Annotated in this window: 50 protein-coding genes (1 of these 50 running past the window's edge); 18 read left to right on the top strand and 32 right to left on the bottom strand. The window is 40.0% G+C overall.

The annotated features are described in order from the left end of the window. A protein-coding gene (locus BMX11_RS14990; protein ID WP_090885669.1) for a glycoside hydrolase family 2 TIM barrel-domain containing protein crosses the window boundary here: on the top strand, positions 1-2,704 show its 3' portion. It extends 173 nt beyond the left edge of the window; the window shows 2,704 of its 2,877 coding nt (coding positions 174-2,877); its start codon lies beyond the left edge, outside the window; the stop codon is at positions 2,702-2,704. A 206-nt stretch (positions 2,705-2,910) separates the two neighbouring features. Here BMX11_RS14990 and rocF read toward each other — a convergent pair whose 3' ends face one another. Both rocF and rocD read right to left on the bottom strand, forming a co-directional pair. Continuing rightward, complete coding sequence (gene rocF, locus BMX11_RS14985; RefSeq protein ID WP_090885667.1) at positions 2,911-3,870, bottom strand: arginase; 960 nt, start codon at positions 3,868-3,870, stop codon at positions 2,911-2,913. A 3-nt stretch (positions 3,871-3,873) separates the two neighbouring features. Continuing rightward, the gene (rocD, locus tag BMX11_RS14980) at positions 3,874-5,112 is read right to left on the bottom strand and encodes an ornithine--oxo-acid transaminase (protein WP_090885665.1); all 1,239 of its coding nucleotides are present in this window, start codon (positions 5,110-5,112) and stop codon (positions 3,874-3,876) included. Between the two features lie 121 nt (positions 5,113-5,233). On the opposite strand from rocD, the gene BMX11_RS14975 reads away from it, so the two are divergent. Continuing rightward, complete coding sequence (locus tag BMX11_RS14975) at positions 5,234-5,686, top strand: Lrp/AsnC family transcriptional regulator (RefSeq protein ID WP_090885664.1); 453 nt, start codon at positions 5,234-5,236, stop codon at positions 5,684-5,686. Positions 5,687-5,953: 267 nt separating this feature from the next. After that, the gene (locus BMX11_RS14970; protein ID WP_090885662.1) at positions 5,954-6,361 is read left to right on the top strand and encodes a putative quinol monooxygenase; all 408 of its coding nucleotides are present in this window, start codon (positions 5,954-5,956) and stop codon (positions 6,359-6,361) included. A 75-nt stretch (positions 6,362-6,436) separates the two neighbouring features. On the opposite strand, the gene BMX11_RS14965 is transcribed toward BMX11_RS14970, so the two are convergent. The 6 genes from BMX11_RS14965 to BMX11_RS14940 form a co-directional block, all read right to left on the bottom strand. Next, positions 6,437-7,513, bottom strand: a complete 1,077-nt coding sequence (locus BMX11_RS14965) for an alkene reductase (protein WP_090885660.1) — start codon at positions 7,511-7,513, stop codon at positions 6,437-6,439. Positions 7,514-7,618: 105 nt separating this feature from the next. After that, positions 7,619-8,542 carry an NADP-dependent oxidoreductase gene (locus BMX11_RS14960; RefSeq protein ID WP_090885658.1) on the bottom strand — a complete coding sequence of 308 codons (924 nt, stop codon included), beginning with the start codon at positions 8,540-8,542 and terminating at the stop codon, positions 7,619-7,621. A gap of 114 nt (positions 8,543-8,656) precedes the next feature. Continuing rightward, entirely contained in the window at positions 8,657-9,640 is a 984-nt protein-coding gene (locus tag BMX11_RS14955; RefSeq protein ID WP_090885656.1) for a helix-turn-helix domain-containing protein, read from the bottom strand. Positions 9,641-9,897: 257 nt separating this feature from the next. Then, a complete protein-coding gene (locus BMX11_RS14950; protein ID WP_217643846.1) occupies positions 9,898-10,614 on the bottom strand; it encodes a DUF4262 domain-containing protein in 717 nt (238 codons plus the stop codon). A 129-nt stretch (positions 10,615-10,743) separates the two neighbouring features. Then, entirely contained in the window at positions 10,744-11,292 is a 549-nt protein-coding gene (locus BMX11_RS14945; protein WP_090885652.1) for a hypothetical protein, read from the bottom strand. A gap of 1,266 nt (positions 11,293-12,558) precedes the next feature. Then, on the bottom strand, positions 12,559-13,149 hold the full coding sequence (locus tag BMX11_RS14940) for a Crp/Fnr family transcriptional regulator (RefSeq protein WP_090885650.1): 591 nt from the start codon (positions 13,147-13,149) through the stop codon (positions 12,559-12,561). Positions 13,150-13,287: 138 nt separating this feature from the next. Between BMX11_RS14940 and BMX11_RS14935 the strand changes: the two genes are divergently transcribed. Next, positions 13,288-14,115: an ion transporter gene (locus BMX11_RS14935; RefSeq protein ID WP_090885648.1), complete on the top strand. Its 828-nt coding sequence runs from the start codon at positions 13,288-13,290 to the stop codon at positions 14,113-14,115. Between the two features lie 151 nt (positions 14,116-14,266). Here the strand turns inward: BMX11_RS14935 and BMX11_RS14930 are convergent, their stop codons facing one another. Next, positions 14,267-14,935, bottom strand: coding sequence for an acetyltransferase (locus BMX11_RS14930; protein ID WP_090885647.1), 669 nt, complete (start codon positions 14,933-14,935; stop codon positions 14,267-14,269). 638 nt (positions 14,936-15,573) lie between these two features. Then, positions 15,574-16,218, bottom strand: coding sequence for a DUF4142 domain-containing protein (locus BMX11_RS14925; RefSeq protein ID WP_090885645.1), 645 nt, complete (start codon positions 16,216-16,218; stop codon positions 15,574-15,576). Positions 16,219-16,398: 180 nt separating this feature from the next. Here BMX11_RS14925 and BMX11_RS14920 point away from each other — a divergent pair, with 180 nt between their 5' ends. Then, on the top strand, positions 16,399-16,590 hold the full coding sequence (locus BMX11_RS14920; RefSeq protein WP_090885643.1) for a cold-shock protein: 192 nt from the start codon (positions 16,399-16,401) through the stop codon (positions 16,588-16,590). Between the two features lie 104 nt (positions 16,591-16,694). Here BMX11_RS14920 and BMX11_RS14915 read toward each other — a convergent pair whose 3' ends face one another. Next, positions 16,695-16,895 (bottom strand): hypothetical protein, encoded by a 201-nt coding sequence (locus tag BMX11_RS14915; protein ID WP_090885742.1) that lies wholly within the window; start codon positions 16,893-16,895, stop codon positions 16,695-16,697. Positions 16,896-17,450: 555 nt separating this feature from the next. Next, positions 17,451-18,149 (bottom strand): DUF1826 domain-containing protein, encoded by a 699-nt coding sequence (locus tag BMX11_RS14910; protein WP_090885641.1) that lies wholly within the window; start codon positions 18,147-18,149, stop codon positions 17,451-17,453. Between the two features lie 1,110 nt (positions 18,150-19,259). Here BMX11_RS14910 and BMX11_RS14900 point away from each other — a divergent pair. The 3 genes from BMX11_RS14900 to BMX11_RS14890 all read left to right on the top strand — a co-directional run bounded on the left by BMX11_RS14900 (position 19,260) and on the right by BMX11_RS14890 (position 22,330). Further along, a complete protein-coding gene (locus BMX11_RS14900) occupies positions 19,260-19,835 on the top strand; it encodes an RNA polymerase sigma factor (RefSeq protein WP_090885637.1) in 576 nt (191 codons plus the stop codon). A 328-nt stretch (positions 19,836-20,163) separates the two neighbouring features. Next, a complete protein-coding gene (locus tag BMX11_RS14895) occupies positions 20,164-20,916 on the top strand; it encodes a WecB/TagA/CpsF family glycosyltransferase (RefSeq protein ID WP_090885635.1) in 753 nt (250 codons plus the stop codon). Between the two features lie 22 nt (positions 20,917-20,938). Then, positions 20,939-22,330 carry an exopolysaccharide biosynthesis polyprenyl glycosylphosphotransferase gene (locus BMX11_RS14890; RefSeq protein ID WP_090885634.1) on the top strand — a complete coding sequence of 464 codons (1,392 nt, stop codon included), beginning with the start codon at positions 20,939-20,941 and terminating at the stop codon, positions 22,328-22,330. Here the strand turns inward: BMX11_RS14890 and BMX11_RS14885 are convergent. From BMX11_RS14885 to BMX11_RS14845, 9 genes are read right to left on the bottom strand one after another with little or no spacing between them, the layout of a single operon-like run. Continuing rightward, the gene (locus BMX11_RS14885) at positions 22,305-23,474 is read right to left on the bottom strand and encodes a glycosyltransferase family 4 protein (protein WP_090885632.1); all 1,170 of its coding nucleotides are present in this window, start codon (positions 23,472-23,474) and stop codon (positions 22,305-22,307) included. The two genes, BMX11_RS14890 and BMX11_RS14885, sit on opposite strands and share 26 nt — an antisense overlap. After that, a complete protein-coding gene (locus BMX11_RS14880) occupies positions 23,471-24,400 on the bottom strand; it encodes a glycosyltransferase (RefSeq protein WP_245738679.1) in 930 nt (309 codons plus the stop codon). The genes BMX11_RS14885 and BMX11_RS14880 overlap by 4 nt, the downstream gene beginning before the upstream one ends. A gap of 5 nt (positions 24,401-24,405) precedes the next feature. After that, entirely contained in the window at positions 24,406-25,248 is an 843-nt protein-coding gene (locus BMX11_RS14875) for a glycosyltransferase family 2 protein (RefSeq protein WP_090885628.1), read from the bottom strand. Between the two features lie 7 nt (positions 25,249-25,255). Continuing rightward, positions 25,256-26,299, bottom strand: coding sequence for a hypothetical protein (locus BMX11_RS14870; RefSeq protein ID WP_090885626.1), 1,044 nt, complete (start codon positions 26,297-26,299; stop codon positions 25,256-25,258). A 5-nt stretch (positions 26,300-26,304) separates the two neighbouring features. Then, positions 26,305-27,609: an O-antigen ligase family protein gene (locus BMX11_RS14865; RefSeq protein WP_245738678.1), complete on the bottom strand. Its 1,305-nt coding sequence runs from the start codon at positions 27,607-27,609 to the stop codon at positions 26,305-26,307. Continuing rightward, positions 27,609-28,370, bottom strand: coding sequence for a glycosyltransferase family 2 protein (locus BMX11_RS14860; protein WP_090885623.1), 762 nt, complete (start codon positions 28,368-28,370; stop codon positions 27,609-27,611). The genes BMX11_RS14865 and BMX11_RS14860 overlap by 1 nt, the downstream gene beginning before the upstream one ends. A 4-nt stretch (positions 28,371-28,374) precedes the next feature. Next, a complete protein-coding gene (locus BMX11_RS14855; RefSeq protein ID WP_090885621.1) occupies positions 28,375-29,925 on the bottom strand; it encodes a lipopolysaccharide biosynthesis protein in 1,551 nt (516 codons plus the stop codon). 10 nt (positions 29,926-29,935) lie between these two features. Beyond that, a complete protein-coding gene (locus tag BMX11_RS14850; RefSeq protein WP_090885620.1) occupies positions 29,936-32,248 on the bottom strand; it encodes a GumC family protein in 2,313 nt (770 codons plus the stop codon). A gap of 3 nt (positions 32,249-32,251) precedes the next feature. Beyond that, positions 32,252-33,061, bottom strand: a complete 810-nt coding sequence (locus BMX11_RS14845) for a polysaccharide biosynthesis/export family protein (protein WP_090885618.1) — start codon at positions 33,059-33,061, stop codon at positions 32,252-32,254. 208 nt (positions 33,062-33,269) lie between these two features. Between BMX11_RS14845 and BMX11_RS14840 the strand changes: the two genes are divergently transcribed. Then, on the top strand, positions 33,270-34,832 hold the full coding sequence (locus BMX11_RS14840) for a right-handed parallel beta-helix repeat-containing protein (RefSeq protein WP_090885616.1): 1,563 nt from the start codon (positions 33,270-33,272) through the stop codon (positions 34,830-34,832). 835 nt (positions 34,833-35,667) lie between these two features. On the opposite strand, the gene BMX11_RS14835 is transcribed toward BMX11_RS14840, so the two are convergent. After that, positions 35,668-36,993 (bottom strand): paraquat-inducible protein A, encoded by a 1,326-nt coding sequence (locus BMX11_RS14835; RefSeq protein WP_090885614.1) that lies wholly within the window; start codon positions 36,991-36,993, stop codon positions 35,668-35,670. Between the two features lie 34 nt (positions 36,994-37,027). Beyond that, complete coding sequence (locus BMX11_RS14830; protein ID WP_245738677.1) at positions 37,028-38,488, bottom strand: paraquat-inducible protein A; 1,461 nt, start codon at positions 38,486-38,488, stop codon at positions 37,028-37,030. Positions 38,489-38,870: 382 nt separating this feature from the next. Between BMX11_RS14830 and BMX11_RS14825 the strand changes: the two genes are divergently transcribed. From BMX11_RS14825 to BMX11_RS14815, 3 genes are all read left to right on the top strand, one after another. Next, complete coding sequence (locus BMX11_RS14825) at positions 38,871-39,704, top strand: FimB/Mfa2 family fimbrial subunit (RefSeq protein ID WP_139180194.1); 834 nt, start codon at positions 38,871-38,873, stop codon at positions 39,702-39,704. A gap of 228 nt (positions 39,705-39,932) precedes the next feature. Then, on the top strand, positions 39,933-40,394 hold the full coding sequence (locus BMX11_RS14820) for a hypothetical protein (protein WP_090885608.1): 462 nt from the start codon (positions 39,933-39,935) through the stop codon (positions 40,392-40,394). An 18-nt stretch (positions 40,395-40,412) separates the two neighbouring features. Continuing rightward, positions 40,413-40,904: a hypothetical protein gene (locus tag BMX11_RS14815; RefSeq protein ID WP_090885604.1), complete on the top strand. Its 492-nt coding sequence runs from the start codon at positions 40,413-40,415 to the stop codon at positions 40,902-40,904. A gap of 34 nt (positions 40,905-40,938) precedes the next feature. Here BMX11_RS14815 and BMX11_RS14810 read toward each other — a convergent pair whose 3' ends face one another. The 6 genes from BMX11_RS14810 to BMX11_RS14785 form a co-directional block, all read right to left on the bottom strand. After that, positions 40,939-42,132: a winged helix-turn-helix domain-containing protein gene (locus tag BMX11_RS14810; protein ID WP_090885602.1), complete on the bottom strand. Its 1,194-nt coding sequence runs from the start codon at positions 42,130-42,132 to the stop codon at positions 40,939-40,941. A 50-nt stretch (positions 42,133-42,182) separates the two neighbouring features. Then, the gene (locus BMX11_RS14805) at positions 42,183-42,629 is read right to left on the bottom strand and encodes a MarR family winged helix-turn-helix transcriptional regulator (RefSeq protein WP_245738676.1); all 447 of its coding nucleotides are present in this window, start codon (positions 42,627-42,629) and stop codon (positions 42,183-42,185) included. A gap of 40 nt (positions 42,630-42,669) precedes the next feature. Then, positions 42,670-43,080, bottom strand: a complete 411-nt coding sequence (locus BMX11_RS14800; RefSeq protein ID WP_090885600.1) for a DoxX family protein — start codon at positions 43,078-43,080, stop codon at positions 42,670-42,672. A 66-nt stretch (positions 43,081-43,146) separates the two neighbouring features. After that, positions 43,147-43,566, bottom strand: coding sequence for an organic hydroperoxide resistance protein (locus tag BMX11_RS14795; protein WP_090885598.1), 420 nt, complete (start codon positions 43,564-43,566; stop codon positions 43,147-43,149). Positions 43,567-43,768: 202 nt separating this feature from the next. Beyond that, positions 43,769-44,353, bottom strand: a complete 585-nt coding sequence (nudK, locus tag BMX11_RS14790; protein ID WP_090885596.1) for a GDP-mannose pyrophosphatase NudK — start codon at positions 44,351-44,353, stop codon at positions 43,769-43,771. A gap of 249 nt (positions 44,354-44,602) precedes the next feature. After that, a complete protein-coding gene (locus tag BMX11_RS14785; RefSeq protein WP_090885594.1) occupies positions 44,603-44,920 on the bottom strand; it encodes a winged helix-turn-helix transcriptional regulator in 318 nt (105 codons plus the stop codon). Positions 44,921-44,997: 77 nt separating this feature from the next. Between BMX11_RS14785 and BMX11_RS14780 the strand changes: the two genes are divergently transcribed. Further along, positions 44,998-45,906: a DsbA family protein gene (locus BMX11_RS14780; protein WP_090885592.1), complete on the top strand. Its 909-nt coding sequence runs from the start codon at positions 44,998-45,000 to the stop codon at positions 45,904-45,906. Positions 45,907-45,942: 36 nt separating this feature from the next. On the opposite strand, the gene BMX11_RS14775 is transcribed toward BMX11_RS14780, so the two are convergent. After that, complete coding sequence (locus tag BMX11_RS14775) at positions 45,943-46,416, bottom strand: Lrp/AsnC family transcriptional regulator (protein WP_090885590.1); 474 nt, start codon at positions 46,414-46,416, stop codon at positions 45,943-45,945. A 304-nt stretch (positions 46,417-46,720) separates the two neighbouring features. Between BMX11_RS14775 and BMX11_RS14770 the strand changes: the two genes are divergently transcribed. Beyond that, entirely contained in the window at positions 46,721-47,677 is a 957-nt protein-coding gene (locus BMX11_RS14770) for an NAD-dependent epimerase/dehydratase family protein (RefSeq protein WP_090885588.1), read from the top strand. 84 nt (positions 47,678-47,761) lie between these two features. Here the strand turns inward: BMX11_RS14770 and BMX11_RS14765 are convergent, their stop codons facing one another. After that, the gene (locus BMX11_RS14765; RefSeq protein ID WP_175474570.1) at positions 47,762-50,167 is read right to left on the bottom strand and encodes a UvrD-helicase domain-containing protein; all 2,406 of its coding nucleotides are present in this window, start codon (positions 50,165-50,167) and stop codon (positions 47,762-47,764) included. A 280-nt stretch (positions 50,168-50,447) separates the two neighbouring features. Here BMX11_RS14765 and BMX11_RS14760 point away from each other — a divergent pair, with 280 nt between their 5' ends. From BMX11_RS14760 to BMX11_RS14745, 4 genes are all read left to right on the top strand, one after another. Then, the gene (locus BMX11_RS14760) at positions 50,448-51,431 is read left to right on the top strand and encodes an aldo/keto reductase (protein WP_090885584.1); all 984 of its coding nucleotides are present in this window, start codon (positions 50,448-50,450) and stop codon (positions 51,429-51,431) included. Between the two features lie 719 nt (positions 51,432-52,150). Then, positions 52,151-53,056 (top strand): formate dehydrogenase accessory sulfurtransferase FdhD, encoded by a 906-nt coding sequence (fdhD, locus tag BMX11_RS14755; protein ID WP_245738675.1) that lies wholly within the window; start codon positions 52,151-52,153, stop codon positions 53,054-53,056. Then, a complete protein-coding gene (locus BMX11_RS14750) occupies positions 53,019-53,369 on the top strand; it encodes a DUF7009 family protein (RefSeq protein WP_090885583.1) in 351 nt (116 codons plus the stop codon). Before fdhD ends, BMX11_RS14750 begins: the two co-directional genes overlap by 38 nt. Positions 53,370-53,373: 4 nt before the next feature. Next, positions 53,374-55,686, top strand: coding sequence for an FdhF/YdeP family oxidoreductase (locus BMX11_RS14745; RefSeq protein ID WP_090885581.1), 2,313 nt, complete (start codon positions 53,374-53,376; stop codon positions 55,684-55,686). A gap of 730 nt (positions 55,687-56,416) precedes the next feature. On the opposite strand, the gene BMX11_RS14735 is transcribed toward BMX11_RS14745, so the two are convergent. Next, positions 56,417-56,824: an AAA-type ATPase lid domain-containing protein gene (locus BMX11_RS14735; protein WP_090885577.1), complete on the bottom strand. Its 408-nt coding sequence runs from the start codon at positions 56,822-56,824 to the stop codon at positions 56,417-56,419. Positions 56,825-57,671 lie beyond the last annotated feature (847 nt).

Below are 57,671 nucleotides of genomic sequence, written 5' to 3'. Positions count from 1 at the left end.
TAAGGTAATCCTCCCCGGTTCAATGAGCACCAACGGAAAAGGAGATGAGGTGAGTTTGAAAACCAGATGGATAGGAAGTATTTTTGACTCAGCTTACTTTTTTAAGCCAGAATACGCACGCTACAGGCAAAAAGACAATATTAAAATACCTTTCGGATTGCAACCAAACAAGCATTACACAGGCGTGTCATGGTATCAGCGTGAAATAGATATTCTAGACCTTTGGAAAGGTAAGAGATTACAGCTGATTTTAGAACGCCCCCACTGGCAAACTAAGGTATGGCTGGATGATCAACTTATGGGTAGCGAAAACAGTCTTTCAACTCCCCATGTTTTTACTTTTGGAAAGGATATAAAACCGGGTAAGCACAGGCTTTCTGTTCGTATTGATAATGGGTTACATACCGTAGATCCTGGTCAAAATGCCCACAGTGTTACCGATCATACCCAAACAAATTGGAACGGTATTGTTGGGCAGATACTGATCAGGCCAATCGCTGAAGTTGCAATAGAAAATATACAAATATACCCCAATACCCAAACAAAGAAGGTTAAAGTCAAAATCTGCTTAAACAACCTCCTTGAAAACCAGAAACTTTGTAAGGTTAAAATTCAGGCAAGTCAGGTTGCAGGAGGGAAATATGTATTTACACCAGTAGAATGGAATCAGGTAATTAAAGGGAATCGGGTTGTGCTGGAAAGAGAATATGATATGAGTAGTGAGGTCAAGCTTTGGGATGAATTTGCGCCTAACGTGTACGCATTAAATATTTCTATTTCATCTGGTGGAACTGAACTAGCTAACTCCGTTGAAAATTTTGGCTTTCGGTCAATAAAAACCAACCAAAGAGCACTACTGCTTAACAATCGCCGGTTATCGCTCCGGGGAACAGTTGATTGTGCCATTTTCCCTCTTACCGGCTATCCCCCAACAGATAGAACGTCCTGGGATAAAATTTTTAAAAAAATCAAATCTTACGGAATGAACCACGTTCGTTTCCATTCCTGGTGCCCTCCAGAAGCAGCCTTTGATGCAGCAGATGCAGCAGGTTTCTATCTTCAAATAGAATGTGCTTCATGGGCAAACTGGGGAAGCAGTTTAGGCGATGGGCAACCAATAGATAAATATATTTATGAAGAAGGAAGGAAGATAATCAATGCTTATGGCAATCACCCTTCATTCGTAATGCTTACTTATGGTAATGAGCCTAAGCGTACTGAATTCATGATACCTTATTTAAAGCAATTGGTAAAGTATTGGAAAAGCCAGGACGACCGAAGGATATATACCTCGGGAGCGGGCAGGCCAGTTATTGAAGAAAATGATTATCACAATATCCCTGATCCCCGGATCCAGCATGCACCTATAGGCTTAAAAAGTATAATAAATGGTAATAGTCCTTCCACCGATTACGACTGGCACGAGATTATTAACGCACAAAATAAGCCCGTTATCGCTCATGAAATGGGACAATGGTGTGTTTATCCTGATTTTAGTGAGGTGAAGAAATACACAGGCATTTTAAAAGCCAGGAATTTCGAAATTTTTGCCGATCGGTTAAAAGAGCACGGGCTAAGCCATTTGGCAGATAGTTTCTTGCTGGCATCAGGAAAACTTCAGGTTTTATGCTACAAGGCTGATGTAGAAGCTGCATTACGAACACCTGAAATGGGTGGTTTTCAATTGTTGGGCTTGCAAGACTTTCCTGGACAGGGAACCGCCATAATCGGCGTTTTAAATTCATTTTATGAAGATAAGCCTTATATAACGGCCAAGAACTTTTCTAAATTCTGCAATCCTGTAGTGCCGCTCGCACGGTTTCCTAAACTTAACATTTTGAACAATCAAGTACTGGATGTTCCTGTTGAAGTATCTAATTTTGGGGAGAACATCATTGCCGATGCAATTCCAAAGTGGAAAATTACCAATGTTAGGGGGGAAGTTTTGTTTAAAGGGAATTTACGAAAGCAAACGATAGGAGTAGGGAAATTAGTATCTCTGGGGGCTATCAGGCAATCGCTGCATACGATTAAAAACGCACAGAAATTGATCCTGAGCATTCAGGTGGGTAATCAGGAAAATAACTATGATTTTTTTGTATACCCAGCAAAATTACCTGAGCCGAAAGATCATATCCTGGTTACGCAAATGTTGGATGCTAAAGCGAGAAAAGTTTTAAATGCCGGTGGAAATGTATTGTTAACTTTTGCTAAAGGAACCATTGCTCCAGCTAAGGGAGGCGATATAAGTGTAGGATTTTCTTCTATTTTTTGGAATACTGCCTGGACAAAGGGCGCTCCACCACATACTCTAGGTATTTTATGTGATCCCAAGCATCCGGCATTAGCAAATTTTCCAGCCGATTTTCATAGCAACTGGCAATGGTGGGATGCGATGTCGCATAGTGATGCAATTATCCTGGATGCTGTGGCTAAAAACATTAAACCTATTGCCCGGATTATTGATGATTGGGTTACCGCTCGTTCTTTGGGGCTCATTTTTGAAGCCAGAGTAGGTAAAGGACGCATCATGGTAACCGGACTGGATTTGTTGAGTAATGCCAATAACAGACCAGAAGCCAGACAATTGATGTTTAGTTTAAGAAGATATATGGAGTCGAAGGATTTTAACCCTAAACAGGTAATTGCACTTGAAAAAATAGAAGGCTTACTGAACGAAGAAAAGCAATTATCCAGGAATTAATCGCATTTCTAATAATCGATGAATAACCTTATATATTTCCTGGTTGACAAGACTTGGTGGCATTATGAATAAAAACTTCAGTGGTTAGTATCATTTTATACAACAGAGTATAGAAATGACACATTTTAAAAAAAAAAAACAATTCAGGGTTTCAAAAGCTTTACGGCAGCTAACTGTCAACCTGAATTGTCTTTGTTTTCATTTTTTTAAAAATGGTTTAAAATATGAAGAGTTGATTTTTCAAGAATCTCAAAAGCAGCCTCTGCCATGCTATTTCCTTTCTGATCAAGCAGGGGGTTGATTTCTACAATTTCCATACATACCACTTTTCCTGAGGCTATAATCAATGCTATGATTTGAAGGATTTCCGGCACATCAAAGCCTTTTGAAACAGGCGTTCCTGTTCCTTTTGATACGAGGTCACAATCCATACTGTCCACATCAAAGGAAATGTAAATGGCATCGCAGTGCTGAAGTTGATTAAGGGCTTTTTTCACTCCTTGCTCCAAACCCAGGAATCGAATCTCTTCGACACTGAAGTTTTTTATGTGATGTCTTTCCATTAAAGACTCCTCGGCTGCTTCTGTATCCCTTACCCCAAAGTAGATCAGGTTTTCAGGCAAGATTTTTGGACCTTGATTTCCGATTTGCTTCATGTTCTCCCAGTACCTGAGGGTTTCTCCTCCAATATCATTTATGCGATCGGGAAGGTTATCCATAGATAGCGCTGCAGCAAGGGGCATTCCATGGATGTTTCCCGAAGGGGAGGTATAGGGTGAGTGGATATCCGCATGGGCATCAATCCAAATTACGCCCAGTTGGATGTCGGGTAAGGCTGTTTTTATTCCGCTGATGGTTCCCAATGCAGAGGAGTGGTCTCCAGAAAGCACCATAGGAAAGAGGCCATTACTGATGGTTTGCTTTACAGCCTCAGCAACGTTTTTGCATTGCTGCAATACCTGGCCAATCCTTTTGGCGAATGCGTTGCGATCCTTATTATATATAGATTCATTGTGTGTTTCTACATCAAGGTGCGGGAAACTGTTGAAGTACTCACTTCCCTTATTGATGGCGGCAATTTCTATGGCATCGATGCCCATGTCCGATCCGCGAGTACCTGCACCGATGTCTGATCGGTTTTTAATTATTTTAATATTGGTGTACATGTACTAGTATTTGAAATCGTCTAAAGTTTTCGCTATTATGCTCAGGCTTTCTGCAATCTGTTCAGCATTGATGACGAGTGGAGGAGCCAAACGGATTTTATTTCCATGCGTTGGTTTAGCCAATAGTCCGTTTTCCTTTAATTTGATGCAAAGATTCCAGGCTGTTTGGGAGGTCTCTGCCGAATCAATTTCGATAGCGTTTAGTAAGCCCTTACCCCGTATACCACAAATTAATGGGTGTTGGCGAGCAAGTGCTCTTAAACCTTCCCTGAAAATGTTACCCATATCAAGGGCATTTTCCGCAAGCTTTTCATCCATGACCACCTTAAGGGCTTCAACGGCAACGGCCGAGGCCAGTGGGTTTCCACCGTATGTAGAACCGTGCTCACCTGGTTTGATGGTAAGCATTACTTCGTTGTCGGCAAGCACAGCAGAAACAGGTAATACGCCAGCAGATAACGCTTTTCCAAGGATCAATACATCAGGCCTGTTTGCGGGATTATTGACTTCGTAAGAGGCCATGAATGATCCTGTACGTCCGATTCCCGTTTGTATCTCGTCAGCAATGTATAGCACATTATATTTACTGCATAAAGCCCTTACCTGTTTAAGGTAATCAGCATCAGGTACAATTACACCCGCTTCGCCTTGTATCGGTTCTACCAGAAAACCTGCAATGTTGGGGTTAGATTGGAAAGCCTGCTCCAGGGCATCGGTATCATTATAGGGTATTTGCATCACACCTTCAATAAAAGGACCAAAACCCTCTTTTGCACTATTGTCGTTCGATGCGGAGATAATGGAAATGGTTCTGCCATGAAAATTGTCTTTTGCAAATACAATGGTAGCCTGATCTGCGGGAATTCCCTTTTTCGTATATCCCCATTTTCTGCAGAGTTTCATAGCAGTTTCTACGGCTTCGGCACCCGAATTCATAACCAGCGCCTTCTCAAAACCGAAAGTATGGCATAAAAATTCTTCAAAGGGACCAAGCTTGTCATTATAAAATGCCCTTGAAGTTAGGGTTAGCTTTTGCGCTTGTTCAATGAGAATATTGATGATTCGAGGGTGGCAATGTCCCTGGTTTACCGCAGAATAAGCAGAAAGAAAATCAAGATACTTTTTCCCTTCTACGTCCCAAACGTAAACACCTGCTCCGGATGCTAAAACCACTGGTAACGGGTGGTAGTTATGGGCTCCGTAATTTTCTTCTTTATCAATGAGTTGCTGGCTTAAATTCATGATGTGTTATGTTAATTATGCAGGCTAAAATATTAATATTTCCTATTTGTTGTTTCAATAGTTTAGTATTGTTTATTTTGTGGTGTAATAAAATGAAATTTAACTTTTTTATGCAGGTTATATGGGGCAATTAGATCAATTTGACAGGGAGATCTTGATAAGATTGGAAAAAGATGGGCGAATAGCCTTTTCAACTATTGCTGCTTCACTGGGTATTTCGAATACCATGGTTCATCAGCGTGTGGCCAAAATGACTGAGCAGGGGATACTCTCGGGTATAAAACCGATTCTCAATGAAAAAAAGATTGGATATGACTGGGGATCCTTTACCGGAATCACGCTAGAAAAGGATCATAATTCTGCCCGCATCATTGAAGCGCTGAAACTTGTTCCTGAAGTAACCGAATGTTACTTTATTACTGGTAGGTATACTTTATTTCTAAAAATTGTGGCGAGAGATCACGAGCATATGAGAGAAATCCTTTATTCGAAGATTGATTTGATTCCAGGTATTGCCAAGACTGATTCTATTATTGAACTCGGATGTGCATTCAGGAGAAATATTGCACTCTAGCCTTACTTTCTTAGAATCTTTATCCATTGTGGTCTCGAATGATCTACTATATCATATCTGGGATAATTTAATATAAAAAAATGAGTTCTTAAGAAGAGTTAAAATATTTCATCATTGCTTAAAAGAGCTGGTTGGGTGCTCCGCTGAAACTCATATGAAGCAATTATGCGACAGGTTCAGGGTAGCTGAATTAAAATATCTCAACATATTGTTGTATATTAATTAAGTACTAACCTCTTACCTGTAAAATTAATAGCCTGGAGTTTTATGAAAAGAAAATATTCAATACTTAATTTGTTCGCTTTGATTGTTATTTTATTGACCATGCCAGGAACGGCCAAGGCACAGCAGGACGATAGAAAATTTCGCATTGCCAAAATACAAGTTTATCCTCAGTATCTTGATGAGTATAAGACAGCCCTTGCCGAACATGCGAAAGCAGCAGTCTTATTAGAACCCGGTGTATTGGCGCTTCAAGCTGTTTATGATAAGGCTAACCCACAAAATGTTACTGTTTTTGAGGTTTATGCAAGTGAAAAGGCCTATGAAATACACTTAAAAACAAAACATTTCTTGAAATATAAAAATGGCACTTTAAAAATGGTAAAATCTTTAGAGCTGGTTGAAGTTGCCCCAATTGGCATTGAAATTAAGAAGCGTCTTTTAAAAGAATGATGGGGTATTGAGGGAATCAAATAGGTCTAAAAGGTAGCATTTATTTAATACAACTTTTAGACCTAAGAGACTTATTTATACCAAAGATGGGTAGTCAGTATATCCCTTTTCAGCGCCCCCATACATAGTGCCTGGGTCAGGTTGATTAAGTTCTGCATTCAACTCAAATCTTTTTGGCAGGTCGGGATTGGCAACAAAGGCCGAGCCATATGAAATTATTTTAGCAATCCCTTTTTCCAGTTCCACTTCTCCAGTTTCCTTACTGTAGCCTGCATTTGCAATGACCAGATGGTTACTGATGCTACCGAATGTTTCTATTACATTTTTGGGGTAGTGTGGCAAATGATCTAGTGGAAACATTCCATTCATAAGATGGATGTATGCCAGTGGTAACTTATTTAAAGCCTGGATCAATGGTTTGAACTGTGCCTCTGGATCGCTATTTTCAATGTTATTATAATAAATGGTTGGCGAGAGCTTAATACCTGCTTTTGCGCTACCTAAAGCATCAGTAATTTCTTCCATTACTTCTATTACGAACCTGTTTCTGTTTGCTATGCTTCCACCATACTCGTCATTTCGCTTATTGGCACTTTCTGATAGAAACTGGTTAGGAAGGTAGCCAAATGCGGCATGTAATTCAACACCATCGAAGCCAGCCTCATTAGCATTTTTAGCAGCCTGACCATAGTCCTTTATAATCTGTTTGATTTCCTGGATCGTTAATTCCTGTGGTGTTTCGTAATCTTTCATTCCCTGAGCAGTGTAATGTTGCTGACCTTGTATGGCGATTGCTGAGGGGCCAACAGGAAGTTTCCCATTCCTGTCAACTGAATGGCCAACTCTACCGGTATGCCAAAGCTGGGCGTAAATGATGCCGCCCTGATTATGAACGGATTGGGTTACCTTTTTCCACATTTCAATTTGTTCCTGGTTATAGATGCCGGGAGTATATGGACTACCAATTGCCTGTTCTGAGATATTAATACCTTCGGTGATGATTAAGCCCGCACTTGCCCTTTGCGTGTAATACAATACAGTCGAATCCTGTACGATACCTTCGGAGTTTGCACGGCTACGGGTCATTGGTGCCATTGCAATGGCATTCTTTAAGGTTTGTTTCCCTAATACTACTTCTTCTAACAATTTCATATTTTATATTTTTAGTTAATGGTGCAAAACACCAATTAAATTGATTTTACAGCTATTATTAACAGCCAAAACTTAGTTCATTTCCTGATATTTAAAATTTGGCTGTTAATTCACCGTAAGAACAACCTTGCCATTGAGGCCACCGGCCGTTAATAAATCCTGAGCCAGAGCAGCCTCCCTGAGCTTAAATATTTTGGAAACTATAGGTTTGAAGGTTCCCGATCTTATTAGTTCGATGCCATTTTCTAAGGTTTTCGCTGAGATGTCTGAAGCGACAAAACTGGCTTTGACCTGGTGTTTTTCTGCAAGTTCCTTTGAAGGGGGCACCACAATGCTCAATAATGTACCCCCTGGTTTTAGTACCTGAAAAAGTTTTTGTTGAGCTTCTCCACCAGCGGTGTCTGCTACCAGGTCTACATCTTTTACCAAAGCGGTCACATCCTGAAGTTTATAATCAATTACTTCGTCGGCTCCAAGGCTTTTGGCCAATTGCAGGCCATTTCCAGAAGCAGTAGCGATAACGTATGCGCCAATAGCTTTGGCCATCTGCACCATTGCAGCCCCAGCCGCGCCTGCACCACCCTGTATCAATACCCGTTGTCCTTTTTCCAATTTCCCTGCTGTAAATAGGACCGATTGTGCCGTACCAATATTAACGCCAATTGATGCTGCCTCTACAAAAGATAACAGCTGTGGTTTCAATACCAGAAAATTCTCGTTAGCCGTTACATATTCGGCGTAGGCATTTGTTTTGGTTAGGGCAATAACTTCATCACCGACTTTAAATCCCGATACTTCATCGCCAACAGCGACAATGATTCCCGAAGCCTCGCCTCCTGGGGTAAAAGGCATTTCCACGGGGCGGACTTCCTTCATCAAGCCCATTCGAATTTTAATATCTATCGGATTTACACCTAATGCCTGAACACGAATTAAGACATCTTTTTTATTGCGGATAGCTGGAATTGTAACCTCAACCCATTCAATTACATCTGAACTTCCATAATCTTTATATTGTATTGCTTTCATAATTATGTAATTATAACATGAACAAAGATATTGCACGATTAATGGGTAAAATAACCTTAAAAGACGGAAGAATAGTCGTATCCGACAGCCAATGGCGCTGTGGGCGTAGTAAGCTTAGATTGTGTAGGAGAATTTTTTGGGGGTAATGCCGTACTGTTTTTCAAATAACCTGCTGAAGTGACTGAGGTTTGAAAAGCCCAGCTCATACCCAACTTGCGAAACGGAATGCCTGGCCTGCTTTAACAAAAAGGCAGCTTCTTCCATTCTTGCCTTTTGGTAATAATTGTAAATGGTTTCACCAAACGTTTGCTTAAATAGTTGTTTAAGTTTGGTTTCACTCATAGATGCGATAGTTGCCAACTCGGCAATCACTGGTGGAGTACTGAGATCGCTCAGCATCTTGTTACGGATCACCATAAGCCGCTCCGCATCGCTGCTATTTATAGTTTTTAAAGTGGTGGTTTCCCTTAATGATAGCTTACTAAACAATAGGTACATCAGTTCTTGTACCTTAATTTGAACATAAAAGCTGTTTAAAGGATTATTCATGTCTACCGAGACAATGTTTTTCAGCAACAGTTGCATTTCTGCATCTAAACTTTCAAAAAAGAGAAATGAAGTATCTTCGGCTGTAAGGGTTCTTAATATTAGGTTGGGTTTTGGAATAGTTAGAATTGAACGTAGCCTGTTAGCAGTTATCCCAACAACAACATACTGAATATTGCTGCCTGCAGAAAAACAGATTTCAGTGCGGAGGTCATTTGTAGAAAGCAATATAGACGAATCATTTTTTTCTGAAAAGGGGATGTTGCCCTCGTTGTTATAGCTCACCTGCAGATCTTCCTTATTACTGTAGAAAAAAATGGTACGTACATCGTTAGCCGTGGCGGCTGGATTACGTTTCAAAATCAAATCTTCCTTTAATGTGTATCGGTGGATCGTTAGTTTAAAATCATTACCAAATCCAACCTTGCGTACATATCCCTTTCCAAGTGTTTCTGGAATTTCTAATACATCATCCCTTACAGGTACATTAATTTGTTGTGAAAACAGTGTAATGAAGTCAAAACCTGGGGCTGCCGTAAATTCGAAAATCATCGCAAGTAATAACTAATGGGATAAATGGGTATATATGATAAACTTTGTCTAAAGTTACATCTCTTTCTTCTAAAATTCAGCAATAGTGTTAATCAGGTTTCTGTCACAGTAAATAGTTTGGGAGGCTGTTTAGCGCTTCACAACAAAAAATAATCTCCTTCAAAAAATAGCTGTACAAAACACATCATTCTCAGTTAAATAAGATAAGTCCCAACGAATAGACCTTTAGAAAGAGGAATTCTGATCGAGATCTAGAGTTATTTTTCTAATTCCATCGTGGATCGGTGCCAGGGCCCTCCAATAAACTCTCTTTCCGCCATCTGGCCATATTCAAGGTCAAATAGTTGGTTCAGGGTATTATCCTTTAAGATTAATGATGATAACGCTACTAATTTTATATCTTCCGGCATTTGGTCTCCCGTGAGAAATTGCCAGTCCCCATCATACTCGTGAACTACCTGCAAAATTGGTTTGTGCTCCTCCAGCCATTGGCGTGTGGTAAATGAAGCTAGATTTTTAGGTTCAGGAAATTTAAAATCAGCATTTCTGTCCAGCAGTGGCTGAGTATAGACCAAATCTTGTTCAAAAGATTCTTCCCATGGAAATTTATCACCCCGGTCAGTCCATACGAGTTGAAGGGCATTAAATGGCCTGCCTGCATAAAACTCTAGCGCAGGCCCGAAATAGTCATTAATATTCAGCTGATCTACATCTAAAAAGATAGCTTTGCCAGATTTGAAAATCTCGGAATATATTTTACCGCTTTCTAGTTTTTGACCAGATTTTATTTTTTCAGCTACATCATTAATTATGGCATGGCCAAGTTCGGTAGAAAGCCCAAAGCAAATAATCTCCGGGTGCTCATAGCTTTCCCATAAACCAATGCTGTAGGCAAAGGAAGGGGAGTAGTTTGTAGCATTTACCATGATAACCTGAAGTCCGAATTTTTCCACGTTTAATTTGGTTTTATTCATTAATGTTTCAGGGTCTGTACATTTATGAGATTGGTTATTCATTTATTTTCTTGCTGTTATTGGAGTGTAGTCTCCTGTCAAAATGGTGATAGGAGACTCGCGGTTCAGACATAAAATCGTTATATTAATTTACTTTTGATCGTCGCAATACACAGCTGAAAAGTTTTTCGTTGATTTGACCTGGAGCAGTTTTCCTGCGATGGATGCCATTTCTGAAGCCTTGTCTTTCAAATCTGCGGTTTTTTGGCCTTCCATCTGGCGTATTGATTTCCCACCTTTGAAATAGAACCTGTATGTTGTTGTTATGGTCTTGCCATCAGCAGCACCCCAATGCAAGCGCTCAAGTGAGAAAAACACTTTTCCAGCCTTGTAGTAATATTCCTTCTGCCAAAAAGCATCATCCATAGCGCCTTTTTCACTCACTTTTAACGTCTGGCCGTTCGAAGTGTAATAACTGATTTCACCTCCTTCTACACAATCTTTGGTCTTGTAGGTAAACTGTTCAACTTTTAATTTGAGCGCATTGATTCTTTCATATTCTTTTCTGATCTCCCTGATGTCACTTTCCTGATCAGGCGCTAAAAGGATGTGTGAATTGTTTTGAAGAGTGGGGAAACAGGGCTCGGCTATGGGCAAGAATGTAGTTGCCCCAAGAAAGATAATGGGTAAGATTTTCATAGTGGTAGTTTTTATCAAAAATATTATTTTGTGAATAAAAGAGAAACTATCTTAACGGAAATGTTGTGTATTTGATCAGCTTTGCCGGGTAGGCAAGAATCTTAATACCAATGAGTAGCCGTTTAATAAGAATGTTGTGAACTTGTTTACCTCGTAGTGCTGGGCACGTACCGGGGACTTTCTAATAGAAACGTATTACAAGTTAATCCCGCAGATAAAGAAGATTAACAGAGATTATTCCTTGTAAAATCAGTTTGATCTGCGGGAGCCAATACAGGCATTGAATCGGCCATTCTCCACAAGTTGGTACCCCAATGCTATTAACTTAAGGACAAAACTAAAATGGATTGTCATCCTGAGCCTGTCGAAGGGTAATCCATTTTAGTTTTCGACTTATTAAGAAGGTTTTCGACTACTTGTCCTGATTTCACATCGGGAGGCTCAAGACTGACAACATTTAGCTTAACTTAACAGCATTGGTTGGTGCCCCCACCGACCAAATCATTGAGTTAATCGAAATACTAAAATTTAGCATCCAGACACAAAACTTATTACTTACAACCTAATTTTCTCCACTAACTGACATTTTTTCTCCTCCTACACAGTCTTTGCTCGGCTCGCCGCCGCCGAAGAGCTCTTTCTTTTTGGTGGCAAAAAGAAACAAAAACCACTGGCTGAAAATTTTTCTTATGAAGCCAGTTGTGTGGCATGGGTAGTGCTGCCCGAAAAATTTGTTAGGCCAGTTTTAAGTAGAACGGAGATTTGGTGCTCTGGCCTTGTTGGGCGGAAATACATATGTAAAATAAATATCTCATTAGTAAATAGCCCCCACCGACCAGATCATTGAGTTAATCCCGCAGATAAAGAAGATTAACAGAGATTATTCCTTGTAAAATCACCTTGATCTGCGGGAGCCGATACAGGCATTTGATCCCCCATCATTTAGAACCGGCTTCAGGTTCTTTTTTAATAGGAGTAGTGAAGATTTTGTATGAACCCTAATTTATTCTCGCGCAGGCGGGAAACTTAATGCCACTTAGATGTCTAATAAGCACGTTTGTTAACTTGTTTTGCGCTGCTCTTCAAAAAGCGTACAGATCAAACTCCTCTGGCATTCAGCCAAGCAAATAGTGAGTTTTAATATGCACATTACTCCTCAGCAACTCATAGCATTAGCTTGATTAAAATTGGTTTTTTGAGTGCTTTTTTCGCTGAATTGGGTAATTAATATGCCTTTTGCAGATTGAGGTAAATCATATTAACAAGCTACTTATTCCTGATTCTACTCAATGTTTCACTGCGCATACCTAAATAGCTGGCTAGATAACGGAGCGCAATGCGATCTAGTTCTTTTCCTTTTTTTTCTAACAACATGGAATATCGTTCTGTGGCAGCCGGAATTCTGGCCAGTATAGCCCGATCGGATGCATTGTAATATTGCAAGGCCAGCCACTTGCGACCAATTATATTGGTTTCGGGAAAGGTTTCGTAAAGATGGTCGATGAGATCGTAGGGGATAGCAATTAATTCACAGTCTTCGAGGGCCTGAATATATTCATGGGATTGTGCTTCCTGAACATTGGGGTGGCGAATAGCGCCGATAAATTCATTTTCAAAGCTTAAAAATGTAGTAATATCCTTTTTCTTATTTTTTACAAATCCTCGTAAAGCTCCCTTTATGATATAGTACATACAGGCATTGTTGTCTAATGGAGAAAGGATGAACTTGGATCTCTTAATTTTTAATAGTTGCGCTCTACCCAGATAAGCCTGTTTATATCCTGATGAGAGAGGAGCATATTGTTCCAGATAGCTAAACAAAGCACTAAGATCATGTGGGTCATGAATGATAGACATAGTTTACTTAATAAGTTAGTTTCAATTTGATAGGGAAATTCAATCGCCAAATATAGAACATCCTGTTTTGATTTTATCCTTCTCTTTATTTAAGGCTTAACCGCTGACACAAAACAAGAATTATATTGTTGTATTAGGATGAGAAAAGCGGCTTCTAAAAACTGGCAATTTCGCTTGCATGAAATTATTTACGAGTCGAATACCCCTGCCGGTAAGGCTTTTGATGTTGGACTCCTGATCGCAATTTTTACCAGTATTGCCGTAGTGATGCTGGATAGTGTTGAGCATCTTCATAATCAGTATGGTGATCTTTTTTTAATGCTGGAGTGGGTTTTTACAATTATTTTTACCATAGAATACATTCTCCGGTTGATTTGTATCAAACGGCCCCTCAGTTATGTTTTTAGTATATTAGGTATTATAGATCTTATCGCCCTTATTCCATCTTTCCTGAGTATAATCTTTGTTGGAGCTCAATCTCTACTGGTTTTTCGTGCCTTAAGGCTGCTGAGGGTGTTCCGGATTTTTAAACTTGGACATTTTTTAACCGAAATCCGATTCTTATCTACCGCACTGAAGGGAAGTGTAAGAAAGATCAGTATTTTCCTGCTCACCGTATTGATGCTCACCATTATTTTAGGCTCTGTGATGTATCTGGTTGAAAAGAGGGAAAACGGGTTCTCCAATATCCCTGAAAGCATATACTGGGCTATAGTTACCATAACAACTGTTGGATATGGTGACATATCTCCCGTAACACCTGTTGGGAAATTCCTCGCTGCAGTGGTTATGCTCATCGGCTATTCTATCATCGCAGTGCCAACCGGCATACTTACACATGATTTGGCCATGCTGGCAAGAGATAAAAAGGAATTGCCCGAATCCTGCCCGCACTGTAGCAGAGAAGGGCATGATCTTGATGCACAATTTTGCAAGTTCTGCGGGGCATCACTCATGAGATCTTAAAAATAAACCGCTCTGCTATTTATTCGGGAGTTGGCTAAACGTACCAGTTCTGAGGTATGCAATAGAAGCTTATACACACATTTGTTTACCGTTCTCTTTTGATCTGTATATTTAGCCTGACGTGAAAGTTGTAAACACTTTATTTATGTTTTTATACCTGTTTAGTTTTATTGAAGAGGGTAAATCTGCTAGAGTCTCCTGTTCTGAACAGGTCTTTCGGGCTGCTTGTCATAGTGCAATCCGGAGTGTTTTTGGAAATAAAAACGCTGGCACCGATAATGTTGTAAGCACCAATGGTAATATCTTCTTTCACAGCCGAGTTAATGCCCAGAAAAGATCCTTCACCAATGGTTACATTGCCTGCCAAAGTATTTCCTGAAAGGAGTACATGATCTTCTATGGTACAGTGATGGCCAATGCGGGCACCTATAAGCATGCAATTATCGCCGACCTGGACAAAGGGCTGAATATCACAGCATTGATCGATAAATACATTCCTTCCAATAACTAAGTCATGCCATATGCTGGCCTTAGAGGAAACGTAGCTTGCACAGCCATATCCGGCTTCCTGCACCTTGTCGAATATAGCTTTCCTAGCCGTGTTTCTGCCAATAGCGATATGAAAACGGGTTTCTTCGGGTGAGTTTTCCCTGATTACCTGTTCGAATCCCATCACAGGAATACCCATTAATTTGCTACCCGCGGGAGGTAGGTAGGCATCATCTACGCAGAAGGCAACTACACGGTATGCGCTATCATTGATCATGCAGAAACAAATGTATTCTGCCATTTTTCCAGATCCGTAAATTACTAAGTTCATAAAGTCAGTTTTGATTAGTGATTGAATAAGGTAACACAATAAAAACGATTATGATTTAGCCAGCCTGATGGTTGAATACTGCACTCTTTACAATTTTACACTATTTATAGAGCTATAAGGAATGAAACACAGGATTGTGTGAAAAAGTGTAGAAAAGGTTGCGCAGTTTGTTAACTCAATTTGCCCGCCGAAAATTGGGCCATTTTTAATCATTTTATTTTGATATAGAGAGAAAGTCTACACAATCTTCTTAAGAAAGTCATCTGCACCACTCCCTGAAAAGTAGGGGAATTGGGGAACCCGATTGTTTTTCAAGGTCTTTACGTTTTTTAGCGACAGAACCATGGAAGGCACCGCTTTTTTATTTTATTACCAGAGTATATAGAAATAAATACCCATACTCTGGTATCCTTTACACAAAGTGCTTAAAGCGAAGCGCTCTCTATGCAGGTATATTCCTCTTTTCTCCGTTATCAATTCTTTACGAGATATTCTTATGCTCGTATGATCAGTTTTCTGCTACAAATGAGGCCGCATATTTCGATTTCTTTAATCATACTCAAATGGAAATAGACATTAATTTTGGAGAAGTGGGTAGTATGATTATAAATTTTTAAATCAGAAGTATTAACAACGGTCTAAATTTGGGCAGCTTTTAGCTTTTTCAGGTATTTTTTTGCAAAGGCAGAAATGGCACCGTCAGTTGAGCGGCTGGCGCTTTCGAGCAGTTTTTCGGCAGTTTGGCGGTCGCTAAGCAACAGGTTTTTATAAGCCTTATCGAATGCAGTTCCTTTTAGTTTCTTAAGGCTACTAACCAATGCATTGCTTGAATCATCATTGATACCCATGGGAGTGGTTTTCGCATGTCCACTATTGCCGGCTTCGCCAGAACCATATCTAATCCTCGATGTATCTTTAAGGTTTTCTGGTGAGGAATCAGTTCTGCCATCTGGCCTCTGACCTCCTTGGGGCAATATACTGCTGAGTGTAATGGATTTGCTTTTAGCTAGGATTCTCAATTCCTCATTAAATTGACTTAGGTTAAGGGAAAGCCGTGTTGCAATGGCTTTGGTTTTCTCAGCTCCTTGTTCGCTGGCTATACCAGCAGCTCGAAGGTGTTTGGTGCATAGCTCGTTCAGTTGACCTAGCAGCGCTGCGTCGCTTTGTTGATTTATCGTTGCGTTGAAGTTTGACCTTGTACTGGTCTCTTTTATATTAGAGGGGCTGTTGAAAACAATCGATGCCGTTATAGCAATGATTCCTGAATGAATAAAACTGATCATAATTGTAAGGGTTGATAAAAGTAGAACAGTATTCAGGCGTATAATGTTTTTAATGATTAAAACTATCAAAATCAAAAAAACAATATGAATCTGATATGAAAATATTGAATAAGCATGATTTTATGGGTTATTTGTTTAAATTGCAAACAAGTAATCTATTAAAAATATTAATTATCAGTAATGGCAACAGGTACAGTTAAATTTTTCAATGAATCAAAAGGTTTTGGTTTTATTATTGAAGATGGAAGTAAAAAAGAGATTTTTGTTCACGTTTCAGGTTTAAAGAACGACATCCGTGAAGGTGACGTGGTGAACTTTGAAGTACAACAGGGCAAAAAAGGGGAAAATGCAGTTAATGTGACTATAGCATAAAACATTATCATTCCTATTTTTTTAAAAAATGCAGGTCAATCAAGTTCCTGCATTTTTTTTGCTCAAATAAATAGGTAGCGCTCAGGATGCTCTTTTTTTTGCAGTCATTTGAAGATGTTGTTCGCTGTAGATGTTGTTTGATTAGCCGCCTGGCCAGCTGCCTGCTTTGCTTTCTCCATCCATTCTGGTGCACGCTCCGCTAAATCGTCTATTACTGATCTTCCACTGATCGGATCTTTTTTAGTCAGATATTTTACGCCTGCATATACGGCCGCGCCGATGATGGCTGTCTTTAATATTCCCATAATTTCATTGTTTATATATAGTTTCAACATCAAATGTGCATGAATAGTTTTGTGCAATGAACAAATGCCTAATGAACCATGTTGTTCTTCGAGAAGCTTAGGATGATAGAATGATGGAATGATTGATTTAGTGAATGATAGAATGATTGAGTGATTGAATGACTGAATGAACTAGTGCCTAATGTACCAATGAACAAATGAACCAAAGAATCATTTTGTCCTTCGACAGGCTCAGGATTGACAGGTGGCGATTGGGATGACTGAATGAACGAATGATTGATTGAGTGAATGAGTGAAGGATTGAATAAACTAGTGCCTAATGAACTATTGAACTATTGAACCAATGAGATGAACCATTTTGTCCTTCGACAGGCTCAGGATGAGAGATTGAGCGAATGATTGAATGAATGAATAATTGAATGATAGATTGATTGAATGAACTTGTGCCTAATGAACAAATGAACTATTGAACAATTGAACCAATGAACCAATGAACCAAACAATTTTGTCCTTCAACAGGCTCAGGATTGACAGTTGTTGGATAAGTTAATTGCACTAACAAATCAGGAGTAATCGATATTCACCTTCATTTTCTACAGGTGCCCGATGAATACAAGGTAAAGCTTTTTGTTCGGGATGGTCAACTGCTAATTTCCAGAGGTGTCCAAGTCCCAGATTTAATGGCCTGGCATTAGGTTTAGGTTCGTAATGCAGGTCAAAATAGTACTCCTTTAAAAATGCTTCAAACTCCTCTTCCTGATCGTTGTGTAATTCTTTTAGCTGATCCCGGATTTCGGGAATCAGGATTTTTTGTGTAGCCTGGTCATTGGCTAAGATATCACTTGCCGCACCATAATAGGTGCATAAAAAAGTGTCAGTGCCAATAGGCGAACGGTCTACATGATAAGAATAAACATCTGTAGAAATGAAATCGAGTGTTTCATCCCGCTGATAGCTTTTAAGTAAATTGAGTGATGGCGATGCGCCGGAATCAGTTAATAACTGTAAATCATTTAAAATAATCTCCCTTGCGATATGTCCCTTTTCTGATAATTGCAGAGACAGAAGATCTTTCCGGTGAATTTCTGTGATGTCTTCATTCAATTGCAGTTTAGTCGCAATTTCTTTAAAATCTCCATTTAGGTTTCTGTGCCAGCAAATTGCATTGGAAGTTCCTTGAAAAGGGGTATTGATCAATTCTGAAAAAGTAGAAACTATCCTGGCTTGATGACTATTGGAAATTGTTTTATCCATAAAATTGCATGATTGTCGAATCGTTTGATTCTGTACAAAAATAAGCAACAAGTTTTATAATTTGGCAAAAGGTATCCGGCTACAGACCAAGCGCCTATAGCTGATTGAAATCAATTTGATACAGATCTGCGACTCAGTTAACTTAACAGCCTGATTTGAAAGTTGTAATAGTTGAATTTTGATCCCGGCCCATCGTTGCAAGACAAGTTGATGTTTTAGCGTATTCGGATAAAATCTCTATTATTTTAGGTGGAAAACACGCTTCCTTTATCGGTAAAAGGTTAAATAGCTGCATTAGGGTAGATCGACTAACATAGTTGCCGCTCTTCAGAAAAATATCTATTGATAGCTGGTTACAGGTCTTTGCATCAATCGTTTTCAGAGCGCTCTGGAGCTTCAATGCTTCACGTAGGTGAATGATTTGTTTTTGGAGAGTCATATTCAGTTGCGTTAATCTGCTCAAACTTGCGAGCAGGGATGTTTTATCTCATATTAATATGCATTTGGTATGGTTTGTAAGTGCAAATGTACAATATATCCCTAAACTGAGATATATTGAATTGAAATTTAACCTCATCTAAATATGCTCCCCCTCTTATTTTTCTGAGTAATTATCTTTTCGAACAGTAATCATTATTCCACTCTTTAGTTCAGACATCAAATGCAGGGAAAGACTGTTTAACAGGTGAAAAACTTCATTCACGTTAATGTATATGAAATGAGTTATTTCTCAGAATGGCAAAGGTATTTCTGTTTTCTTATTCATTTTACAGCTTTTCGTGCGAAACAGGCCTTAAGTTAAGGCCTTGTATAGTAATCCTATTTATTGAAATAGGGCGCGAAATCTAATCTGAAGCAGTCGTAATTGTTGCGCGTTTGTTCATAAATGTTTCTGTTTCACACTCTTGTATACATTTTGTTCACAATAACAGGAACAACCTGCTGAAAAACGTTTTTCCGACGTTTTATTGGTTTAAATTAGTGAAATGGAGGTCGTTACATTTTTTTTAGTAGCGTTTTCATTGAAATATTATGTTGTTTTCAGATAACGAGTAATAATTCGAGCAAAAAAGAAGAATTAAAGTTGAAAACTACTAAAAAACAAGAATTATGCTTTCATCATCCTATAGTAGAAACAATCTTGCGGCCGAGGTTTTTTTATCGAGATCAAGAAAACCTGAAAATTTTATTCCCCTAAGTGATGAAGAGATGTTGGACATCTTGTATCGAAATCACGCTGCTGAGCTATTATTTGTTATCCTTAAGATAATTCCACAAATAGAAACGGCAGAAGATGTTTTGCATGATACTTTTATGAAGATAAATGCGGGAATCCATCTTTATAAATCCGAGCGGTCACAATTACTCACCTGGAGTAAAGCCATTGCCAGAAACACGGCGGTAGACTACCTGAGACTGAAGAGCAGTAGGAATAACCGGTTAAATCAATCGATAGAATTTTCGCAGGCAGAACTTGGGTCAAATCATGCCTGCTATTTTAATCCGGACCGAATTGGACTTAAACAACTGTGCCGGTTGCTCACATCCGAACAACGAATGATATTGGAGCTCTTTTATTATAAGGGTTATACACATGAAGAAGTGGCCGAAACTTTAAATATTCCACTTGGTACAATTAAGACCAGAATCAGAACATCGATCTTGAGATTGAGAAAATATTTTTAGCTGAAAACAGGCTATATGCATGATGTCTACCTCCCTAAGGGTTTTTCATTCCCTTGACATCAATTGCTTACGGTTGAAGGCCTGTATTTGTTTAGGTGCGCTGGTTAATTCCAGTAAAATACTGTAGCAATAGTGTTAGCCAATTTTGATGCGATTCATGAATGTTTGGCCATGGAGGCTTCCAGCCGGCTGCTCATTAATGGGTACTGTTTAGGTTAATTAGCCATAAAAGCACTGATTTTTCCTGAAATACATAAAACTATAAACTCATAAAAACCGTATAAGATTGCCAGAATAAAGTAATTGTCATCCGCTAGTTAGTATAAATATGGAAAAAATAATAAATCCAGAAGATCGGGGTATTAAATATGATTTGTTCTACGGAAAGCTGAATGAAATTTCATTTGATCATAAAGTGGTTATCAATACCATTAATCAATATTCGTATTGTGTTGCGCGGCACGACCCTGAGTTTCAGAAAGCCTTAAAAGCATCGGATATCCTCTTACCAGACGGGGAGGGGATAGTTTTGGCGGAACGTTTGCTGACTGGGAAAAAAATACAAAAAATTTCAGGAACAGATCTCCACTTACATCTGCTATCCATATTAAACCATCAGTCTGGAAAATGCTTTTACCTGGGTTCTTCAGAAGAAACCCTGGATAAAATCAAGCTTAAGCTCAGCAAAGAATATCCTAATCTGAAAGTTGCTACCTACGCACCACCATTTTCGCCTTCATTTTCAGATCGGGATAATGCGGAAATGATTAAAGCAGTGAATACGTTTAAACCCGATGCTTTGTTTATCGGTTTAACAGCCCCCAAACAGGAGAAATGGTCAGGGCAATTCAGAGATCAAATCAATGCAAAAGTGATCTGTTCTATAGGTGCTGTTTTTGATTTTTATGCAGAAACGGTCAAAAGACCTTGCCCGCTTCTTATCCGGTATAAACTGGAATGGTTGGGTCGTTTAATAAGTAATCCGGTTAAAATGTGGCGGCGGTACCTTTTTTACGGGCCGATTTACATATTCTATATTCTGAGGCTTCGCCTCTCAACAAGCTCCAAAAATACTGCTTAAATTAATTTATCAAACTCGTATTATGGTACAAAGATACACCAATATCAATAGGATTTTCTTCATCATAATGGATCTTATCGCACTCAACGTTCTGTTTCTCCTGCCTTTCGTCCTGTTCGAGCAGGATCAGGAAGATGACTTAAAGGATGTATTAATACTCAACCTTACATCCAATATTATTTGGTTGTTGAGCTCCTATATTTTGGCCGCCTATGTAATTTATAGAGAGATTAACCTGCGCAATCTGGCCCGGCGAACCACCATATCCTATATTATTTTTGCGCTGCTGATTTCTATTTTTATTGGTCTGTCCGATTTCGCAAACGGCACTTTTCTGATGGCCAGGATTGTAGTTGGATTTGGTATCGTCCTCTTGGTGTCCAGGTTAATACTCATTAGTTATGTACTTTATACCAGATCAAACAGTAAGTTTTTTCAGAAGATTATTATTATCGGTTATAATGAAACGGCAAATGCGCTAATCAATACATTCGCTTCTTCTCAAGGAAATTTCAGGTTCTTAGGCTGTTTTGACGATATTGAACTTACTGAAGGAAGTACCAATTTGCATTATCTGGGTAGGATTGATAAAAGCTTATCCTTTGCAAAGGAAAACCAGATTGCTGAAATTTACTGTACCTTATCACCTGAAGAATCGCCATATCTTTATGAACTTGCCGAAAATGCAGAAAAACAGTTTATCAGATTTAGGTTTGTACCCGATATTTACAAATTTTTGAACCGGAAGGCGCATCTAGATTTTGTTGACGAAATTCCGGTTCTTTCGCTTCGGCCCGAGCCCATGAATTTTACTACTGCTCAATTTAAGAAGAGGTTTTTGGATATTATCATCAGTACCATTGTAATCTTATTTATTTTATCCTGGTTGTTGCCTATTCTCGCCGTGATTATCAAAATAGATTCGGAAGGACCTGTCTTTTTTAAACAGCAAAGGGGAGGGAAGAACAACAAGGTTTTTTCCTGTATCAAATTGCGCACCCTCACGCATGGCCAAACACCTGCTGATGCCGAACGCCAGGTAAAACAAGGGGATAGCCGCCTAACAAGAGTAGGAAGCTTTCTTCGGAAAACTAATCTGGATGAACTGCCACAGTTTTTTAATGTTTTAATCGGGAATATGTCTGTTGTTGGGGCCAGGCCACATATGTTACAACATGACATTACCTTTGCCAGCCTGGAAAACAGATACTTGATTCGCCTTTTATCTAAACCCGGAGTTACCGGATGGGCACAGATTAATGGTTTACGTGGAGAAATAAAAAATGATGTTCAATTAAAAAAACGTGTAGAATATGATATCTGGTATATTGAAAACTGGAATACCTGGTTAGATTTAAAAATTATCTGGCTTACTGTTCAGAGAATGATCAAAGGGGATGAGAATGCGTATTGATCACACCTTCATAAATAGCATTTAGCTTCAGCAGATTGGCGGCAGGGGTATAATTATTTTCATAGGTTGCCCTGGATTCCTCCCTGAACCTACTTTTAACTTCTGTGGAAAGATTATTATAGAAGTTTACCTTTGCCAAGAGATCTTTACCATCTCCGGGCTGGAATATTAAACCATTTTTTTCATTTGTTACTATGTCAGTGATATTGCCCAAACCCGATGCAATAATGGGCGTTGACCTGGAGAAGGCCTCTATCATGACCATTCCAAAAGTTTCATACCATTGTGAGGGGAATATAAGTGCCTCTGCATGATCCATAAGTTCGTTAACTTTAGCTTTTGGCTGTTGCCCCAAAAACTCAATATTCGCATGGTTTTCACTGGCCTGTTTAGCCAAAGCCTCTAAGGGGCCTGCTCCAACAATTTTTAAATGGAGCTTACTGTTTGAAAAGGCTTTGAGTAAGGTGTGCAAACCTTTTTCTACACTGAGCCTGCCTACAAACAGGAAATATGCTTTGCTTTCAATGCTCAATGAATCTGTAGTGTCCGGGATGAAGTTGGGTTTTACGATAAATCTGTTGTTAAGATCAGCAAAATGCGAGTCTACAAATAAATCACGCGAATGCGCCCCGAGCGTAATAAAGGCATTCACCTTTTTAAAACATCCCAATCTTTTGTGGAGATTGTTTGACAAAGCCAGCCAGAAGGTGAGGAGCCTGGACTTTCTGTAAACACCCTTTCGTACTGCTGGCCAGGGAAATCCTGACTTAAGCGAGTCGAGGAATATTTTGTTTCCGTCATACAAAGTTCCAGAGGGGCAAAGTAACCTGTAGTTGTGCAAGGTCATTACTATGGGAATTTTATACCTATACGCACAATATATTACGGCAGGTGAGGCGGCAAAATGCATATTGTGGATGTGTACAATATCTGGTTTAAAGCTTTTTATAGCACTTTTCGTTTTTACATAGGAGAAAAAATTAAAAGGCATCAATACCACTTTGAGTAGGCTAAAGCTGCTGTTATCAAATTGTAACAGCGCTACTTCATAACCAGCACTTCGAAGGAGGTCTATTTCATTTTTGACGACAATATCTTCTCCACCAGCAAGTTTATAAATGGTATGGATGAATAAAATTTTCATTTGGATACCTTTGCGATTCTATTGCTCAATTTAATGAATTCGTTCCTGAGTTTTCTGATTACCAATGTTTTATAAGCGTATGGCGCTTTAATTTGCCGCTGTAAATCGGGGATAATGTTGGAAGCGGGAGAAAAATTAAATGTTCTCTGATTCCCTGGATCAAGCGGGGAAATCAGATAATTTACACCAGATGTATTGGTAGATTCTTCATCAAACCCGATATTACTCACCTTGGAAAGCGTTGGGTAAATCACCTTTAACCTGTTCTCTGCCACGTGAACCTGCATTTGAATGTCCCAGGTAGAGATTTTTCCTTTGATTTGCTTTTTGAGCATCCGAACCAGATCGTGCCCTTCTGCATTTAAACGACTTTTAAAGTTTGGAGAATTTTTCATCAGTTGCTTTAATGCTGTTTCTTCCCAGATAACTGCAGGTAGCCGATTGCCCCATCCCGCCCAGCCATAGGAACAAAATCGTTTGTAAACAATCGTATCATAAGGGTAGTCTTGATAATTAACAGGAAAAACATAGGCTGTAACACAGAAGACAGACAAATCATGCTGATAAAATTCGAGGGCATCGGATAGAAACTTAATGTAATTCGAGCTTACGATCAGGTCGTCCTCAACAATGATAAAACGTTCGTAATGATTGCTTAAATAAGTTAAACCCGCCCTGAAATTTGGGCCAGTACTTAAATTTTCTTCCCGGTAGTGTTTGGTAACCGATTTGAAGCCTTTTAAACCATCAATGTAGTCTCTTACTTCAGCAACCGGTTTTGGATCCGCTCCCTTTTTCGGCCCGTCGCTAAAAAAGATGATGTCCATTTCTGAACATTCAGGATTGGTTAATAGCGCTTCCATGCACCGTTTGAGTTTACTTGCTCTATTGTAGCAAAATACACCTATTATGATTGAATTATTCATAGTTTTCATCGCTTAAGTTTGTGCCAGATGGTAGGGAAAAGTGTTTTGGTCCATATTTTAACAAATGCTGCGGGCCTGTGGCTCGGGAAATGCTGACCAATGAAAGCCATGTATTCCTGGTAAGCCAATCCCTTAGGGCTTTTTAAATGGGCAATCCGTTGTTTCAGGCTTTTCTTTGCAAGTGATTGCAGATCAGGATGGTCGTCTACGCAAAGACCAAGTATTCCAGGTGCTACCATAATTTTAAAACCGGCCTTTTTGGCCCTTAAGGTGTAATCAAAATCGGCAATGCTGTGCGTGTAAGCTGATGACAGGATCCCGATTTTTTGTACAATTTCCTTCGGCACCAGCATGATATTGGCATTCGCCATATCACAGGCTAAGAATTCCGTCTCGCTAAAAAGGTTATAACAGGGTACTTTTTTAGGGTGGTATAGTTTGTGCCCCCCATAGGAAATTTCATTTTTAAAACTGTCCCATGTACTCCCTATTGTTATGGCTGGCACGGTGGTATTGGTGGAATAATATTTCAATAAACTGCTGATGCAGTTTTCCTTTAAAAAAGTATCGTCATTGAGTAAAAAGTAATAGTCAGGATTGCTATTTAAGGCCATTGTCCAGGAATTTCGCATACCACCTGCCCAAAATAAGTTGCCATTTCCCTTGAAAATATTAACCTCTGGATAGGTATGCTTTACTGCTTCAGCGGTACCATCCGATGAATTATCATCAGTAAGAAAAACCTTGAATGTGATCTTTTTATCCAATTTTTGGTTAAAAAGACTCTTTAAGCAAGACAGTGTTTTTTCCTTTCTATTGAAAACCGTTATAAGTACTGCTATTTCCATCTGACATTTAGTTAATTAATACTTTTTTTACCCTTTTCTTTATTGCACGGTAATAGCTGGATACATAATATCTGGCATAACCTAATGGCGGCAGGTATGGGATCCCCAAAAGTGCCTTAACCTTCTGAAAATAGATTTCAGGTGGAATATTCAAGCCATAATGAGCTGAGTTAACCACTAAATGATGGTAAAGGGTTAAAAGACCATAGGTTTTTTCTCCCGGAAGATGCCAGATGGCAACATTGATATCTGTGGCTTCCACATTTCTGTAAAATACCGGATTGGTCCAGATCCTTTTGAGGTAGGTTTTGTTTTTTATCGCCTGAAAGTTATTCTTAAAATAGATAAAGCTTAAGGTTTGGGCCTCTTCGTTAAACTTAGGTAGGTTTTTCTGGTGGCGGGCCAGGAGTTCTACCCATATTTCTTTAAAATCGGCTAAAATTATCCTGATGTTTTTTACGCTGGCCAGAAAGAACTCGCCAAGGTGATAGCCAGGAATGACATGTAGCTTTTTATTTAAAAGCTCTTCATAGAGCAGCTTCATGTCTTTTCTGCTTAGGCCATGAATAACCAGGTCGGTGGTGCAATCGTCTTCAAATGAAGCAAATCCTTTGAGAGCAGCATGCTTAAAAAGCGCATCTACGGATCGCGTAAAAATGCAATCCGAATCTAAAATGAGGTAATGATCTTGCAGGTTTGGATTGTTTTCGACTATGTATTCCAGAATGGAAAATTCATAAAACTGATTCTGAAACAGGTTAAAATACCCTTTTGGTGTTTTATACTTGAAATCTGTAAATATTACCTCTACATCCAGCTCTGCGAGGCTTTTCTCCACGCTTTTTCCATCTAAAACCGGCATTTGTCTGGTATTGCTAAAAAGCAGGTGTTTTTGGGTTTTATTAAACCGTTTACTGGTTGCAAAGAATAGCAGGATGCACCTCCAGTAGATATTCTGATGCTTAACGCCAGATGATTTTTCACCTGTTTGGGGATAGATGCTTTCTTCACCTACAGCATCGGTACAAATCCATGTGCATATATAATCCATATCAATCAGTTCAGGTTATCAGGTACATTTTTCGGCATTATCACTATGTGTTCGGGCTTTCTAAAAGATTCTTCATCATCGTTAGTAGGTTTTCGCTCCAGATAAAACAGGCATAAACCAACGACTCCCCAGTATATGAGCGGCAGAACGTAATTCAGAGAAAATAGTAAACCAGATAAAGAGAAAGCGATTAAGATAATCGACTTCTGATCGAGATTTTTGCTCCAGGCTTTAAAGGCCAGGTATATCAGGTAGGCATATTTTAATATTAACCCGAAAAATCCATGGTAAAAAAGCATTTCCATAAAGCCTTCATGAAAATGCTGTCCTGTTTTTTCCGGCCACCAATCTACCAATGGGTTTTTCATATCGAAGCCTTCAAAGGTCCAGCCGAAAAAAGGGCGTTCTAAAACCATGGGGAAATAAACATCGCGCTGGTCAGCCCTGAATTTTCCGGTTCCGTTCTCTTTCAGTGGGTCTAGTATTTCACTAAATCGATCGGAAAAAAAGTTCAACATTTCAGGGAAAGCCTGAGCAATAATAAATACGGATAAACTGATGAGCAGCAATCCGCTGAAAATAGTCCTGACCAATCTGGAAATCGGAACCAGGTTATTCCTCAAGACCATAAAAAAGTAGAGACCCATGGAAAAAATACTACTGGCCCAAACCGATCTATGCTGATGGATTATAATTATCGTTACGCAAAATAAGAAGAGGATAAAGCTCCATAGTTTACCATGTCTTAAAAACTGATCGAAATACCAGATTAATGGAATAATCATCATGAAAATGGAGCGGGCGTGTATGATTCTGCTATCGCCAGAAAAGGGGCCGTAATCGTCCATGTTAACCTGTTCCAGGCTAAAAGAAAAGCCGGCACCATAACAGAGCATAAAAACCACATAAAGAAGGAGGTAAAATTGTGCCAGCAACTCCAGTATTTCAAAGTTGAATGTTCTGCAGATGTATTTGACGAAAATGGTGTAGGCAACGGGAAATAGTATGGTAAACAAGGTAAGTTGCTGAAATACATTTCCGTAATCCAGCATAGATTCGAATATGAGCTTGATCACTACGAAGCTCATTAATCCGATATACACCATTTCGTTTCTTTGCAGGTCTTTGAATTTAAAAATCAGGAATGCATAAATGACCAGGCTCAGTAATTTCTCGTACATCAGGATAATGTTCGAATTGGGCATAACCAGCCATGAAAAAGTATTTTCCATGAGGAAAAACGTAAAGAAAAGCAAGCCGATTTCCTTTACGGTAAATTCATATTTAGTTATTCTGATCAGATAATCCATTACCATATCATTTTGACTCTTCTAATGACTTTTGGAACGATGTGCGTAATTTGAAGGACATTGAGCAACTGGTTAAGGAAAATTGTTTTCATGCTTTTGCGGTTGTCATCCCACTTAATGGGGCGTTCTCCCCTTAAGTACATGCTCTGCAAAATATCTTCCTTTTCCGGCACTATTGCGCGATAGATTTCGGCCTTTTTATCAACCAGTTCCTTATTGATGTAGCCAAGATGTTTTAACCTGAAATTTGTATTGCGTTTTATTCCGCTAATGCCTTTCACATTGGGAGAGTCGATAACCAGATTCTGGAAATAACCTGATGGGTTTTCCCTCCACATTATCCTGTCATGGCCTGCAGAGTAGTTTAAGCGATACCAGGAGCCCGCAAAATGCTCCCGATCCATAAAATGAAATCTTCGAAACGCATACTTATTGATAAATCTGCTTTTCATTAATCTGTCAAAGTGAGCGCGTGTGAGCTGTGGTTCAAATATTTCATCAATATCGATCCAAAGGCACCAGTCTGGCTTTCTTAAACGCACCTGTTCGTAAAGCAGGTTTTTATCACGTCCTTCATTATAGCCCTCGGTTTGTATAATATTTACAACCTTAGGATGTTTCTTTAGTGTTTCGTACGTTCCATCAGTGGATCCATTATCCAGTACAACAATTTCATCTGCCAATTTTTCGAAGCATCTTAGCCATTCTTCAGCGAATAAAATTCCATCTTTTACGCGCAGCATAATTACGAGTTTTGCCATATCCTTAATTTTTATTTGAAAGTGCCTGTTCTTTTTGGACTGCTCTCGAAAAAATATTCGAAAATCTGGTCCGGAGTATCATTTTAAGATCTTTGTCGGCAGCTAATAATAAACCAACAAACAGAACTGAAAAGCTTAAGCCATTTATTAAAAGGTTAATCACCTTCATTTCTTTAGGAACCAGTAAATTAAAGCTGTAAAATAGTATCCAGGAAATGCAGGCAGCAGCAGGAATAATAATCAGCCATTTCTTGAGGATCGCCAGTACAAATTCAGCGTTTAAAAAGCCCAACTTGTGTAAGCGATAACTGAAAATGAGGCAATCAATTCCAATGCTTACGGTAAGCATTACTACCAGCAGGCCAGTCAGGCCAAAATGTTTGGTGGCAAAATATAGCAGCAGCCCCGAGAGAATCCCTTTTATGATGGTAATGAAGCTATTCATTTTAATATCACCAAGCGCATAGCTCATGTTAGACATAAAATATCCAATCAGCGTAAAGAAGAAAGAGGATAATAAAAGGTAAATAACCGTGTTGCCTGCATAATTACCAGCACTGGTCCATATCGTAATTAAATTTTGGTAGTTGGTTAAAAAGCAGAATCCCACAAAAATTGCGGCATAGGAGTAATATTTAAACTGTTTGTAAATCAGTGTTTTGATTTCTCTTGTATTCCCTTTTCCATGCGCATGAGAAATCAGCGGCATTAGCGCAACAGAATGCCTGCCGATTAAGGATTGCGTCATTTGAATGGGCCGTTTATTAATTTCAAAGATGGTAATCATGGATGGGGCGAGGAAGCGTGCCAATATGATCATATCCAGGCTTGCCGAAAATCCTCCTATAATTCGGGAAAAGGAGGTTAATGAAAATATCCGGATGAATTTTTTAAGATGCGCTGTTTGGTAAATGATTTTTAAGCCATCGGTTCGCAATTGCTTTTTGAGCGCAGAAAAGCTGTAAATGTTAATGTATAGTGCACGGCACAGGTTTGCAACAGCAATGGAAATAACTCCATAACCCAGAAATAATAAAACAATATTGGTAATAAGAAAAACGAAATTTCCCGATAATGTGCCTATTGCAACCTGTGCAGCGTTTTGGAGCCCCTGGTTGATACCCGATAAACTGAATGATACCAGGGATAGGGCCGTTGCTCCGATTGAAATTAACAATGCCGCCTGCAATCCTTGGTATTGAGCAATGTCTTTGTTTATAATCGTACCAATAAGAGAGAAGAAGATAAAACCAACCAGCATGGAAAGAAACAGAATGAAAACTGATGTAGCCAATCCGGATCCTATGATTAAACTGATCTCCCCGGGTTCATTCTGGCCTCTCAAATGGGCTATTTTTTGTTGCAGCACATCGCCCACGCCAGGATCTGCCAAGGTCATCCAGGCAAGGATATTTCCAGTAGCCAGCCATAGTCCTAAAGTGGATACCTCTATTTTATTAAGATAGAGTGGTAATAGAATTAGGGCGTTAAATATATTTGTGATCACATATCCGTACTGAAAAATAAAATTCCACTTAAGTATGTTTCTATCCATTAATAATTTATTAGTCAATTAATTTTTGATCATACGATCCTCCGTAAACCATTCCGGAACCATAGCCATAACCATAAGTGTTTTTGCCAAAACCTCTTTGAGCCACGGCATTGAACACTATTGCTGGATTTGGAAGGTTGTTTAACCTGATATTTTCGTCTATCCGCTGTACAAACACTTTTGGGGTATAGGCATGTCGAACTACGAATAAGGTAGCATCGCACAATGGGGCTAAGGTGTAAGCATCAGAAACCGGTCCTACAGGAGGTACATCAATGATGATAAAGTCAAAGTGGTTATCCAGGTAATTTAATAGTTCTGCAGCTTTCCCATTCAAGATCAATTCTGCCGGATCGGCGGGTAGCTTACCCGTTAACAACACCGATAGATTTTGATTAACCTGGGAAGGTTGAATAATATCTGCTTCGGATACCTTGCCTTCTAAATATTCAGAAATGCCGATGGTTTGTTTGATGTTGAACTTGTGGTGGATGGTTGGGTGGTTTAGATCAAAGTCGAGTAAGGCCACCCTCTTGCCAGTCATGGCTAAAATTACAGCCAGATTGGAGGCGACAAAACTTTTTCCTTCTCCTGAAATGGCCGAGGTTACCATTACCCTTTTATTTTTTCCGTCAACGCCTAAAAAATGCAAAGTTGTTCTTAGGCTACGAAACTGTTCGGCAATAAGCGTTCTTCTCTGCGGACCGATTACGATGTGGTTTTTGGATCTGTCGGCACTTATTTCTGCAATAACCGGTAAGGCCGTTAGCGACTTGATCTCGCTTTGGAACATCACGTTTCTGCGCATGCCTTCCTTAACAAAAACAAATGCAAAGCCTAAAATTCCGGCAGCCAACATGGAGGCCAGTAGCACCATTTTTCGCTTTGGACTCACAGGAAATTCAGTGGATTCGGCCCGGCTAATTATCTTACTATCCGAGCCATTGGTGATATATGATAATGCGGTTTCTTCTTTTTTTCGCAACAGCAGAGTATAAATGCCGCTTTTTATCTGCTGTTGACGGGTAATGCCCACTAAATTTCTTTCAGTTTCGGGCATGGATTGTAAAACCGATGAGTAGGTATTGGTGGTGCGTTGCAGGTTATTTCTGCTTGCCGCTAAACTATTTCGCTGATTCCTAAGGTTCTGTAGTATCTGAGGCTTAATTTTATTGATCTGATCGATATAAGAAACCACCATGGGATTGTTTTCTCCGGTGGTTTTGCGGAGGCTTTCGGCTGTTAATTGTAGCTCATAAATGTCTTTAACCATTTGAGATAAGCCCGCATCGCTTATTCCGGCAGTTGAGGGTACAATTCCACCACTAAGATCTTTTGATCTGACATAATTCTCTACCTGATTAAGGACCGATAGCTGCATATTGATCTCACCAACCTTCTGATCATTTATACTCACATTTTCAAGGTATAATTTTCCCTGGGTGCCCACATCAATTGCCCCCCTTTCTGAGCGGTAGTCTTGAAGTTTGTGCTCAATATCCAGTAATTCCCGTTCTACAGCAATTAATCTTTTATCGATAAAAGCTTGTGTGTTAGCGGCCAGTAAATTGTGTTTTTCGATAGTTGAAGAACTGTATACCTCTAATATCTCATTCAGTATGTCTTCTGCTCTTCGTTGATCCTGGTCTTGAAGAGATACCTTCAGGATCGTAGATAACTTATTCGCTTCTGATACTTTGAGGTTTTTTGCTATAGATGATACCACTTTTTTAGGAGTGGTTATGGAGAAATGGAAATTATCATCCGCCAATGCTTTATAACCCGGATTTAGCCTGAACATAATGGTTCCATATGACATCTTCAACCAGCTATCGAAGGGATATGTCTTACCTGCAATGATCACTTTCCCGCTTTGAATCCTGAACCTGGTTTTATCTACAGGGCTAAGACTGTTTGGCTGCTGCGCTATGATTTTAAGCGGTGCGTTTTTATAACAGAGGATATCTGACAATCCTTTTTGCTGGAAAATGGAAACATAGAGTCCCAGATCTTCAACAACCTTGTAAAGGATGGGATTTGATATCATCACTTCCTGTTCATTCTCGACGGTTTGCTTAGGGCTGAGCGTGGATGCCATGGGATCGGTTGATTTTTCTGTTGCATCGCCTTCATGCTCATTGATTAAAATTTTCGCCGTTGCTTCATACACCGCTGGTGTTATTTTTAAATAAATGATGCTTCCTGCTACCGCCAGAACAAGCAATCCCAAAAACATAGGCCAGTAGGGAAGTAGCCTGAAAATAACATGGCCACCGGCCTCGCCGGGATCTTTCGGTTGTGTATTCTTTCTTATGATGTTCATAATTTACCTCGCAATACGATCTATAATAATGGCTCCGAAAGACAAAGCACTCAGTATAATGGGGATGAGTGTCGAACTTCTGGTTGAACTGGCTACCTTAGCTTTATTGGCTTCTACATAAACGATATCATTCGATTTAAGGTAATAATAGTCGGATGTGAAGATTTCACTCGAATTCAGATTTATCCGCTTTATCGTTTTCTGCCCATTTTCTTCTCTGATAATCATGACGTTATCTTTTTTTCCATAAATGGTAATGTCTCCTGCCAATCCCAGCGCCTCCAATAAGGATATTTTCTCGCTTGGTACGTTTACTACCGATGGCCTTCCCACTTCGCCCAGAACCGAAACTTTGAAGTTTAACTGCCTCACAATAACAATGGGGTCTACAAGGAGCTTCTTGCTCAACAGTTCTGCTGTGATTTTTTCGCGGAGTTCATTCGTAGTTAATCCGGTAATTTTCAGCGTACCCAGTACGGGGAATTGAATATTACCCTCGTTACTTACCAGGTAACCAGGCGATTGCAGATTGGCCCCGGTTACACTACTTGTGCTCACATAAGAGTTGTTGGGCTTGTTGAATATCTCTGTAGCCGCAGGGTTTAAACTGGTTACCGCAATACTTAAAATGTCGTTGGGTTGAATAACATTTTTAGAAGATAAGTTGCTGGCCTTTAACACAGCATCCTGCTGGTTATTGAAGTACACGGTATTTTTCGTGCTCGAACAGGAAAATAAAATCGCTGAACAAAAAAGAACCAAAGTATGGATCAAAAATGGCAGTCTGGAATCGTGATTATAAAATATATGCATATTTGATTTTATTTAACTATTTTGTAGTCAGTTAGTTATGTTTTAGTTCTATATTTGACCGTTTATTTGTTAGCTGCGGCTGAAGCCCTTTTTATTCTTACCAGACACCCTATACGTTTTTTTTTACCGCTTAGTTTTAAAGCGCTCCCTAAAGAATTCATCTTTTGAATAATTAGTCAAATACATTTTACCTATAATCCTTAAGCATATGATTAAGCTATTTTTTATCGCGTATTCTATATTAGCCTTGCTCTCCTGCACCAAACGCTCTTCAGTTTCCGAATCGGTGTCGCTGAATGATGATGAAATTTTAAATCACCCTTTCTATGCCTATAACCTGAAGGGGGATGGCCTAACAGACGATACTGAAGGGCTCCAGAAGCTTTTGAATGACTCTTCCCAGGTGTTTTTACAGGCAGGTACGTATATCATCAATAAAACCATTAATCTGAAAGCCAATACCAAACTATTTGGACAAAAGGGAACTATAATCAAAGGGGGCAATAGCATGGTGGGCACCCTGCTCAACAATGGCCGTTACTTTTATGCTGAAAATGCCGATCATTCACTGATCAGAAATATTACTTTTTCGCCATCTGAAAGCCCTTTTCATTTTCAGGAATGGAACAACGCCTGTGTATATATTCAAAATACACAGGGTTTTGAGGTTCGGCAATGTCAGTTCGATTTCAATTTACCCTATGGAAAACTAGGAATGGAGGCCGTATGGGTTTCTGGAACAAGCTCCAGAAACAATGTGATCAGGCAGAATAATATTAACACCTTAGGTGTAAGGTATGCAGAGAATGGGGCAGATTCGACTCTGGTCGACTCTAATACCCTAATCAAATCATACGGCAATGCGCTTACGGCAACTGGTAATCATCCGTCCGATAGAATTGTGGGCTGTAAGGTATTGAAAAATACGATCTCCAATGCGGGCAGGATGGGTATTGAGGATTGGGGGAATACCCTGGGTACACTCATTCAGGACAATCATATTTCCGAAACCGGGAGTGATCCTAAACAGGCTGAGGATGGTATAGCGCTATCTGCTGTAGGGGTAATTACAGCTGTTGTGAAGAATACGATAACTGCCTCAAAACTTTACGCCATAGAGGTTAGGGGGAATTATGGTGTGGTTGTAAGTGGTAATGATATCTCTTCAAATCCCAATTCAACGGGGATTATTCTTAACTATACATTTGCTGTACCAGAGGCGAATTTGCCGGTTTCAAAAATTGAAAATAACAAGATTTCAGACTCGAAAATAGGCATTCATATTTTTGGAGATTACGAATCGAATGCCAGAATTGTTAAAAATCAACTTACAGATAATACCGTGAAAGGTATCTCCGTTGAATCGGGAGCAGAGAATTATCTCCTGGAGCTGGAAAATAATACTTACCAGTTTTCAGTGCCTAATACAGAAGATCGGTTCGCTATTTTTACCTATACCAAACATGCACCCGGAACGGTGAATCAATTGCTTCAGCTCAAAGGAGATACCATTCGCTTTTCCAAGTCTGCCGCTGAGGGTAGGGGGGTAGATTTTGGCCTCGTGATTAGAACGGACAAAGCGAAAATTGAAAATCTGAATGTGGAGGCAAATAACAATAGAAATGCAAATGGAATACCCGTTAATGCCATCACTGCCTTTGGTGCAAAACCGCTAAATGCCATATTCAATAATAATGTTGTTCTAGGCGGGAATATAGATTTGCAGGGCTTCGTGAATCCTGTGTTAAATGGTAATAATTTTCAGGAATAGAGAGATGTTAGGTAAATGATGTAAGATGGTTTGATGGAAGATGGACTGGGCAGGGAGCCTAAAAGCTCTTTGTGTCATTTCTGCTTGGTGGTAAGGTGATTATTTCTTAGGTGCCTTAGGCGGTTGATGATGTAAGATGGTTTGATGTAAGATGGACTGGGCATGGAGCTAAAAACCTCTTTGTGTCATTTCTGCTTGGTGGTAATTTATCATTCCTTAGGTGCCTTAGGTGGTTGATGATGTAAGATGTTTTGATGGAAGATGGACTGGGCAGGGAGAATAAAGCTCTTTGTGTTATTTCTGTTTCATGGTAAGGTGATTATTTCTTAGGTGCCTTAGGTGGTTGATGATGTAAGATGGTTTGATGTAAGATGGTTTGATGTAAGATGGACTGGGCATGGAGCTATAAACCTCTTTCTGTCTTTGCTGCTTGGTGTAAGTTTATCATTTCTTAGGTGCCTTAGGTGGTTGATGATGTAAGATGAATCTATAATTCTTAGGTGCCTTAGGTGGTTTAATTACAACTTTTCATATTCAATTCACTATCAATAAATATATCCAATACACTTATATTTTTTATTTAGTTAAATATTGTTGGTTTTCATTTTTAAATAGCTATATATAAGTTTATTATCGTTTCATTAATAATTAAATAATGTATATGGTTAATATTTATGTTTGATAATAAGTGTTTTATATATATTATAACTCAAGCATCTAACGGCTTTTGGGTGCGCGCCAAATTTAATTTGGTTAATTAATGCGTCCTGTTTTAGGTTTTGTAATTCATTTTGCTCAAAGCACTTTCCATTAAATACACCTTTACCTAGACGATTTAACAAGGTCCGTTTTGTTCATCGATTCTTTTGAGAATGGAGGTAAGAATAATATTATAGGCAACATAAGCTGTGAATATGAAAAAGCCTAGCTGTAGGGTAGAGTGATTAGAGGTGATTACCTGAAGGGTATCATTTTTAATGTTAAGCCCTGAAAGCTGGCTCTTTAAAATTCCGTTTAGCCCGATGTAGGTCATGGCTATACCCACTACCATCACATCAGCCATATCCCATTTGCCTAAATCAAAAGCAAGAAATCTGATCACTTTCGGATTGCCGAAAAGATGACTGCAAGATACATGGAGCCCCCGGGCAATCAGGCGAAGGAGAGGCAGGATAACGACAAACAGTAGCAGCAATACGCCAACCAATACAGCATCCGGTTTGGGCTGTTCTATCAGGGTGCCAATAATACCGAGGATACTTTTGCTCTGGAAAAAAAGTACCTGGTTGGTAAAGGCTAACTTCTCTCCCAGAAGTGCAAAGTGCAAGGCGCTAATGCGGGCATCTACCTCAATAATCGGAGATGAAATTCCTACTGCAAGCAGTAAAGTGGCGAAAAGCAGGGAGAAGATAAAGAAGGTGCCTTGAATCTGCACTTTCCTGCGCATAAGCGCCCATAATACTATCGCAACTATCACACAGCCTATCATGATCAAGGCGTAAAGGTTGCTGGCACTTTTAATGCTGTCTATTCTGGAGCCAATGGTTTTTTCAAAAGCTGCGGCATTATCAACCTTATACTTGCGGTAAATGGCACGCTCTACAGAGGTAATGGTTCTTCCGGTATTGTCGTAGGTTTGAGCCTCCAGTTCTTCTACCTTACTGGTTGCAATGGTCTTTAGGCGTTTTAAGGTTCTGGGACTGGTTACCTTCGTTACAATTGTGCGGGCAAAGGAAGGAACCTGAGCGTGGATCTCCTTCACGTCAACAAACGTATTAAAAGCCAGCTTTTTGAGTTTAGCACCCAGGCCTTTTTGTGGTTTGGTTACCTCGGCAACAGCTTTATCAACCATGCCGTGCAGCTGTTTTTCAACGGTTTCCTGCATGTCTGCTTTTTGGCTTCCTGTTAGTTTAAAGCCCTTTACCCTGCGGTCTACTACAGCAGAAATCTTGTCTCCCCAACGGTCGACAGAAAATATACCAAAGGTAATGTTGTTAGAAAGGCTGTAGTCTTCCTTAATTCGCTTCTGTTCATAAGAAAGCTCGCGAAATTGGTAGCCGCAGTAGCCTGCCGCCAACAAGAGAATGGAAAGACCTGCAATAAGTGCCATTGATGCAGGTTTGAATCTGAGTTGAATATCTGGAGTTTCGTGAGTTGTCATGTTCTTTAGAGATTGGATGTCACCGTATCAGAGACTAATGCGTATCGTGCGGTGTAATCGATTTTAAGATCGTAGAAAGGATCAAACCATAGAGTACAAAGGCGATGAATATAATATAGCCCGGTTGAAGCGCCGTGTTGTTGGTAGTGAGTATCGTGAGCGAATCATTGTTGATGTTCAGTGCCTGAAGTTGGCCTTCCAGTAATCCGTTAAGTCCGATATAGGCCATGAGTATGGCAATTACAATCACATCGGCCATGCTCCATTTACCCGACTGAAAAGCAAAGTATTTTACCAGCCTGTTTTCTGCCCAGCGTTTACCGCCTAAAAGGTGGATGCCAGTGGAGCTGAGTTTCACTACAGGGAAAAGAATACTGAAAGCTAAAATGAGTACGCCAACCAACACAGAATCAATTCCCGACTGTGACAGGAGTACCCTTACCACATCCATAATGCTCTTGCTTTGAAAGAACAAAACCTGATCATTAAAAACTACATGCTCGCCCAGTAACACAAAATCGAGTGAGCGGATGCGGGCATCTACTTCTATCATGGAGGCGGTGAGCCCCACAGCGAGCAAAATAAAGGCGAATAACAACGACATGATAAAAAGCGCGGTGTGCAGATCTCTGCGCTTACGCAATACCCACCAAAAGCCGAGTACAATTACCACGCAGCCCAACATGGCGAAAGAATAAGCATAAGTTTGCTTTTTGATGCTGCTGAGGGTACCCGAAAGCTTTTTATTGAGATCTGGTGTTGATGTTACCTGGTACCTGGTGTACATCTGCTTCAGTTCGGTGCTTTTTGCGCGGAATGCGGTATCCAGACTTTCTTCTTTGGCCAGCTCATTGAACTCGCCCAGGGCCATTTTTCCCAGCTGCTTTTTATTTTTGGGGTTATCAATCTCGGCCATGATCTTCTTGGCAAAGGTTGGCACCTGTGCGCGGATGCTGTCTGAGTTGACAAAGTTTTTGATCGCAAATTTCTGAATCTTACCACTTATGGTCTTCTTCGGCTTATTCACCAAAGCCTCAGCCTTATCAATCAATGCTAACAATACTTGTTCAACTTCAGTTTGAAGAATCTTTTTTTGCTTTTTGGTCATTTTCAGCCCACGTACCTGATGGCGAACAATATCGGCTACATTATCCTTCCACTGCTGAACGGAAAATAGACCGTAGGTGATGTTGTTAATGTCCGAATAATCATGCTTAATACGTTCCTGCTGCTCGGAGAGTGCATGGAGTTTAAAACCGAAATAGCCTTCAGCACAAAGCAGTACGCTAAGGGAGAGGATAAGGAGAATGTTGGGTAAAAATCTCCTGGGAGCTGTTATGGTACGTGTAGTTTCCAAATCCTGATGAAAAATAACGTTTAAAATTAGTTGCGGCTGAATTCTAAGGGACGATAAAAGCAGGTAAGCCTGCTGCACCATAATGTCCCGATTAGCTATCCGGAAATAAACCCCTGAGCAGGCAGAAAGGTTTTGCAAGAAGATAGATTTTAGGAGAAAGCAGCATTTCGGCCTCCTTTTGTGACGCGAAGAGATGCTTTGTAAAGTTCAATATCATTTGTAAATACTTGGTTTACAAGATGAATTGTAGGTCTTATTTTACAAAAACTTCTGGTTTGTTATATTTTCAGAACAGGTTGAAAAGGTATATTACTTTTTTGACTAAGGAAAACTGGCTGTGAGCAGTTGATTTTTAGTTATTCCTTAAACTACTATTTAATCTGCCCGAACAGAAGAAATACGCATACTAAACCAGGGAAAATATGTGTAAAATTCTTTTCAGTTTTACATATCCCGGTGCAATGTGCTGTTTAATGGGTTAATAGCCTGCCTATTATCTATAACTTGTTATAAAAATACTATGAAAAATATCAAGTTAACATTATGTGTCTTAGCGGTGATGCTATCGGCATGTAGAAAAAATCTCGGACCAGTTGAAACGATTAAAGACAGAACGGTAGCCTTTAAAATAGGTGGCCTAAACCATGAGGTAGGGCAGGCCAATGTGGGCTTTCCAACAGATCCTATTGCAAGCTTTATTAAGCAGTTGACAATAATTGCCTATAACTCGCAAACCGGGGCAGAAGTAAAGCGGGAAACGCAATTGTCAACTAGTCCTGACTTTGGTCAGATCGGTTTTGAACTGCCTGATGGAACCTATAATTTTGTTGCCGTCGGGTCGCAACGCGAGTTTGCAATCAATCAGTTCTTTGATGGCGATAGGGATAAACCAGTTTTTTTGCCTTATGCCGAAGCTAATTTTCAGTATTGGCAACCTTCATTTTCCTTTCAGGATAAACTCTATAAAACCGCAGATACCTTTTTTGCAAAAACGACTGGTGTCATTATCAGTAAGAATCAAACACTGGAGATGATGATGGAACGTATTGTAGGGCTGTTAAATGTGATTGTATCAGATCTGCCTACATACAGCATTGACTTAACCAGTGAGTTTTCGGGATTTAGGTTTGATACCGCAATTCCATACAGTACAATCGAAAATGATTTTACTTCCGGGCTAAAGCACAGTAAGGATGGACCGATCAGTTATTACATTCTAAAAAACCAAACACCTGTTCGTGTACACATTGGAGCAGGTGGGGAAAGAAGCATTGCCGTAACTGTTCCGAAAAATAAACGCACAACGGTAACTATACAATCTGCTACAATGACTTTTACCGCAGTTACCGAATGATGTTAACCGGTTGAAAGAAATTAGTATTATTAGGAAAGCTGGGGCTTAGCACTTATCGGATAAGTTCGGCCCTGCTCTCCACTTTACTTCGCTTTGCTACGTGCCCGTTTTGATCAGGTTTATTGTTGTATGGACAGTGCAGAGGTCACAACATTAGTGAATGGTTTTTGGTTCTTTCCTTTTCGCAATATTTTGCTAACTTTCGGGTAATTCTAAATTAAACACCTCATGAATCTCATAAAAAATACTGCTACCAGTAAAATATCTTTAGCAAAGCTATTACCATCAGCGGTTTTGCTGGTTTTCTTTTCTGTCATTGTCATTGGCATGATGAGTTTCAGATCTGTACAACCGAGAAATCACAAACAATTAGCAGTAGATTCCCTTCATACAGACACTGCCCTGTCGCAGATTGAGGTTTTAACCAGCCAACAACTTTTTACGATCAGTAGTCGCCCTGCTTCGCCGAAGTCAAAAAAAAGAAAGTTTAGTGCCGAACTTCGGGATGCTTTCAAGCTGGTACATTATCTTAATGATTCAACCTCGAGGGAGAGCAACTGGCAGATGGCTTCAAAATATGGCATCGCCACAGCAGGGGTTTTTACTGCTGGCAGCCCTGAATTTCAAAAGCTTGATAGCCTACTCAGCCAATTGCTGAAGAGCAAAGAGGGGGATAAGGGCTCGAAGTAACATCTTAGGTTCCTCTCCATGAAAATATTCAATGTGCAACCAGTTCAGGTAAACGAATTTATATTTAACCCTGAACTCTTATCAACAAGCGCTATTAGCCAATGTTATCAGTCTGGCTTTGATTTTGAGTTTGATTTGCTGAATAGTTTTACAATCATTTTTGAGATTTACCACACCGTTGGTGATGATTTTGCTGACGAACTGATCCCTGGTGATCAACCGAATGAGTTTACAGTAGGTATTGGTGCTGAATGTGGAGGAGGCCAAATTTTGCTCTCTTATCATTGTTCCTGTCAGTTTAATTATGAAAATGAAGGCTTAACTGCGGACTTGTTATCGTTAAATACTTTTTTAGATGGGTTTTACAGGCATGTTAAAACATTGCTCAATCAAGCAGGCTTCGAGTCTCTGAAAGAAAAAGAAGAGATTATACGCTTACGTCATCCATTAAAGGAAACCGCAATACAGATAATTGAAAACTTGCGTGGAAACAATCTTTACGAATTTTAGTAAGTTGTTTTTTTTCAGATAGCTGTTCGCACAATTAAGAGAATGCCTGTTGAATAGTGTGGAGATAATTTGTGTGGTTAGATTTATGAAACACAACATCATTACACAGGTTAAATTGTATAAAATCTTTAAGTGCCGCTATCAATTTATTGAGCATAATTTCATTAAGCTCAACCTCCTCAAAATAAATGTTGTGCACAATAAGCAAGCGCTGCTTCCTATCGGCTTTCGCATCCATACGTGCGATAAACTGATCTCCAATAATTATGGGCAATGAAAAATAACCATACTTGCGTTTAGGAGCAGGAACGAAACATTCGATCTGATAGTCAAAATTGAAAAAAGTTTTCAGCCGATGCCTGAAGACATTGAGCACATCGAATGGCGAAAGAATAAAGGCCTCGTCATCGAGTGTAATCTCGGTAGATTGATCGCGGAGTAGATACAATGGTGCCGTTTTCAAACCATCAACCTCCACACTTTTAATTTCGCCAGAGGAGAGCATTTCATTCAGTTCCTGCTTCACCAAATTCCCTTTTACGCGCCTGACACGCCAGGCTATTTCCTTAAGAGAGGCTATCCCAAGTGCCCCCAAGGTACGGCGGATAACATAGCGCGCAAATTCTTCCGCTGTGGGGGGAGTGACCTCAATTTCGGATGGGATTAAATTTAAAGGAAGATCGTAAACTTTTTTGAAAGCAGGTGTCCTGGTAATCATGAGTTTACCTTCCAGGTACAAGCGTTCAAGCGCCACTTTTGCTGGTCCCCAGTCCCACCAGCCCGAGCTAGCATCTATCCTGTCATTTTCGAAATCACTTATCATTAAAGGCCCCTCACGCTCTATGCGATCAAGCACATCTTTCATCAGTCTGGATTGCATTGGTGAAGGAATCCTGCCGCCTGTTTCAAAGCTTTCTTTAACGGGCAAAGAAAACCGGAAGTCTTTCATAGGCATGTAGCTGGCATCTGAGCTAAAGTATTCAAATATTTCAGCTTCTTCAGTTAATGTGGCCAGCCAGTTGGTTTGGTAATCTGATATCCGGGAAAACAATACCTGATGGTGTGCCCGCTCTACAACATAGTTGGTGTCTATCTGCAGGAAGCCCAGGTGATCAATCACTGCATAAACGGCCTCTATTCCAGTTCCAAACTGATCTTTACGGGCCAGACCGGCAGCATGAAGGATGATTTTGCGTGCTTGTGCTTGCGTGATACGTATCGGGTCCATTAGGCTAAGATAAGATTTTTAGTAAAGTAGCCTGAAATGAAGTTACGCTGCTAAGGCGCTGACTGAAGGATTTTGTTTAACAAAGTTTTCAGCTTATCGGCTTCTTCATAGCTGATGCCGAGGTTGGCAAGCTGTCTCTGAAGGCGTGGTACAGCTGATTTTAGCGCCCTGCCTTTCTCCGTTAGGGAGATGAGAATGCTCCTTTCGTCTTGTTTAGACCGTTCGCGTGTTAACAACCCCGTTTCCTGCATCCTTTTTAAGAGTGGGGTAAGAGTGTTAGATTGCAGCATAAGCTTTTCTGAAAGAAGAGAAAGGTTTACGTGATCGGTTTCCCACAATACCATCAGTACCAGGTACTGAGGGTAGGTAATGTCCAGTTCATCGAGCACCGGCTGATAACACTTGGTCATAATCCTGGAAGCTGCATATAATGGAAAACACAGCTGGTTCTCCAGTTTATACATGTCTTTAGTCTCTGGTGTTTGAGTTCCTTCCATAAATCATCCTTTTAGTGGGACATTAAAATACTGCTGCAAGTTACTTTTTTCTAAGATAGTTCAATGCTCCTGTAGACCACAATGCCCAAAAAATTAGAACGGGTTGAAAAAACAACCGGGTAAGTCTGGCTTTATCAGTATTCAGACCAAATGCATCGGTGTGGTTCAGGTATTGGGCAATATTACCCGGGAAGATCAGTACGTAGAATATGGCAAGTGCAATTCCCGACCTGATGCGTTGTTTTTTCCAGAATAAAACGGCCAGGCCTAAAGATATTTCAACTATTCCCGATGAGATCACCACAAAGTCCTTGTCTAAGGGGATCCACTGAGGAACCTGGGCCTGGAATTCCTGTCGCTGAAAGCTTAAATGACCAATGCCTGCAAGCACCATTCCGGTTCCCAGCAGGATTTTAAAAGTTTTCTGAAGTCTAGAGGTTTCGTTATACATCCTTTTCTTTATTTAATTTTTAATAACGCCCTGAAACTTTGATCATCAAAATTCCAGGGCGATCTTTTAAATAACATCCAACTGCACCTCAATGTTTCCACGGGTAGCATTTGAATAAGGACAGATCTGGTGTGCCTTTTCAGTGAGTTCCTGTGCTTGCGTACGTTCTATTCCCGGTATGCTAACGGCTAGTGATACCCCAAGTTGAAAACCGCCTGTACCATCAGGGTGGAGCGAAACCGAAGCCTTTACTGAAGAAGCAGCAGAGGGTTTTACTTTCGACTGGTGCATAACCAGATTAAGTGCGCTATCAAAACAAGCGGCATAACCCGCTGCAAATAATTGCTCTGGATTGGTAAATCCACTACCATTACCGCCAAGTTCTTTAGGCATTCTTACCTCCAGGTTTAATGCGCCGTCTTCTGAGCTTACCTGACCGTTTCTGCCGCCTGTTACGGTAGCACTAGTTTCATACAATGGTTTCATAATTTATCTATTTTATATCGTTTACGATTATATCGCTTGCGATACAAATATAGACAGAGAGATTAAGCTTCCAAGCATTTTAACTTTTTGTGAGATGAAACTGACAATTGACAAAAAAGGCACCTAAATTAAAACAGGATCGTCATCAGTTCCACTCAACAAGGATCAGTAATATTGAAGGTAGGTATTAAGATTTTTGGGTTTATGCACTTAATATCCCTTTGATTAACAGGTGTTGTATTAACATGATGGTTTTTCCGTCCTTGATTTCACCAGTTTCAATCATCTCCAATGCTTTAGCAAAAGGAATTTCCAATACGATGATATGTTCTTCCTCCTCTAAAATTCCACCACCATCGCTTACTTTCATTTCTGGAGTGTAAGCTGCGATAAAGAAATATAGCAGCTCAGTTACAGAACCCGGCGACATGTATGCTTCAAACACCTTGGTTATCTCTGTGATATTAAAGCCTGTTTCTTCCTCTGTTTCCCGTTTAATGCAATCTTCGGGGCCATCCAAATCTAACAAGCCTGCACAAGCTTCAATCAGCATTCCATCTTCATTCCCGTTTAAGTAGGTAGGTAGCCGAAATTGTTTGGTTAAGATTACGGTGTTCTGGTCTTTGTTATACAACAGTATGGTTGCCCCATTTCCACGGTCGTATGCTTCTCTGGATTGTATTACTACATCGCCATTTTCTTGCTCGGTTTGATAGGTCACCTTATTCAGGATATACCAATTATCTGATAAAATTTCTTTCTTTAAAATGGTGATATTTTTTGCCATATATTATTGGAATTGTTAAGTCGTTTATTTTTGTGCGGTAAAACTACAGTTAATCAGGACCTGAATCAATCACATATTGTGAAATAGGTAAAACAGCATTTATTAGTGTTTGTCTCGGAAAAATCGGATACCAAAATTGCAGAGGTGTATTTATTAGCGGATCACCCGCCGGGGATCTTTAAGTTTTACCCATTGATTTGGAAATTCCGGGCTTCAGGTTAACCTATGGCTTGTTTAGAAGATCAGCTACTATATTTCTCCAATAGATTCCAGTTGTTCGAAGAAGGGAATCAGTGATTTTCCTTTTGTAGTGAGGTAATATTCTACGTGGAGGGGTTTTTCACTAATTACCTTTCTTTCCAGCAGCCCAACTTCTTCTAATTCGCGCAGTGCAGTGGTAATAGACTGTTTGTTTGAGCCTGGAATTTCCCTGAGCAAGTTACTGAATCGCAGCGGCGAGTTTAGGGAAAGACGAAAAACTTCCGGCTTAAATTTTCCTGAAAGCAATTTTAAAATTGCCTGTGCCTTACAGGTTTCAGGTTGGTCATCTTCTTTTTTGGTAGTCATGTTTTTTTGACTTATTGACGGTCGTTGTAATCTTTCGGAAATTTGTACAAAAATAAAGATAAGATATAGAAAAGCTGATGAGCGAGAAAAATATTAATTCACTTTTATGTAATCCAATTTCCGGGATTTGCGAACTACCTTCTGATGCTGATCAGGAAGAACAAATAAATGAAGTTGCAGCTAAGCATGTCAGCATCATATATTTTACAGATCCGATATGTTCTACTTGCTGGGGAATCGAACCGCAGCTAAAAAAGCTGAAACTTGAATATGGGCATGAGCTGCAGTTCGAATATCGGATGGGCGGACTACTTCCAGACTGGAGTTACAACAGTGGGGGTATAAGTAAGCCTTCAGATGTTGCGGCGCATTGGGATGAGGTAAGTCAATACTATCATATGCCCATTGATGGTGATGTTTGGATTACCGATCCGCTGGATTCATCATATCCGCCGTCTATCGCCTTTAAAGCGGCAGAGTTGCAGGATATAGAGAAAGCGCAAAAATTTCTTAGAATCATGCGTGAAATGGTATTTGTTAGCAAGATGAATATTGCGAAATGGGAAAATATTCAATCTGCTGCGGCCGCTTCGGGTTTGGATACGCACCGCTTGAAAATTAATTTTGATGGACAAGCCAGGGCATTGTTTCAGGAAGACCTCTTACTTGCCAAATCGATGGGGGTTAGGGGATTTCCAACAATTTTTATTTCAGGCCCTAACGGAAGTACAGAGAAGATATATGGTTTTAAGCCTTATCCAGTATTTGAAGAAGCACTGGCAAAGATAGCCCCCAATATTGTGAAACAAAGCTATGAAAAATCATGGGAAGCACTTTTCTCCAAGTTTTCATCACTTACGCTGAGGGAGTTTTCTGAACTAACTGATAGTGATTTTCCAGCTGCACAGGCTGTGCTGGATAGATTGGTTGAAGAAGGCAAACTCTCTGTTTTGGTAACTAAAAACGGGAATATCTGGTCAAGATAGAAATTCAAATAAAAGGGTGATGTTTTATTGCCCTTTTTACGGTGACAGTGGGTAAGCCAGGTTGCGCTTCACTTCATTTACCACAAAACTACTGTGAGATTTGAGCACGTTTTCCAGCACCATTAAATCCTTTGTAATGAACCTGGTGTATTCCTGCATATCTCTAACTACGATTTTAAGCAGAAAATCGTAGTCGCCGGTAGTATGGTAGCATTCCAGTACCTGTGGAAATAAAGCTACCTTTTCCTGGAAGTTTTTCAGGGCATTGCTGCTATGGTCTCTTAGGGTAACGTGTGAATAAGAAACCATCAGTTCCTTAAATTTTTCTCTGTTAATCAGGGTTATCGTTCCAGTTATAAATCCCCTGTCGCGCATACGATTAATTCGTTCAAATATAGTGCTGGGCGATTTGTGGAGCTTGTAGGCAAGTTCCTTATAATTTAAATCGCCCTGAATTTGTAGCAAGGACAATATTTCATAGTCCAGCTTATCCAAAATATCATCGTGCATAGCAGTTCTTTTTAGCTGATGTAAGTTGCCATAGAAATCAGGTAAATGATACCGTGATTAAGCTTTTTGGCGGATGCAAACATAATAAGTTTATGGCCAACTCCCAATTTCATAAACAATATTTGGAATTTAGTTTAACCACTGTTTTGAGTCAGAATTATGTTTGGATTTTACTCCCGAATCTCGAATAATCTTCGATGCTGATTCAACCACAAGGAATTCTCTTGCAGACTCTCCAAATTTGTTAGTTCAAAACCTATAAAACAGGCAGCAACCTTATGGCAGACTGCCATTCAAATAACATATGAACAAAGACAAGATATTAGTGATCGGTGCCTGCGGGCAAATCGGTACAGAGCTGCTCGTTGCACTTAGAAAAAGAAACGGACAGGATAACGTCATTGCTGCGGATATCCATCCTCGTGGAAATGTATCGCCGGAGATAGCGCCCTATTTCAGACTTGATGTTTTAGACGCAGAGGCACTGGAGTCGCTAATTGTTGATCTTAAAATCACTCAGATTTATCACCTCGCTGCGGTTTTATCTGCCAAGGGCGAAAGCAATCCTACCTTAGCCTGGGATTTGAATATGAATAGCCTACTTAGTGTGCTTAATCTTTCGGTAAAACATAAGGTAAGTAAAGTTTTCTGGCCGAGTAGTATTGCTGTTTTCGGTCCAGATTCAGAGAAAATCAATTGCCCTCAACAAGGGGTGATGGAGCCCTCAACGGTATACGGTATTAGTAAAGCTGCTGGTGAGCAGTGGTGCAAATATTATTTTGAGAAATATGGACTTGATGTACGCAGCCTGCGCTATCCGGGCTTGATTAGTTATACAGGTGCGCCGGGTGGAGGTACTACAGACTATGCTGTTGATATTTTTCACCATGCTGTAAAAGATTTGCCATATACCTGTTTTTTAAAGGAAGATACCGCCCTGCCAATGATGTTTATGCCAGATGCCATTAATGCAACTTTACAGCTAATGGATGCACCTGCCAGAAATATTAAGGTTCGTACGGCCTATAATCTGGGTGCCCTTAGTTTTACGCCAGCAGAACTGGAGACAGAGATAAAAAAACTTATCCCTGAGTTTTCGGTAACATACCAGCCAGATTTTCGTCAGGCAATTGCCGATAGCTGGCCACAAAGTATTGACGATAGTGCAGCCAGAAAAGATTGGGAGTGGCGACCTGTTTATAACTTAAAAACAATGGTAAGTGAAATGCTGGAAAACCTGTCGGTGTTGCAGGCTGGATAGTTGTTAAAGTAAGATAATTTAAGGTAGATGTACGTTGTAGTGATGTAACCTGGCCGCGCTTAGCCCATTTTCCCTTGCTACTACTTACATCATTACCGCTTCTTGTATATCGTGATCTGCTTTCAGCTCGGTGATAAAACGGCTGGGGGCAGAAGGATTGTAAACCAGATATATCCTTTCTCTTGCCCGGGTTAGGGCTACATAGAAAAGCCTTCGTTCTTCAGCCAGTTCGAAGGTTTCTTCATTTTGTAGTACAGCCGCCAGGATTGGATCATCAGTAACTCCCGATGGAAATCCGTACCTGCCCGAATCGAGTCCTAGGATAATGGTAAAATCGCAGCTGAGCCCTTTGCAGGAGTGGGCGGTGTGAAAGCGTATTCTCAGTCTCGGAAACAGCCGCCTGAATTGTGGCAAATCTCCAGGGCTATTGTGATGGTATCTGCCAATGATGAAAACCTCGGCATCATGCTTAAAATCACTTATTTCTTCAAGGATATTTCGCAGCACATCCCATATTTGGATATCGCGATCAGCATTCTTCATTCGGCCGGTATGGAAAGGCTTCAGTACAAACGAAGGTCTATGAGCCCTAAACGGTGATTGTAATTGCTTTTTGATTTGAATGGGATTCTTTTGAATAAAGTTGCTGCTTACTTTTAATATCTCGGCATTAAAACGATAGGTATTGAGGATTGTATGGTAGGCGGTATGACCGAAATATGCCTCGAATTGCGTAAATAAAGAAACATCGCTTCCCGCAAAGCGGAAAATAGATTGCCAGTCATCACCCACAGCATATAATCTGGAACCCGGGTTGGCTTGTAGCAGGGCCTTGATCATGCGGTAACGGCTTAGAGACATATCCTGGAATTCATCTACGAGAATATATTTGTAGCGTACCGGATAGGCTCCGGAAGTGATAAATCCGGTAGCCAGATGAACCATATCATGATAATCTATACTGGCTGTTTGCTGTAATTCCTGTTGGTACCGATGGAGTAGGGGAGTGCAGATTGCTTGGAAAAGTTGCGATCGTTTGTCCTCGTTTTTCTGGACTGACTGAGTTAAAGTATTATTTGATTTAGTTAAATTTAAAAAACTGAATATAAGATCAATATTTTGATCCATAACAGCAGATTTTTTGATCAGCGCGTGGATCTGTACAGCTTCCATCTTCTTCAACGCAACGCCACGTGAAAGCAGTTCATGCTTCAGGTGTTTTAGGAGTCCGTTGTTCATTGCCTGATAGCTATAAGTTTTAATTAAATGGCTACCTCCCAATTTATGGATCTCTTCTTTGGTGTTAATTTCTGCATGATACTGTTCTCTGGCACAGCTGAATGGTGGTCTATAGCTAAACCAATTTGGAACATTCCCGTCTTCATTCACACAGAAATGCTCCAGGTAGATGTTGTATTCAGGAAGGAAAAAAGCAGGGGCATAAAAAGGCAGTTGCGCTTTAATATCCACATTTATATTGGGATATGGCGCTTCATATTGAAAGCTTACGCCATGTAGGTAAAGGAAATTAGCGATTTGCAATGCCGTGGCAGATCTGAGCTGAAGGCCGTTCAAACTGATATGTTTAGCGTTCTTACTGTACGCAAGAAATTCTTCAGGGGAGGCAAATGAGAACTCATCGCGCAAAGGATTCGAGAAAAACGCTATGAAGTTGATGGCCCTGCTTTGGAAGCTGGCATCGGCATAAAATAGTTCATTAAAACTTCGTCGCAAAAAAGATTTGATTAATATATCTCTACCTTCAAAAGCCAACTTTGCCGGGTAAGGAGAGCAAAATGAAGTGACCGAATTTCCAAAGCCGTTAAAGGTTTTAAAAGAAATTTCCTCCCTTCCCGGAATATTCCGGCAGAAGTACATGGTTCTGTCTGCCAGCTCATCTACCGCATTATTGGTAAAGGAGATAATGAGCAGTTCTTCCGGGCGACAGAGTTGCTTTTTAAGGATATAGGCAGCCTTTGCACTTATGGTAGTTGTTTTTCCTGTACCCGCCCCCGCAATTACCAGGGTGTGGTCTTCATTGCAAATCACGGCACGCATTTGCTCTTCAGAAAGCGGATAATTATCAAGCGTTGAGAAAAAATCGGCATAAGCACGCATCTCTTGCTTGATGAAATTTTCATTATGCTGTTCCCGCAGGTTTTCAAGGTTTTGATAGTTGTTAATCAGTTTGCTGATCAGGTTTATTTCAACTGTTGCTATAGCTAAGTTCTCAAAGTTTTTTGGGATAGATTGGAGCAAATGGCGATGCCTGACACTAAGCTGAATGGAATCGGCCTGGGCGTAGTATTGTGAGGTATTCAGGTAATTATCCAGTTCATCCAGTGCTTGTTTGATTTGCGAAAAGAGCTGGGGATCAAGTTCTTTTTTTCTTTCAGCCCGTTTATAAACATAAAAGAAATACCAGGCACCGAGGGTAAGTATAAAAAGTAGGATTTTGATCGTATCACTCAGCTCTCTCTTCTCGCTCATATGGTTGATGTATCGTTGCCTCTTTTTGGTTTTTTTGGGTTGGCAAAAATACATATTACAGCCATAGTCAGACAAGCTGGAACTATCTTTTCTGCTAACTGCTTTAATGTGAAAGCAATATTTTATGGGACGTTAAACGATGAGATGAAGCCCATATCGGTAATAATGGTATAACATCCAGTAATATGTATAACTTTTAGAACCAATAGGTAACGAACTTTGTACTGTTGATCGGAAAGGATAACCAAATCTATCAGATCGATTTATAAAAAATAAAGAAATGGAAAAAAGAAAATTAGGAAATAGCGGACTTGAAGTTTCGGCCCTTGGGCTAGGTTGCATGGGATTAAGTTTTGGTTATGGACCGGCAACTGATCAAAAAGATGCAATTAAATTATTACAGGCTGCGGTAGAAGCAGGTGTTACTTTTTTTGATACAGCAGAATGCTACGGGCCTTTTGCCAATGAAGAATTGTTGGGTGAGGCATTAGCTCCATTTCGCGAGAAATTGGTTATTGCAACGAAGTTTGGATTTCAGGATGGTGATTCGAAAAAAGGACTGGACAGTAGCCCGGCAAGAATCAGAACCGTTGTGGAGGCCTCATTGAAGAGATTAAAAACAGATTATATCGATTTATTTTATCAGCATCGTGTAGATCCGAATGTGCCTATGGAAGATGTTGCCGGTACAGTTAAAGACTTAATTGCAGAAGGTAAAGTGAAACATTTTGGTTTATCGGAAGCAGGAGTGGAAAGCATTCGTAAGGCGCACGCAGTTCAGCCTGTTGCTGCATTGCAAAGTGAGTATTCTCTTTGGTGGCGTGAACCTGAAAAGGAAATCATACCTGCATTAGAAGAGCTGGGCATTGGTTTTGTGCCATTTAGTCCCTTGGGTAAAGGCTTTTTAACAGGTGCGATTACGCCGAATACACAATTTGATAGTACTGATTTTAGAAATATTGTACCTCGTTTTTCTGAAGCAAACAGAGATGCCAATCAGGTATTGGTAGACTTATTAAAGCGCATTGCGGGCGAAAAAGAAGCCACACCAGCACAGATTGCTTTAGCCTGGTTACTGGCACAAAAATCTTGGATTGCTCCAATTCCAGGTACGACCAAGTTAAACCGTTTACAAGAAAACATTGGCGCTACAAGCATTGAACTCAGTACCGAAGATTTAAAAAATATAGAAAATGCTGCCTCACAAATTGAGATTCAGGGTGCAAGATATCCGGAACATCTTCAAAATAGGGTAGGAAAGTAATTCAGCTTTCTTTTTCCTGAAAATTTAGCGGCAATTAATTTTAATTTAACATTAAGAAGTTAAGATAAGTTAAGGTATGCTTCGTGATTTTCCTTAACTTCTTGATGTTTATATCTTACTTTTCCAAATCGTTGCGCCTTCCTGTTTGTAAATATTTGGCACCGAGTGTTTTGATTTAACATTAAGAAGTTAAGATAAGTTAAGGTATGGTTCGTGATTTTCCTTAACTTCTTGATGTTTATATCTCACTTTCCCAAATCGTTGCGCCTTCCTGTTTCTAAGTGTTTAGCGTCGAGGGTTTTAAATTAACATTAAGAAGTTAAGATAAGGTAAGGTATGCTTGGTGATTTTCCTGAACTTCTTGATGTTTATATCTCACTTTCCCAAACGTTGCGCCTTCCTGTTTCTAAATATTTGGCACCGAGTGTTTTGATTTAATATTGAGAAGTTAAGATAAGGCATGTTTCTTAATTTTCCTTAACTTCTTAATGTTTATAACTTACTTTCCCAATTGTGCGCTGATTGGTTTTAATTTAATGTTAAGTTAAGTCGTTTTTCTCGAGATATGTTTCTTAATTTCCCTTAACTTCTAAATTTTTATAGCTATCCTCGGGATTTTTCTTCATTTTTATTTCCCGGGAATTGGTGTGTCCGTTTTTCTCTGTTCATCAAAAAAGAAAGTTTGTATATTAGTATGCTTACTTATCTAATATATATCAATGATGAATGGTCTCCCTTCCCATGCTGTTATTCGCAGCGCCATCCAAAGGATATCAGTTTCCGGATCACATGCTTCATTAGATGTATTGTCTGTAGAAGAGCCTTTGGAGATCCGCCTGGAATATGGCCCGGCTAACCAAAGGGTGATAAAAAGTATTTCGGTAACCATGCGCACCCCGGGAAATGATCAGGAGCTGGCACTGGGGTTTTTATATACCGAGGGAATGATTTCGTCAGCTGCTGCAGTAAAAAAGGTTTATGCAGTGAAGGATAGTTGTTCGATAGGTAAGGAAAACATCATTTGCGTAGCGCTGATAGAAGGGGTAGAGCCTAATCTGGCACAAGCCGAAAGGAATTTTTATACCACTTCTAGCTGTGGGGTATGTGGAAAAGCATCGATAGCCTCAATCAGAACCAAACAGCCTGCGCCACTGGAATCAAGGGTTCCAATAAATCTAGATTGCGAAATATTATATGGTTTACCAGAAAAACTCAGGTTAGCACAACACAGTTTTGATGCTACTGGAGGCATACATGCGGCAGGCCTGTTTACCCTTGCTGGCGAGCTTGTTATGCTTAGAGAGGATGTGGGAAGACATAATGCATTAGATAAGCTAATTGGTTCCAGTTTATCCTCAGCCATACCAGATTTAAATAAACATATTCTTTTATTAAGTGGGAGAGCCAGTTTTGAGCTCATCCAGAAAGCAGCTATGGCAGGCATTTCAATAGTTGCAGCAATTGGTGCACCTTCCAGTTTGGCGGTAGAACTTGCTACAGAGTCTAAAATGACCCTATTAGGCTTCCTGAAAGAAAACCGGTTCAATATTTACATTTCAAACGTCAATATTATAATTCCTCAATCCCATGAAAATAAGACTAAAGGGCAATTCCATCAGATTTAGGCTAACCCAATCGGAGGTTAGTCAGTTAGGCCAAAATGGTTCCTTAACAGAAAATACCGCTTTTGCAGGCACTGCACTCGAATATGCCATTGTGGTAACCGATGAAGAGGGAATTAGCGTTGAGCATGTCAATCATAGGATAACGCTCTATATATCCAGACACATGGCTGTTGAATTGGTTGAAACCGATAAAGTTGGTTATAGCGATTCAAATGGGCCAGTGGCTGTTCTGATAGAAAAAGATTTTACCTGTCTCGATCATGTCGAGGAAGATCAGAGTGATAATTATCCCAATCCGAGAATTAAAGATTAATTATATGGAATCTGACAAAAAACAGCCGGCTGCCGAAAATCCATACCAACTTTCAGACCTGAAACTTAGCGCCGTTGGAACCTGGGCGGCTGGAATTCCGGCTTTGAAAGCTTCGGTAAGCGACCTGATAGAAGAAAAAACACTTTTAAGAGGTGCCAGCGCTTTACTGAAGATGAATCAGGTGGGCGGTTTTGATTGTCCAAGCTGTGCCTGGCCCGATCCGGATGATGACCGATCTGCTTTAGGGGAATATTGTGAGAATGGGGTGAAAGCACTCGCGGAAGAAGCAACTTCAAAAAAGATTACCGCTGAGTTTTTCAGGGACAACTCAGTTTATGATCTCTCACAACTTGATGACTATCATATCGGAAAGATGGGCCGGTTGACAACGCCTATGTATCTGCCCGAAAATGGAAGCCATTATCAGGCCATTGGCTGGGATGATGCTTTTCAGAAAATAGCTACCCGTCTCAATGCTTTGAATTCTCCTGATGAGGCCGCATTTTATACCTCCGGAAGAACAAGCAACGAAGCTTCATTTCTCTATCAGCTATTTGCGAAAGCTTATGGAACCAATAATATGCCCGATTGCTCTAACATGTGCCATGAAACGTCAGGTACAGCATTGCGCCCAACTATTGGAATTGGAAAGGGAACAGTTACGCTAGATGATTTATATCACGCAGAAGTAGTGGTGGTTATCGGGCATAATCCAGGTACTAATGCCCCCAGAATGTTGAGTGCCCTGGAGAAGTGTAAAGGCAACGGAGGGAAAATTATAGCCATTAACCCTATGCCCGAAGCTGGATTGATGGGATTTCATAATCCACAAAAAATTAGTGGAATTCTGGGTGGAATAAAACTTGCCGATATCTTTTTGCAAGTGAGAATTAATGGAGATATGGCCTTGCTGAAAGCTATAGAACTGTTGTTGCTCGAATTTGAAAGTAAGTCGCCAGGCGAAGTGTTTGACCAAAAATTTATAGCCGAGAAAACAGTAGGGTACGAGAAATTCATCGATCAGTTTAAACAATACAACCTGGAAGAACTTGCAGCTTCTGCCGGGGTTTCTGCTGCCGAAATATATGATATGGTACAGCTGCTTGCTTTTAAGAAGCGTATTATTTTTTGCTGGGGAATGGGGATTACACAGCAACCCAATGGGGTAGATATGATCAGGGAAATGCTCAATATCCTCTTATTAAAAGGGAGTATAGGCAAAGCTGGTGCTGGTGTATGTCCGGTGCGTGGCCACAGCAATGTGCAGGGAAACAGAACCATGATGATTGATGAAAAACCTACTAATGCCCAGTTGGATCGTTTGCGGGATTTTTATGGATTTGAGCCACCCAGAAAACATGGTTATGACGTGGTGCGGGCAATCCGGGCCATGCAGGAAGGGAAGTTAAAGGTGCTGTTTTGTATGGGCGGAAATTTTCTATCAGCAACACCAGATACCACGTATACAGCAAGGGCGATCAGAAAGCTGGATCTCACCGTTTCGGTATCTACAAAACTGAATCGCGGGCATTTGGTTCATGGAAAGGAATCTATTATTCTTCCAACCTTATCCCGCAGTGATATTGACCTGGTTGCTGGAGAACATCAGTTTATCTCAACAGAAAACTCCATGGGTGTGGTTCAATCTTCTAAAGGAATGTTGCAGCCTGTATCTGATAACCTGATTAACGAGACACAGATTGTGTGCCGGCTGGCCATAGCTACCCTTGGAGAAAAGTCGATAATTAACTGGAATCGCTATATGGAAAGTTATGATGCTGTGAGGGACGATATTGCAGCCTGTATTCCCGGGTTCGAGAATTACAACCAAAAGGTAAGGCAAAAGGGTGGATTTTATTTACCTAATGCGGCGAGGGATGGGAACTTTATTACGGAGGATTTTGGCGATAGGGCACCATTTACCACCACTGTTTTGCCTCAGCATACGCTTGCTGCCGACGAGTATATGATGGCTACGACAAGATCGCACGATCAGTTTAATACCACTATTTACGGGCTAGATGATCGCTATCGCGGCATCAAGAATGGACGGAGAGTGATTTTTATGAATCCAAAGGATATTGAGGCGGCAGGATTTACTTCCGGTGATCAGGTAGATTTATTTAACTATGATGATGGTGTAGAACGTATAGCGCCTTTATTTGTGATTGTACCCTATCAAATTCCATCCAAAAACACCGTAACCTATTTTCCGGAAACCAATGTATTGGTGGCGATCAATAATGTAGTGAAAGACAGTAATATGCCGGCTTCCAAGTACGTTCGGATCAAAATTAAAAAACACGATCCCCGCTAGCACGGTCGTCACCCTGAATTTAGTTCAGGGTCTTTATTAATATTATCTAGAAAGATGCAGAAACAAGTTCAGCAGGATGTGATTTTAGATAAAATGTAAGTTTATTTTACGCTGGATAGTTTCCATCTTCCATTACCCCATCTTCCATTTTCGATAGGGCCATTCACCTCTATATTTCATCTGTAAAAGTGATAATTCACGATATAACATGACTTTAAAAACTGCAGTTTAAGTGTAAGTTGTTGTTTTGTAGTGTTTTAAGAATTGGTATAAGCTTGGTATATACTCTTTTATGGAGCTGGCTATTTCAACGGCCGGCAATCCTCAACTAACTAAAAAGAATGACCATGGAAAGCTTTTATCTCATTACCCATTTGCTTATGTCAGCGTGTGCTACAGTTATCCTGTATTTGTGTTTCGCCCCCGGCGATACTATCGGCAATAAGCCTATATCTTCAACCACATCCAACAGGGAACCAGCTATGCCAGGATGGCCTCAAATTCTTGCGATGTTAATGTTTTGGCTAACAGCTATGCTGTCGATTACATTTTTAGACCCTGGTATTTATTGATGAGAAGAATTGATGGCAGGATAAAGAGAAGCAGTAGGGCTAATCATTGCTATGAAATTATCAAGCTGCACCGAGTTAAAATCTGATTGGAGAGCGGGCTGGGTAAAGGACTTAAATTCTGCTTTACCCTGCCAATGTAATGCTTTTTTAGAAAGTTCTTAGTCGCCTTCTGGTCTGAAATACTTTTTTTCAATACCCAGCTTCTTCATACGTGAATTGAGGGTAGAGGGATTAAGGTCTAGCAGTTCTGCGGCTCCGCCTTGTCCATAAACTCTCCAGTTACACTGACCAAGAGCAGATAGGATATGGTCGCGCTCATTTTCGGTCATACTTTTAATGTGACCCTGAGGAGTGGCCATCGTGCTCTTGCTTTCTCCGGGGAGTTTAACGCTATCGAGTACCGTACCTGATGCTAATAAAACACTTCTGGCGATTACATTCTCCAATTGTCTGATGTTACCAGGCCAGTCGTAGTTAAGCAATGTTTTCAGTACATGGTCTGCAATTGAGGTAACTGTCTTTTTTTCTCTTTCCGAATATATTTTTACAAAGTGTTTAGCTAACAATGCGATATCCTCTTTTCTTTCTCGGAGCGGAGGCAGTGTAACAGGAAAAACATTGATTCGGTAATATAAATCCAGCCTGAACCTGCCTTTTCTGATGTTTTCACGCCTACCGGAAGAGTGGTACTCTTTGTGCGCTGGGACCTTAGCGTGAAAGCAATTGATGCCAATAGTTGTGAGTTTACCAATCGGGTGACTACTATTCCTTTAACACTTTATCCTCAATATTCCGAGCAGTTTTTGTGCCATCTTCCTATTTTTTAGGTCGCTATGAAACAATAAGGATACCGTATTCAAGTCGTGATCCCATTACATGATGTATATGCAGCATATACCCTGAAGAGGGTATTTTGAAGTTATTTTGATTGGGTTTAAAAGGCATAGTTTATATTCGTGAATATGTAAGGTTTAGCCAACGGGACGGTTAGATCAAGCACAAAGGCCCTGGTTAATTTCAGGGCCTATTTTTTTGCTGCTTTAATAAATAGTGGATTACTTTTTAGCTAACTTAATACGAGGTCTGGTACAATGTAGAAATCAATTAGGCTTGGAATTTTAAAAACATCTTCCATCATTTAACCACCTAAGGCAACTAAGAAACTAAAATCTTAAAAATAAACATATTAGCACACAAAAATTTGAACCATATAAGCCAGATAAGAAAATTATAAGTATTGTTACTTAACCCCAAATTAACTCGCCTTAACTTCTTAATGTTTAAACCATGGCACAAAGAAGTTTGAACCATATAAGTTAGATAAGATAATTATAAGTATTGTTACTTAACCCCAAATCTTAACTCACCTTAACTTCTTAATGTTTAAACCACGGCACAAAGAAATTTGAACCA

Source organism: Pedobacter rhizosphaerae, assembly GCF_900111155.1.
Lineage (GTDB): Bacteria > Bacteroidota > Bacteroidia > Sphingobacteriales > Sphingobacteriaceae > Pedobacter > Pedobacter rhizosphaerae.
The sequence above is the reverse complement of the archived record's forward strand: the minus strand, read 5'-3'. Positions and strand labels throughout refer to the sequence as shown.

What these genes read in the sequence shown, in the direction of transcription:
- rocF (WP_090885667.1), bottom strand. Translation starts at nt 3,870, where the DNA reads ATGTACACCAATATTAAAATAATTAAAAACCGATCAGACATCGGTGCA.
- rocD (WP_090885665.1), bottom strand. Translation starts at nt 5,112, where the DNA reads ATGAATTTAAGCCAGCAACTCATTGATAAAGAAGAAAATTACGGAGCC.
- BMX11_RS14975 (WP_090885664.1), top strand. Translation starts at nt 5,234, where the DNA reads ATGGGGCAATTAGATCAATTTGACAGGGAGATCTTGATAAGATTGGAA.
- BMX11_RS14970 (WP_090885662.1), top strand. Translation starts at nt 5,954, where the DNA reads ATGAAAAGAAAATATTCAATACTTAATTTGTTCGCTTTGATTGTTATT.
- BMX11_RS14965 (WP_090885660.1), bottom strand. Translation starts at nt 7,513, where the DNA reads ATGAAATTGTTAGAAGAAGTAGTATTAGGGAAACAAACCTTAAAGAAT.
- BMX11_RS14960 (WP_090885658.1), bottom strand. Translation starts at nt 8,542, where the DNA reads ATGAAAGCAATACAATATAAAGATTATGGAAGTTCAGATGTAATTGAA.
- BMX11_RS14955 (WP_090885656.1), bottom strand. Translation starts at nt 9,640, where the DNA reads ATGATTTTCGAATTTACGGCAGCCCCAGGTTTTGACTTCATTACACTG.
- BMX11_RS14950 (WP_217643846.1), bottom strand. Translation starts at nt 10,614, where the DNA reads ATGAATAAAACCAAATTAAACGTGGAAAAATTCGGACTTCAGGTTATC.
- BMX11_RS14945 (WP_090885652.1), bottom strand. Translation starts at nt 11,292, where the DNA reads ATGAAAATCTTACCCATTATCTTTCTTGGGGCAACTACATTCTTGCCC.
- BMX11_RS14940 (WP_090885650.1), bottom strand. Translation starts at nt 13,149, where the DNA reads ATGTCTATCATTCATGACCCACATGATCTTAGTGCTTTGTTTAGCTAT.
- BMX11_RS14935 (WP_090885648.1), top strand. Translation starts at nt 13,288, where the DNA reads ATGAGAAAAGCGGCTTCTAAAAACTGGCAATTTCGCTTGCATGAAATT.
- BMX11_RS14930 (WP_090885647.1), bottom strand. Translation starts at nt 14,935, where the DNA reads ATGAACTTAGTAATTTACGGATCTGGAAAAATGGCAGAATACATTTGT.
- BMX11_RS14925 (WP_090885645.1), bottom strand. Translation starts at nt 16,218, where the DNA reads ATGATCAGTTTTATTCATTCAGGAATCATTGCTATAACGGCATCGATT.
- BMX11_RS14920 (WP_090885643.1), top strand. Translation starts at nt 16,399, where the DNA reads ATGGCAACAGGTACAGTTAAATTTTTCAATGAATCAAAAGGTTTTGGT.
- BMX11_RS14915 (WP_090885742.1), bottom strand. Translation starts at nt 16,895, where the DNA reads ATGGGAATATTAAAGACAGCCATCATCGGCGCGGCCGTATATGCAGGC.
- BMX11_RS14910 (WP_090885641.1), bottom strand. Translation starts at nt 18,149, where the DNA reads ATGGATAAAACAATTTCCAATAGTCATCAAGCCAGGATAGTTTCTACT.
- BMX11_RS14900 (WP_090885637.1), top strand. Translation starts at nt 19,260, where the DNA reads ATGCTTTCATCATCCTATAGTAGAAACAATCTTGCGGCCGAGGTTTTT.
- BMX11_RS14895 (WP_090885635.1), top strand. Translation starts at nt 20,164, where the DNA reads ATGGAAAAAATAATAAATCCAGAAGATCGGGGTATTAAATATGATTTG.
- BMX11_RS14890 (WP_090885634.1), top strand. Translation starts at nt 20,939, where the DNA reads ATGGTACAAAGATACACCAATATCAATAGGATTTTCTTCATCATAATG.
- BMX11_RS14885 (WP_090885632.1), bottom strand. Translation starts at nt 23,474, where the DNA reads ATGAAAATTTTATTCATCCATACCATTTATAAACTTGCTGGTGGAGAA.
- BMX11_RS14880 (WP_245738679.1), bottom strand. Translation starts at nt 24,400, where the DNA reads ATGAATAATTCAATCATAATAGGTGTATTTTGCTACAATAGAGCAAGT.
- BMX11_RS14875 (WP_090885628.1), bottom strand. Translation starts at nt 25,248, where the DNA reads ATGGAAATAGCAGTACTTATAACGGTTTTCAATAGAAAGGAAAAAACA.
- BMX11_RS14870 (WP_090885626.1), bottom strand. Translation starts at nt 26,299, where the DNA reads ATGGATTATATATGCACATGGATTTGTACCGATGCTGTAGGTGAAGAA.
- BMX11_RS14865 (WP_245738678.1), bottom strand. Translation starts at nt 27,609, where the DNA reads ATGGATTATCTGATCAGAATAACTAAATATGAATTTACCGTAAAGGAA.
- BMX11_RS14860 (WP_090885623.1), bottom strand. Translation starts at nt 28,370, where the DNA reads ATGGCAAAACTCGTAATTATGCTGCGCGTAAAAGATGGAATTTTATTC.
- BMX11_RS14855 (WP_090885621.1), bottom strand. Translation starts at nt 29,925, where the DNA reads ATGGATAGAAACATACTTAAGTGGAATTTTATTTTTCAGTACGGATAT.
- BMX11_RS14850 (WP_090885620.1), bottom strand. Translation starts at nt 32,248, where the DNA reads ATGAACATCATAAGAAAGAATACACAACCGAAAGATCCCGGCGAGGCC.
- BMX11_RS14845 (WP_090885618.1), bottom strand. Translation starts at nt 33,061, where the DNA reads ATGCATATATTTTATAATCACGATTCCAGACTGCCATTTTTGATCCAT.
- BMX11_RS14840 (WP_090885616.1), top strand. Translation starts at nt 33,270, where the DNA reads ATGATTAAGCTATTTTTTATCGCGTATTCTATATTAGCCTTGCTCTCC.
- BMX11_RS14835 (WP_090885614.1), bottom strand. Translation starts at nt 36,993, where the DNA reads ATGACAACTCACGAAACTCCAGATATTCAACTCAGATTCAAACCTGCA.
- BMX11_RS14825 (WP_139180194.1), top strand. Translation starts at nt 38,871, where the DNA reads ATGAAAAATATCAAGTTAACATTATGTGTCTTAGCGGTGATGCTATCG.
- BMX11_RS14820 (WP_090885608.1), top strand. Translation starts at nt 39,933, where the DNA reads ATGAATCTCATAAAAAATACTGCTACCAGTAAAATATCTTTAGCAAAG.
- BMX11_RS14815 (WP_090885604.1), top strand. Translation starts at nt 40,413, where the DNA reads ATGAAAATATTCAATGTGCAACCAGTTCAGGTAAACGAATTTATATTT.
- BMX11_RS14810 (WP_090885602.1), bottom strand. Translation starts at nt 42,132, where the DNA reads ATGGACCCGATACGTATCACGCAAGCACAAGCACGCAAAATCATCCTT.
- BMX11_RS14805 (WP_245738676.1), bottom strand. Translation starts at nt 42,629, where the DNA reads ATGGAAGGAACTCAAACACCAGAGACTAAAGACATGTATAAACTGGAG.
- BMX11_RS14800 (WP_090885600.1), bottom strand. Translation starts at nt 43,080, where the DNA reads ATGTATAACGAAACCTCTAGACTTCAGAAAACTTTTAAAATCCTGCTG.
- BMX11_RS14795 (WP_090885598.1), bottom strand. Translation starts at nt 43,566, where the DNA reads ATGAAACCATTGTATGAAACTAGTGCTACCGTAACAGGCGGCAGAAAC.
- nudK (WP_090885596.1), bottom strand. Translation starts at nt 44,353, where the DNA reads ATGGCAAAAAATATCACCATTTTAAAGAAAGAAATTTTATCAGATAAT.
- BMX11_RS14785 (WP_090885594.1), bottom strand. Translation starts at nt 44,920, where the DNA reads ATGACTACCAAAAAAGAAGATGACCAACCTGAAACCTGTAAGGCACAG.
- BMX11_RS14780 (WP_090885592.1), top strand. Translation starts at nt 44,998, where the DNA reads ATGAGCGAGAAAAATATTAATTCACTTTTATGTAATCCAATTTCCGGG.
- BMX11_RS14775 (WP_090885590.1), bottom strand. Translation starts at nt 46,416, where the DNA reads ATGCACGATGATATTTTGGATAAGCTGGACTATGAAATATTGTCCTTG.
- BMX11_RS14770 (WP_090885588.1), top strand. Translation starts at nt 46,721, where the DNA reads ATGAACAAAGACAAGATATTAGTGATCGGTGCCTGCGGGCAAATCGGT.
- BMX11_RS14765 (WP_175474570.1), bottom strand. Translation starts at nt 50,167, where the DNA reads ATGAGCGAGAAGAGAGAGCTGAGTGATACGATCAAAATCCTACTTTTT.
- BMX11_RS14760 (WP_090885584.1), top strand. Translation starts at nt 50,448, where the DNA reads ATGGAAAAAAGAAAATTAGGAAATAGCGGACTTGAAGTTTCGGCCCTT.
- fdhD (WP_245738675.1), top strand. Translation starts at nt 52,151, where the DNA reads ATGATGAATGGTCTCCCTTCCCATGCTGTTATTCGCAGCGCCATCCAA.
- BMX11_RS14750 (WP_090885583.1), top strand. Translation starts at nt 53,019, where the DNA reads ATGAAAATAAGACTAAAGGGCAATTCCATCAGATTTAGGCTAACCCAA.
- BMX11_RS14745 (WP_090885581.1), top strand. Translation starts at nt 53,374, where the DNA reads ATGGAATCTGACAAAAAACAGCCGGCTGCCGAAAATCCATACCAACTT.